Origin of the sequence: Nostoc sp., assembly GCF_036916655.1 — a bacterium.
Classification (GTDB): domain Bacteria; phylum Cyanobacteriota; class Cyanobacteriia; order Cyanobacteriales; family Nostocaceae; genus Nostoc.
Map to the genome: position 1 here is coordinate 57,672 of NZ_JBALFY010000048.1, position 57,671 is coordinate 115,342.

Sequence of the window (57,671 nt, forward strand, 5' to 3'; positions counted from 1 at the left end):
CATTAAATGTAAAATAATCTTGCCATTTCCACGCCTTCGGATGGGAGGTGTGGCCAGCCACCATTTTCGGTTTATTTTCCTCTGGTGGAGTATTCCGTGGAAATTCTACCTGTGTCATATTTTTGTCCTTTGTCATTTGTCATTTGTCTTTTGTCCTTTGTCTTTTGTCATTTGTCCGTTGTCATTTGTCCGTTACGAATAACCAATGACTAATGACCAATGACCAATGACTAATGACTAATGACCAATGACTCTAAAGTTGCTGCACTAATTCCCATATCATGGGTGTGGGGCGCGAGAAACTCTGATGTTGATAAGTCGGCGGGATTAACTGCAACAACTTGATTGAGGTTTTGTTGTTGAGCAATCTGGTTTTCTGTCCGCCAGCTATCATATTCTGCTTGTGTGTGGACAATTACCTGTGTCCGCATGGAACCGTGATAACCACCGCACAACTCAGCACAAACTACGGGATATGTACCTGGTTTGGTAGCTACAAATCGCAGTTCGGTAGGGATACCGGGTAGTGCATCTTGTTTCAGCCGAAAGTTTGGCACCCAGAATGAATGAATTACATCGTCTGCTGAAAGGTTGAGTTGGACATCAGCACCAACGGGTATGTGCAATTCCCCAGAGGTAATGCCACTATCGGGGTAATTAAATATCCAGGCGTACTGTATCCCTTTGACATCAACAACTAAATCGGCTGGTTTGTTAAGGGTTTCAGGAGACGCGCCGATACCGATTGTTGGGGCAATTGTCGGGGCTGTTGTTGCTTCAGAAGCATCGCTGAGTGTCGCTGCAATCGCAGTTCCCGACTGATGCTGATGAGCAACATGAGCAGCTGAATGAGGATGACCGGCAGGCTCAAAACCGCCCATTTGGTTAAAAACATCTACACTGTAGATGCCCAAACCGAGGACAATTACTGTAGGAATTGCTGTCCAGAAGATTTCTAAGGGAACGTTACCTTCTATTGGTAAACCATCGGTATCATCACCGTGACGGCGACGAAACTTAACCAAAAAAATCAGAATAGTTCCTTCTACTACCAAGAAGAGTGCGATCGCAATGGTAAACATGACGTTGAAAAAACCGTCTACCAAAGGCGCTTGTAACGATGCCTGCACCGGCATGAGAGTGTGGTTTTGTCCGATCCAAATACTGATTGCTGTAACTACTATCCCAGCAACCAGAGTCCATAGTGAAACAGGAACTTGTTGCATACATGCTACCTGCTTTGTAAACAGTCTTTTATAGGTACTGGGGATTGGTAATTGGTAATTGGTAATTGAGTATTCCTATTCCCCATTCCCCATTCCACTTATTAACTTTCTAACGTGCAGCCATAAAAAAAGGGGGAAAATTCCAGATTTTTTCCATATCCTTACCCCAGAAAATTACAAATTATATTTCAACTCCTATGAAAAAGTTAGCCCCCTGCTTTCAAAAAAGCTCGTTGTTCCAAGAGGGCACTGTTGACCTAATATTGATTAGGCTATATTAGCAGCAAGTTTAATTTTGTTAATAACTAACATTTTGCGATTTACGGATTTGTTTACTGCGAACTATTTATTAGTTACAGCAAATACTTAGTATTCCCCTCAAGTAACCTTGCCTAGCGCATTTTCGCTTTCTACAAACAGTGCCTCCTTGAATTAACAACAATCTTGACTAACTTCAAATAACTTAATTATTTACTGCAACATGGGTGTAGCAATTCTTCGGACAAATCCGCGAACAAGCTTCACAACCAATACAGTTTTCTGGAGAAGTAACTGCCATTACTTTCCGTTCAATTTCTTCATCATCTTCGTCTTCTACAAATTCGCCTTCTTCATTGAGTGCCTTCAATCCAAGCACATTGTACCCGCAAACTTTAACGCATCTGCCACAGCCGATACATTTATCTTTGTCAATTTCCTGAGCAAATTTTGGTGTCCAAGCCTTACCGCCGAATGTCAAACCTGTTAATTGCGCCATGAATAAATCCTCGGCCTTTTTGCCTATCAATCTGTTTGTGCATTAATCATCATATTATCCTAATCTTTTATTCTTTTATATTCAAAAGTTACTTTTATCTCATTAAAATTCGATGACTTTGAACACAATTACAAATTGCTTTTTATTTCAAATAATAGATGCAAATTATTGCCAATAATAATTATGAATGCTTAAGTTGCCCTTGTTCTTATGCGGAGTATCTAAACACATTGATTGAGTCAAATACTCAATATCTAGGTAGAGACAGTAGCCCCTAGCCATTCCTATGCAGAAGAAATTGAGGGATTCAAACCTACCCCTGTGGGTAAAGCCTCGCGTAGATATAGTTTTATTATTTCCGGCAAATGCAAATATATCGATAAAAGTGATGATATTATTTTTCAAATAGTTTTAGCTTTAGACAAATAAATCTAGATAAACAGTATACATATATACAAAAACAAATGTTCAATAATTACATTTTGATATATGCAATATGTATTTTGCAAAGCAACAATTTGCAATTTCATTTGATTCAACTATTTATATAAATGATGACAAAATAAATATCTGTTTTCGATTTAAATAAATATAATGAATTTATGAAGAAAACATGATTATTTTATAAAGCAACTGTAATTTTTATGGCAGAATCCAAGCGTGTCTTAAATATTAAAATTATTAATAAATCAGATGAATTCCAATCGTATCAAGCTAAAATATGTTCTAAAAACACTTTATGGTTAAAGCTAAAATCTTCATTCAATACGTAATTAAATGAAGATTAAGATATCTTTCTAAGCTCGACACGAACAAATTAATCATTATTTTCATGAAATGTATAGTTAATAAAGAAGTTTTGTCAGGCTTGGTTTAAAAGCCTTAAATAGCTTCCAATTGGATGCCGTCAAAATATGGATGTGGGGAGTGAATATGGTGAGAATAATTTTTCTCGCCAGAAAGATTATGTGGTAGCGAGTCATGAATAGACAGGACTCATCCAGGGGAAACCAGAGACAGACATCTCAACGATTAGAGTGGGAAAAGAGCCTTATGCCTTATACAATTCCTAACAACAGTTGCGTTGGATGTGACAACTGCCGCCCCCAATGTCCTACGGGTGCAATCAAAATAGAGGACAATGAATACTGGGTTGATCCTGGTCTTTGTAATAATTGTGAGGGCTATTATTCAAAACCGCAATGTGTAATAGCTTGTCCAACTAATTCTCCTATTCCTTGGCAAGCGAAAAAAGGGAGATGCAAAGTTGAACCAAGAGATGCTAGCAGCTTAGACTTGTTTTCTAACGGCAAGAATAATCCATTTGCTTCTGCGATCGCAATTTGGGAAGCTTGTAATGTATTAGCGCAGCGCACATCCCTACATTGGGAAACCGATGAAGAAGGCTACATCAGTTACAGCCGACAAGTCAATCAAGGACGAGGTGCGATCGCTTTTCACATCCAAGATCCATTAACAGTGAACGACAAGGCCACAGATATAGCAGCAATTGAGGGGCTTGACATCAGAGCCGCCTGCATACATCTAATTTTTGCAGCTTATGCTACAGCCTTAGAGCAACCTTGGGAGCAAGAATTTGCGATCGATGAGCGACAAATCGAGAAATACCTGGGGATGGAGAAACGCAAAGATTTAAGCAAAGCTGCCAAGCTAGCTTTAATGAAAAATATCGTTCAGCAAGCTTGCTCCCTAATTATCTCCATTGACTGGCCCCAACAAGGTCGAATTAACGGATTCTCTGTTACAGACAGCCGCTTATGGCACTTAGTAGATATTCAGCACCACTTCCAAGAAGACAATCTCGGATGCAAATATCTAATTGGGCTAACTTTTAAAGTAAAAGCAGGTATTTGGGCGCAATATTTCTTAAACAAACAAGCATGTAAAGAGCGAACCGCATTCTATCAATACGGCAGTCTTCCCAAAACACTGCTAACCACAGTCATGAGCATTTGGCAGCAACACGAAGGCGCAGTCCGATTAATGCTGTGGTTGCTGTTTAAAACCAAAATGGGCAAGGAACAACGCATCACCATTCCTACCTTGCTGCGTATTGCTTATGGCGAAGAAAAAGTCGCTCTTGCATCCAGACAACGAGAAGAACGCAAACGTCTGCTGCGAACTTTTGAAAGCGACTTAGAAATTCTCAATCACTATGGAATGAAACCGCTTTTCGATCCAGTTACTTACCCACCAGAAATTCAACCTTTGTGGGCAAAATTAATCGATCTTCCCGAAGATCCAGATGAAGCATTAGAATTTTGGACTAACGACGGTGGTTCTGAAACTCGCCTCACAGACACAGGCCCCCGTGGTAAGTGGAATCTGCTAATGAATGCGCGGATTTTAGCTTTTGAACTCCCACCAGAATGGGAACAGCAAATCTCAGAATCGGAAAAAAAGAAAACAAGAACTGCCAAAGCCAAAAGGAAACCTAAAGCTACAAACGATTTACTAGGCGAACAAATTTTGCAAGCGCGAAAAAATTTGAATCTCTCCCAAAGAGAGTTGGCAAAACTTACAGGTAAAAGCCAAAGCTGGATTCGAGATATTGAAAATGGTCGTTTAAAAGCCAAATTAGAAGACCAAGTTCTGTTACGGAAAGTCTTAAATATGACTTAATCTTGATTTGGAATTTAAACGCAAAGGAACGCAGAGGGAAACGCAAAGGTACGCAGAGATTTTTTTTACGAATTTGTGCAGCGTTATACTAAATACAGTAAGACTCCGCGTACCTCTGCGCTTACCTTTGCGTTCCTCTGCGTTTAAAAACTCTCCTCTTTTACGTACTATAACTCATCACCTTACTAGAGCTAATCCAAAGACTACCGACAGCATATTTAGTAACTACTAACTCTCTTGTAGCATTACATGAACTCTTTAATTGTTGAGTCTTGTTTTCATCTCTCACAAGTTTAGCCTGATAAGTGTAGAGAGAACCAGAAGGTTGTTCAAAACTTAGTTCAGCTAGGATAGTATTATTGTCTAAACTTTGCTCTAAAATTTTACCTGCAACTTTGTAATTAAACCAATCCCATCCTTTAGAGAGAATTAGTTCTCTTTCCAAAACCTGAAGTGCCGCAGGCAGAATTCCCCAGCCTCGATAGACTTGATGTAAGCATTGAATATCACCAGTGCGAGTCAAAATCGATCTAAATGAATCTCGCTCTAGACGACCATAGTATCTTCCTTCTGGTAAGTCTATGACTGTTGGTGCAAACCGATGTCCACCAAAATGCGATGATTTCCAAATTCGCACATTATCTAAGCACAAATCAGCATTTTTCGCTGTTACATGGAAGTAAAAAGGAGCGCCATATTTTGCACAACACTTATCATGGCTACCGTGGGTACAAATTAAAATATCTCTAGTTGTACTAGTTTCAACTTCTAAATTAGAATCGATACCCCATATCCATTTTTGGACAACTCCTGCTACTTGCTCAATATTTGCTAGCTTAAACTCTTGCTTATGGTATCCATTACTTAGCCCCTCTTCTTTTTGATAAATCAAAAGCGTAGTGTGATTTACCCTGTGTGATACATCATTAGCAATTAAGAGGAATCTAATCGGTAATTTAGCACGCTTCACTTCTTCTACCAAAATCCTCAAATTCTCAGGTACCCATTTGGAATTAAAGGCTTCTGATGTCCAAGGTAAAGGACACTCAACTAAAATATAAGTTTGATAATTGGTGGCACTACCAATAACATCTTCTCCTACTTGTCGTGAATCGTCAGAACAAAAAAAAGTATTCATCTCGCTGTACTCATTAGCGTATTTTATGGACAAAAGGTATTACCAAATACATTTGTGTTCTTCACTACAATATCCTTGGCTAAAGGAGATAAAAAGAACAATATTCATTTCCCAGTTAAAACTAGGTAGCCACTTTATAACATCATTATTGATCGAGGTCTTTCCGGTTAATAAATTCTCCACAATAAAGATAAACAGTGTCAAGAGATATTTTTCCGTATGAGTGGCGTTAATTTTGTATCTAGTTTTATTGTTATCTGGTATTCCATAAATTTTCACTTGCGGAAACTCGGCTTTTCCAAACATATCGATGTAGCTGATACTACAATCAAAAATATTTCTAGCAACAATCTAATTGTTTAAAGTTTTACTTAAATTATCTACATAGCTACTTATAGATCCTGTTTTTACACATAAAGATATAATTCTGTGCCGCTCTCGTGAGAGACATATTCCTAAAGGTAGATGCGGAAACATTTAATAAACAGCGATCGCTCTGGTAAGCCATACTGTTTTAAGATTTCTTCCACACTATCGATCGATTCTATACATATTGCAAATAATTCTCAATAGCTGAGAAAATAAAAACAATTAAATTGGGGGCAAATGCTTTACAGCCCCGTACTTGATGTGCGATAAGTTAACAATGAAAACTAGTGACTAATTGTTATCAGCGTTACTAAAATCAACATTAACGAATTTTGTATTTAGCGTTTTACCTAATCTAACTTCCTGAAGCTTATGTCAGGGTTTGATGATAGGCATCTACTTTGACTCTAACTGAAGTCAATAAGAAATGCAAGTATTTAAGAATCTTTATGACTTCTTTACAGTTTGTTGTCTCTTAGGATGTTGCTTGAATCACGGTGAACAGGCGTTGCATAGTGGAGATAGCTTACTAGAAAAGCATTGATAGTTTCAATTTAATAAATAAAGCTTGGCAATTGTGACAAATTGTTGCTAGTAAAGGCACTTAATTATTCCAACGGAAATTGTGAATATTTTGATAAAGTAAAACAGATGTGGAGGTAAGATTATGACCCAAGCCTTGCCCAAGTTACTCACCTTCAATGAATTTAGCGAATGGTATCCTAACGATGGTAGACGCTATGAATTACACAAGGGAGTAATTTTTGAAATGCCGCCTCCAAGCGGATCGCATGAAAAAGTTGTTGCGTTTTTGTCGCGGAAATTAACCGTGGAGTTTGATCGTCTTAATTTACCCTACGGAATTCCCAAAACCGCATTAGTCAAAACTCCTACTGCCGAATCCGCTTACTCGCCTGATGTTTTGCTGCTAAATCTTGATAATCTCGACAATGAACCGCTTTTTCAAAAACAGTCAACAGTAAGCCAAGCAGCATCGGTTCCAATAGTTATTGAAGTTGTTTCAACTAACTGGCGAGATGATTATTACAATAAATTTAGTGATTATGAGGAAATGGGCATTCCTGAATATTGGATTGCTGATTATGCTGCATTGGGTGCAAGAAAGTTTATCGGCAATCCTAAGCAACCCACTATTTTTGTCTGCGAGTTGGTTGATGGTGAATATCAAATGACACCGTTTCAAGGCAACACTGCGATTTCATCACCTACCTTTCCTCAATTAAATTTAACCACGCAACAGATTTTTGATGCGGCTAACTAACGCATATCCTGGCATAATTTATTATTAATCTGTACTAAATCTCTTCTCACCGCCTATTAAAAGCTTTATTTAATCATTTAATCTGACAAAAGCACTTTGGTGTAGCAATCCATTATTGATCGAGTGCCAGAAAATGTGCGATCGCATTTATTGGAAAGGTTCAAAACCATGACATTAATTTTAGCTCTCGATTTTGGCGGAACTAAGCTAGCAGCAGCATTGGTAAATCTTGGTTCGAGAACGTGGTTGCGTTATGAACGTCGTCTCTCGCCAGTAAATGCAAATGCTAGCACTGACTTGGAAATAATGCGATCGCTAATTTACTCGTTGCTGGAAGATACAAAACCTGCTGCGATCGGTGTTAGCTTTGGCGGCCCAGTTGATGCCTCCACGGGGATGGTGCGACTATCTCATCATGTCGCTGGATGGGAAAATATTCCTCTCAAAGCTTTGTTGGAAGAGGAGTTTGGCGTTCCTGTTGATGTAGATAATGACGCGAATATTGCTGCTTTGGGAGAACATCGCTTTGGTGCGGGACAGGGATACGATAGCCTGTTTTACATAACTGTCAGCACTGGCGTAGGTGGTGGTTGGATACTCAACGGTAAGCCTTGGCGGGGTGCTGGTGGAATGGCTGGTGAGATTGGACACATCGTTGTCGATCCTGCTGGGCCAGTTTGTTTGTGTGGCAAGCGGGGATGTGTGGAACGTTTGGCGTCGGGGCCTTATATGGCGCAAAATGTTAGGGAAATTTTGGAGAACGAACCGCAGAGGCGCGGAGGACTCAGAGATGGAGAAATTTTGAGAGGTTTGGTGGGAGGAGATTTAACGTTGCTGACGGGGCAGTTGGTAAGTGAGGCGGCGGCTGCTGGGGATGATGTGGCGAAGGAAGTTTTGCACAAGGCTGCTTGGGCGCTGGGTGTGGGTATTGGCAATGTAGCGAACTTGATGAATCCGCAGCGCTTTTTGTTGGGAGGCAGTGTGATGAAGGCGGGGGAGGATTTTTGGCGGGTTGTGCGTCAGGTGGCGCGGGAGACGGCTTTACCGGAGGTTGATTTTGAAATTGTGTCGGCGCTTCTGGGGGATGATGCGCCGTTGTGGGGCGGTGTGGCGATCGCTTCTATGACAATAAATGAGTGAGGTGTGGAGCGTATAAGTGCAAACAGAATTAGTTATTTTTGATTGTGATGGAGTATTAGTAGACAGTGAAGGATTAGGCAATCGCGTTCTTGTGGAATTTGTCGCTGAATTTGGGCTGGCAATGAAACTTGAAGAAGCTATTTTGTTATTTAAGGGTTGCAAAATGGCTGATTGTGTTGCTGTCATTGAGCAAAGATTTGGGAAGAAGATGCCACAAGATTTTGTAACTCAGCTTCGTACCCGCACTGCTGAAGCATTCGAGCGTGAATTACGTCCTGTAGAAGGAATAGAAGCAGCTTTAGACAAGATTAATCTGCCTATTTGCGTTGCTTCCAGTGGCCCACCCGAAAAAATTAAGTTAGCTTTGCGTGTAACGAACCTACTACCTCGATTTGAAGGACGTATTTTTAGCTCATATCAAATTGGAAGTTGGAAGCCAGCACCCGATTTATTCTTACATACGGCTAAAAGTATGGGGTTTCAAGCTGCATACTGTACGGTTGTAGAAGATAGCGTTTTGGGCGTACGTGCAGGTGTTGCCGCTGGGATGAGAGTTTTAGGTTACACCAAGCAAAGTGAGGCTACTCTACTTGAGGCATCTGGAGCGTATGTCTTTTACTCAATGCACCAACTGCCTTCTTTGTTGTTACACCATTAACCAATAGGGTGAAATATCACTTAAGCTATTTTTTACAGTTCATCATTTGGTGAATTATGACACTTAACACATTTACGCTTCTGACATTGAGAGTAGTTACACTCAGCCTACTCATTTTAGATACATCTGGTGTATTTAGCCGAGCGGCTCAACAGCCATTAGAAAGTTTTGTTGAAGGCAAGATCAAATTTACTAGTAGTGATGCCATATCATCTTCAGTAGAAAAACGCCCTACCCACAGTGAGAAGATTTATGTTAATCCATTAGCGATCGCAGCAAAACACATCTTGAATACGATGCGGGAGACGCACTACACCCACAAAACCTTCGTTGATAAAATCAATGGAGTTTACGATATGGATTGTTCTGGATTTGTAGGTTATGTGTTGAATCAGATTGCACCTGAATATCTGGCGCTAATTCCCAAGGAACCGAAACAGCCCAGGCCCCGCGCCTTTAAATACTACGAATACTTTCATCAATTGCAACAACACTCTACTTCGGTACGCGAATGGAAGGCAATCAACCGACTAATGGATGCAATGCCTGGTGACATTATCGCCTGGGCAATGGAACCGATTACTGAACACGCAGATACAGGACACGTCATGTTTGTGGCAGCAAAACCTGTGATGAACTCTAATGGCACGGTTAGCGTAACGGTTTATGATTCAAGTGCTATTCGCCACAATGATGACACGCGCTCACCGAATAGTACTGGAATAGGTTGCGGTACTATTGTGTTTCGAGTCGATGCCAACGGCGCTCCTGTGGCGTTTCAGTTCAACACTAGGGCAAAATTTCATCAATTGCCGATCGCTATTGGCAGGGGCAAAATCTATGAACGTTAACAAACTTTTCCCCATTTTTTACTCTAGAAATCACAATATTAATATCCAATATTATTCTGTTTAAACTTACTATTACTGTTGAATACCCTGACGAAACTCTCTAATTGCTTCCAAGGGAGACGATAACAAAACACAACGATTGAGCAGGGATAAATCTAATTCTGTTAATAGCTCACTTTGAACAACTTTCTCATATTCTTGTTCTCGCAAGCAGTAGACTTCAATTGTGCCATCTTCCCAAAACCAAATTTCCGGGACTCCCATCAATTTGTACTTCTGTAATTTTATGGGACTACCGCTAGTAATCACTACTTCAATACAAAGGTCTGGTATAGGTTTATCGGTTACAAAGCAATAAGATAAGTCAGCTTGATATTCTACTATCTTGGGAACAATCTGACTAAAACTCCCACTGGGGAAAAATTCAATACCCTTGACTTCAAAATAAGTAATCAAAAGTGCAGCAATTAAACACTTAATCGCCTCATGAGGCTTACCAATAGTCACTATTTCTAAGACTCCATCACAATAAAACAGCCGCACTCCTGGTACATTTTCAAAGCTAGCTTGAATCGCTTTAAACTGTTCCCAACTTAATCCATGCCGAAAGAAGCGTTGTTCTTCTGGTAAGTTAACAGCATTTTCTAACGTTTGAGTCATAATATTTTTTACTCTCTTAGTTAGTAGTTACGAAATTTATCTTATTTCTATTTTAAGTCAAAACCAAATTATCTCGATGAATCACGGTTTCTGCACCGGCATGACCTAAAATTGTAGAAATTTCTCGTGAATGACAGCCGCGAATCTTTTGCAGTTCATTGCTGTTGTAATTCACAAGTCCTCTGGCAATTTCGTTACCGTTGCTGTCACACAATTGCACTGCTTCTTGTGTGTCAAACTCTCCTTCTACTACTTTAATTCCAGCAGCTAATAAGGATTTCCCAGCTAGAGAAATTGCCGCGATCGCACCTTCATCTAAATACAATTTCCCCGCAGGTACAAGTCCGTAAGCTATCCAACGTTTACGCGCCGAAGTTGGTTCAGGTTGCGGTTCAAAATGCGTTCCAATCAGTTCACCTTGGATAATTTTTTCGATATTTCGGGGAAATCGCCCTTGGGTAATTACAGTACGTACCCCCGCAGCGATCGCAATTCTCGCAGCCGAAATTTTTGTCGTCATCCCACCAGTACCCCACTGGGAACCTTGGGAACTTGTTTGTATCTGTAATTCTGTTAATTCTTTAATGCTACTAACTAAAGCGATCGGTCGCGCATCGGGTACGGAACGGGGATCGGCTGAGTACAACCGATCAACATCGGTAAGTAGAAATAGCCAATCTGCTTCTACTAAACTAGCAACCAATGCCGAAAGAGTGTCATTATCACCAAATTTTAGTTCGTCTATTGCGACGGTATCATTTTCATTTACTATGGGGATCACTCCCAGTCCCAGTAATTCCTGAAAAGTATTGTAGGCGTTGAGATAGCGACTGCGCTGTACCAAGTCACTGCGAGTCAGTAATACTTGAGCGATCGCTTGTTGCAAGGTAGTAAATAAATCATCATATATCCGAATTAACCTACCTTGTCCAACTGCTGCTACAGCCTGTTTCAGTGCGATCGCTTTGGGACGTTCAGTTAAACCCAACCGCGCACAACCTACCCCCACAGCACCAGAAGAAACCAGAATCACCCGATGTCCTTGGCGTCTTAGATGGCAGAGTGTTTCCGCCAAAGTAGCGATGGTAGAAAGTGCTAATTGTCCTGTTTCTGGTTGAGTTAGGCTAGAAGTACCGATTTTGACAACAATTGTTAGTGACATCTAAAAAGTGAAAAGTTAGAAGTTAAAGATTGCCAAGAAATAAATTATCCAATCTTGTGCGGTAAACTGAAAAGTCCACCCAATTCACAAGACGGGCGAGACACCCATCCTACAAGAAATAGTTGGATATTTTTTTATAAATATTTCAGTATTTTTTCACCCGAAAAGGAGTAAATTCAATTCATAACTCATTATGGTACTGCAACAAACTTCCCACCTTTTATCTGTACTAAAATTGGCTCAGTTTCCCGTTCTCCTTCAGAACTAAATTTGAATGGATATCCTGAAGTTTCATTGACCGAAAACTTCGCATTTTCTAATCTTTCGAGAATCGTTGTACGATTAGAATTAGAAGACAAAGCTTGAATAAAAGCTTGCGTAGCATCGTAGCTAGTTGCTGTTCGCCAACTCACTTCTTCTCCCCATAGCTTTTTGGCTTTTTTGGCAAAGATTTGTGCTTGTGGTGCTTCTCTAAACCAAGGAACAACTGTAATTAAACCTTCCACTGCATTTTTACCTGTAGTTAAGGTTTCGTCGCTGTAAAGAACATCGCCACCTAAAAGCTTCATTCCTGCTCTGGCTCCATTTTGAGATGGAGGCCTATCTAATGCTTCCTGGTTTACTTTGGCAATTTTGAGAGCAATATCTGCATGTAGTGCATCTGGAATTAATACCGCTGCTTCTGATTTGTATATATAAATACTTCTGTTAACTTCTGCATTTATATCTAATGAGGTATTAGATAAATCAATTTCTGGCTTGCGAAGTACCTTACCTCCAAGTTGCTCAAAGTTATGTTGAAATTCTTCTCTCATGCTGTCACTGTATAAACTATCAGGATTATAGAAAATCACTACTTTTTTTAAATTTAAGTTCTTGAACGCATATCCCGCTAACTTTTTTCCTCCAGCAGCATCAGAAGGTAAACTCCTAAAGAAATTCTTACTCTGTAATTTTGTACTGGTGCTGCTTGGAGAGATAATAGGGATATATGTTTTGTTATACTCTTCTAACGCCGCTTCTGTAGATTCAGAACTGTAGTGACCAATAACTCCTAAAATCGATTTGTCTTTTATCAACTCGGCAGCTACTTCTTGGGCTTGTTCTGGTTTACCTGCATCATTGGCAATTTTAATTTCCAGTAATCTATTATTTAAACCATTTCTATTATTAAACTCTTGTTGTGCTTGTGCTACACCGCGTAATATTTCTTGAGCAAAGTTAGTATTGTTATCTACTGGAACAGATGCTGCCAAAGTGATCGGATTTCTTTTGTTACGAGCAAGGGCATTGTTATAGTAAATTCGTACTTCTGGGTCATTGCGATTAGCTTTTATAGCTTCTTCAAATAGCTTACTGGCTTCTTGATATTTTTCTTGTTTAAAAGCTTTAATTCCTTGGTCACGATCAGCGTTATTTATAATAGTAAAAAACGTACGTTCGCCGCTACTAAAATTAATGCTTGGATCGTCTACACAAAAAACACCTAATACTTTATTTTGGCTTATCAAACATGGTGTTGACAAACGACTAATACCTATCCCTGCAATAGCAGCGATTCCCATTGATACTACTATAATACCGAGATGCATTCTTTTGGATAACCTCCATTTTTCTGGAGAATAGTATTCTCCCTTCAAGATACTCTGCTTCTTTTCTTCCTCTTCTAAAACTTCAATTTTTCGCTTATTACTTTGTGCAAAAATCTTCAATGGCTCTATGTCTAATACTTTGTTAAATAAATCTTTTGCCTCTTTCCAATGATGTTGCTGCTTCAATTTATCTGCATATGAAAATTCTTTTTTGCGAACAGTATTTGCTCGTTCAGCTTGAACTTCAAGTTCTAAAGATGTCCAAAAAAGTTCCGAATTTAAACTACTAGAGTTTTGTGTCTTAGCTGTATTATAAATAGCTAGATTATTCGTTTTTTTTTCCTCTATAGTTAAATATTTTTCCGCCTCATAATTAGAATAACTTTCTTTTTGATTAAGTTTTTCTAATTCCTTAATTTCTTGTCGCAATGGATGACGTTGCAGTAACCAGCGGCGCACTAATTCAATTTTTATTCTGTCACCTGTGTCATCCAAAAAATTATAAGCCACAAGTTCTTTAACTGCTTGTTCCATAACTTCTGTTTTGAAAATTCCGTATTTTTTAAGTAGGATAAATGGGTTTTCTAAAACTATTTGATATTTCTCAATAGCCATATTTTGAGACTCCGCAACAGCAGAAAACACAACTTTTTCTGGAATATTTAGTCCTTCCCAAAACCATGCTAGTCCTGCTTCTGCATTCTCAATTGCTTTATCAACAATATTATCTATATCTTCCTGGTTAATATGCCATTCATCTAATTCCCTAGCTCTGACAAAAATAGCAAAGCAGATGACTTGAATAAAATAAGGATGTCCTGCTGATAGTTCAATAATGGCTTGAATTGCTTCTGGCTCATATTCTAAAATTCCCTCAGCAGGCTGGGTGATTAGCTGTGTAGCACTATTTTCATTTAAAAAACCGATTTCATAGATAGAAACATCCTGAAAATAATCGAGTAAGTTCGGCATATTTGCTGATTGTCTGCCTGCAAACATAATCAAAAATAGTTTGTCTTCTACTTCAATTATTGAATACAAATATGTGAAAAATTCATCCAGCAATGAGGCAGAAATAGGAGTAATTAATGTTTCAAACTCATCTAGTACTAAAACTATTTTTTTACCGACTATTTCATCATAAACTTTAGTCAAAAATTCACTGTAAAAAATATATGCTTCTTTTTCTAAATCTGGAATACTAGGGAGTTTAATCTTTTCTGCATCTAGTTGCAGATGATCAATAATTTCTTTAGATAGTTCTGCTAAGATTTTACAGAGATTATCCCCAGAATAATCTTCTAAATTGAAGTAAATAAAAACAAAGTCTTCTAATTGAACAAATTTTGGAATATTACGAATAATAGATGACTTACCGATACGTCTTTGACCATGCAACAAAGTGATTTTTACACCTTGACTCAGATTATCCTTAATAAAATAAAACAAATCTCCTCGTCCAAAAAGTAGTTTTGGATCATCGATTGGACGACCGATTATGTAAGGGTTTCTCCGAAATACCATAGCATTAACCGTAGATTAAGAGGTTGGTGATGTGATCTATTTTACCAAAAAAAAACATTTAGGCTGTTTTTGTTCTTGTTGCTGTATAATTATCGTCTGTTTTTGTTCTTGTAGCTGTAGCATATGTAGCATAACCCACCTTCCACCTTGGACTTGAACTAAAATTGGCTCTGTCTGTCGCTCTCCTTCGGAATTAAATTGAAGTGGATCTCCAGATGTATTATCTTGAGAAAGATTAACACTTCTTAAGTTTTTGATAACTGTTGTGCGATCAGAATTAGCAGTCAAAGCCTGAATAAAAGCTTGGGTAGCATCGTAGCTGGTTGCTGTTCGCCAACTCACTCCTCCTCTCCATTGATTGAATGCTTTTTGGGCAAAGATTTGTGCTTGTGGTGCTTCGCGAAACCAAGGAACAACTGTAATTAAACCTTCCACTGCATTTTTACCTCTAGTTAAGGTCTCGTCGCTGTAGAGAACATCGCCACCTAAAAGCTTCATTCCTGCTCTGGCTCCATTTTGAGATGGAGTCCTAGTTCTATCTAATGCTTCCTGGTTTGCTTTGGCAATTTTGAGAGCAATATCTGCATGTAGTGCATCTGGAATTAATACCGCTGCTTCTGCTTTGTATCTATCAATACTTCTGTTAACTTCTACATTTATATCTAGTGAAGTATCAGCTAAATTAATTTCTGGCTTGCGAAGTACCTTACCTCCAAGTTGTTCAAAGTTATGTTGAAATTCTTCTCTCATGCTGTCACTGTATGAACTATTAGGATTATAGAAAATCACTACTTTTTTTAAATTCAAGTTCTTGAACGCATATTCCGCTAATTTTTTACCTCCAGCAGCATCAGAAGGTAAACTCCTAAAAAAATTCTGACCCTGTAATTTTGTACTGGTGCTGCTTGGAGAGATAATCGCGATATCTGTTTTGTTATATTCTTGTAAAGCTGTTTTAGTAGATTCAGAACTGTAGTGACCAATAACTCCTAAAATTGAATTATCTTTTATCAACTCGGCAGCTACTTCTTGGGCTTGTTCTGGTTTACCTGCATCGTTAGCAATTTTAATTTCCAGCAATCGACCATTTAAGCTGTTTTTTCGATTATTAAACTGGTATTGGGCTTGTGATACACCACGCAAAATTTCTTGAGCAAAGTTAGTATTGTTATCTGCTGGAACAGCTACTGCCAAAGTGATCGGATTTCCCCTGCCACGGGCGAGGGCATTATTATAGTAGATGAGGACTTCCGGGTCATTTAGATTAGCTTCTACAGCTTGTTGAAATAATTTAATTGCTTGTTTATAATCTTGTTTTTTAAAGGCTTGAATTCCTTGGTCACGATTAATGTTTTTAACATTAGAAAAAAAAGTGCGATCACCGTTACTAATTCTATTGTTATCTTCTATACAAAAAAGACTAAACTCTTTCTGTTGACCTGGAGAACAGTCCGAGGATAAGCGATTAGCAACATAAAATACAATTCCCAAAATTGTTATTCCTGCTAGGATTCCTACTAAAGTTTTACTTCTAGGAATTTGCGGTGGTCGTAGGGGAGGCTCTAAACTTAGTGAGGAAATCGTTAGGTACTCATAACTTTCTATTTCTAAAATTTTCTGTCTTGCTGATTTTATATTAGGTTCAATTTCTAAAATTTTATTGTATTGTTTCTTTGCTAATCCGTATTCTCGTTGGATTATTAAATAATGTCCATATTCGGACAGCGCATCTAGATATGTTATTTGAAAATTTTCAGGATCTGCCTGGTAAAGTTGTCTGTGACGTTCTAAGTATTTTTCAAAATCTTTGACTTTTAAGTATTCTTCAGCCAAAGACACTTTAATATTCAAATTATTAGGATCTCTTTCTAGAGCTTGTTCGTAATGCTGTAATGCTAGTTGGTGTTGTCCCTGTTCAGACCAAAAATTTGCTACTTCGACTAAATTATTAACAATATCTTTAACGTTTTCATTTTTTAGTATTTGTAATTCTTGTGTTTTTAAAGCTTGAATTTCGTTTTGTAGAGAATGATATTGTAGCAACCAACAACGGATTAATTCCACTGTGATTGTGCGTCCGTTACCAGATAAATAGCGGTTTTCTATTAGTCTTTCCCAGGCTTGATTTAGCTGTTCTGTCTGATTTATGCCATTTTTACTAAGTAAATTTAATGGTTCTCCCGGAACTCTTTTTCCTTGTCCAATAGCTATTTTTTCAGCCTCTGCTACAGCTGACATAATAATTCTTTCTTCAACAGTCAGTACATCCCAAAAATTTTGCAATAAAAAATCAGCTTTTTCAATTGCTTTTTTTAAAATGGAATCTACATCAGCACGTTCAATACTCCATTTATTATTTTCTCTTGCTTGTTCAAAAAGAGTAGAGCAAATAACTTGAGTAAAACATGGGTGTCCTGCTGAAAGTTGTAAAATTTTCTGTATTGCTGCTGATTGATATATCAAAATTCCTTCAGCAGGATTAGCAATCATTCGTTTAGCACTAGTATCATCTAGAAAACCAATTAGTTCAGATGGCGCACTCTTAAATAAACTCAGCAAATTTGGTAAATCATGAAGATACCTTCCGATTACTGGTATAATAAATAAGTTTACTTTATCGTTATTTATAAGGCTTGATAAATATGGAAAAAATTCATCATTGACGACATCAAATTCATCAAGTAATAATACTAAGTTTTTATTCTCTATTTTCTGAAAAACTTGTGGTAGAAATACCTCAGAAAATATTGATTCTTCCTTAAGTAATTCCCTTTGGGGCAGTATTGACTTATCATTAACTATTTCAGTAATTTTTATAGCTAAATCGTAAAGAATATCACTAAGACTTAAATTACCTTTATCTTGCAGATCAAATTGAATAAAAATAAATTTATCAAGCTGAACGAAATTGGGAATCTGTTTAAGTACAGATGATTTACCAATCCGTCTTTGACCATGCAACAAGATAACTCTTACACCTTGGCTTAGATTATCTTCAATAAAGGCAAATAAACTTTGACGACCAAAAAATTTGCTGCGTTCATGTATTGGACGACCAATAATATAAGGATTTCTGCGATCATTTGCTCCATTCATATTACTTGCCCAAACTAATTACTTGGTAAAATAAATCCTTTAGGGAAAGCAGCTACTAACTTACCAAACCATTCTATAATTTTTGGAATTTTGTCTTGATTCTTCCATAGCCATTTAATAGCTGTAGTAAATTTATCCATCTGCTGGCGACTCATCAAATTGAGAAAAACTTTTTCTCGTGCTTGCAACCACTGCTCATCTGTTGGTCGAATTTCTTGAATTACCCAGCGCTCCATTGTTGATGAAGTGAAAGAGTAAATATTTTTCTCTTCATGAACAGAGTGAGTAACTACACCTTGTTCTTCCAGTTTGATTAGCTCTCCCTCTCTTTGGCTAAAAATTAATTCGATACCACTAACATCAAATTGTTTTTGTTTATGCAGGCGACCTTTTAAAGCAGAAAGAGCCATTAGCATAAGTAGAGTTTGTTCTACTTCACTACACCTTTCCCAAATAGTTTGAAAAATCTGCTGCGTCACACTTTCAAAATTGCTAATAAATTTATCTACATTTGGTGCATTTGCAGTGAGTAAATCTCTATGCAGTAAAAAACCAGATGTTTGTAACAAAGACGGGTGTCCGCCTGTAATTTCTTTAATTGCTTCCCGTAAATCAGGTATTCTTAATGTCTTAAATACGTCGTCAATTTCACTGTTATTAAATGTCTTGAGTCGCAAAAATAGATAATGGTTGTACCAGGGTGAAGCATTGGGATTAAGCTTTAGTCCTAATTCATTGAGACGCTTAAGAGAAGTAACAATCATCGACAAATGTTGTCCTTCAGCAGAGTGAACAGCTAAATTACGGCACTCACTCAAAAATCTTTGCATTGCATCTTCATCATATTCCTGGTTCGTGTGCAGTGCTACATGGAAGTCGTCTATTAACAACACTAGATATTTATCTTGTGCTTTCAGCTTTCGTAATATCTGTCGCAGGTTATCTTTAGCCGGCTTTCCTGCTTGCAGAATTGCATCAATTTCAGTCTGTAATGCAGATTGACCTGCTAATTTATCTTTGATAAGGCTCAGTACTTCTCCCCAAAAATCTGAGGGAGTGAAAGGAGCGATACTCTCGCAACTAAAACGAACAATTACGGCTTGGGATGAATCCATTCCGTGGTCTAGCCAAGCTTGGGGTGATTCTATTTTCTGTAAAAAGGAGGTTTTGCCCATACCTGAACCACCCCAAATCGCTAAATGGCTGCGGTTATAAATTTGATCAAAAGCAGCTGCAATTTCTGATGCTCGCCCTACGAAATGCTCTGGAGGTACTGGTTTTCCGACAATAAAAGGATTTTGGGGCATTTATGCAATATTTTTAAGTAAACACTTAAGTGAAATTAAGTGAATACTATCACTTTATGTAGCATCATGAAATGCTTGCTAGGCTGTATGTAATACACCTGATTGATTTATTTGCTCAATCCACCGTTTGGACTGAGATTAATTAGGGACTCTTTATTAGGGATTAGAGATAGGGACTGAGGAAGAGTTTTTCTAATACCCAGTACTCAGTCCCCAGTTCAATATGCAAAGCGCCAATCCCTCTATAGTGAAGGTTGACGCTTTACGGAGTATATTTACTTAGTATGAGTTAGGATCTTTTTTGGCTGACCCCATGTTATTAATACTTATGATCCCCGATTTTTGAATCACATTAAAATTCCTTAATTATTTCTTTAGATTTACTTTCCTGACGATTTCTCAACTTTTGTGAATCTTCCTTTTCTTGGGGGTAATAGAGGCTCCCAGAATTTCAGATATCCAAACTTCAAAGTTGCGGATGGGATGAGAGCGGAGAGCCGCGTCAGCATGAACAATCGGTTCCACTAAAATGGTAAACATTCCCAGGCGATTACCTGCGATGACATCGGTAAATAAGCGATCGCCTACCATCCCCACTTGATGGACTGGTAGATCCATTCCCCTCAGTGCGGCTCTAATTTTGCGGCGGGAAGGCTTGGCTGCACCCAAATAGTAAGGCAAGTTGAGCGATCGCGCAATTCCACCAATTCGCGCTTCACTCAGATTGTTACTCACCAAACACAGTGCAGTACAGGTGCGAATTTGCTCCACCCACTCCCGTAGTTCTGGGGAAGCTATCCCGACTGTAAAGGGTACTAAAGTTTCATCTACATCCAATACCAGCCCTTTTAGCCCGTATTTTTGGATAATATCTGGTGTTAGGTTCAACACAGAACCCTCTAAAATCAAGTCAGGCTGTAAAAGATTGTTCCAGGTCATAGTCAACAGTCAAATTTAAGTAGCTTCAGACAAATGAGCATAACCCAATATAGTTTAGTTAGTCTAACTCCATCCTGGAATATCGCCCTGAACACTTTGAGATAAAATCCCTAAAATCTTATCTATCTCTTTGATATAATAACTACTCAAATCAATAAATATATCGTTTTCTTCTAACTTCAAAAACTTCCAAATATCACCAGTTGTTACCGCGCCGTAAATTTTTCTGATTTCATTTCCTTCTTGTTGATTAAACAATTGTGCTGCTAACATTGCGGCGGCACATTGACCTAATCCACCTTTAATATTTTCATTTTTGGCTTCAATAATAACCACTACCGGTACATTAATTGTTAGTTGCTCTTTAGAACGACTAATGATAAAGTCACAATAGCCATTTAGTCCTTTTTCTGCATCTACATTAAAATCGGTTCCCGAAAATAAACTAATTGGATAATTAGCCCTGCGCCTTACCTCCAACAATATCGGAGTAATAATCATTTCTGAACGAGCCTTTTCAGTATTGATTGCTAAAGCCAGTTCTGTAGTTTCTTCTAAAGAATTTTTGAGTTTCTCACTTGCCTGTAAAGGTTCTATGTCGGCAAACAAGTTAGTTTCTTCATCAATGCGGATGCTGAATGACTTTTTAAATTTACTTAATGTAAAGTCGCTATAAGCCATTCTCAGAACCTCATAGCAATTTTAGATTTTGGATTGTAGATTTTGGACTAAAAATCTCTAAGCTAAAAAACATCTAATTTGCATAATCAAATTGAATATAACCCTTGTGGGGTGGGCATCTTGCCCGCCCAGTATATGCAATTTAAATATAGAACAGCTTATCAACTAAAATGCTTTTTCCAGGATTTTAAACAACACTAATTGTTGCAATTTAGTGTTTCATTCCTTTCTACATTTAATGAAAAATGGTACAAGGTTCAACTGTACTGGGAATAAAAATTTCCAATTAAAAAATTCAAAATGAAAATATTACATTTTGAATTTTTAATCTTATTCAACTTCATTAAAAAGATGTTCTTCTAACAAAGGTTGCACTTGGCGAAACTCCTCTGGAGAGAGTAATTCGGGTTCACCTGTTTTTGTTATCCGTGCAAAAAACAACAGAGGATCTAGGGGTGTATAAATCGCATACTCCTGATCTTCATCATAGAAACTAGCGAGTAGCTGTAATTGCTCTGGCTCTAAATCTTCCCCTTCGTCTTCGATTTCTAAGGTGAAGAGTTCTGATTCTTCAACTGGCGGTAAATCACCTTCAACAGTCAAAGCATAAGCTGTGTTCTTCAATATCAGGTTTTGCTCGGATAGAACAGCTTGAGCATTCGCAAAAATTTGCTCAATGATGGCGTCATCTTCTACCAGAACTGCTTCCTCTTCCTCACCGTCACCTTCCCAAGAAAAAATTTCTACAGGTGAGTCTACAGGAAGAAGCAAAACGTATTCTTGTCCATCTACCTCCAGGGAATGCTCAATATAACAGTCGAGCGATCGCCCCTTGTCATCGGTTAAAGTGATGGAACCCGCATGAGCGTTATCATTTTCTTCAGAGAATGGAGAGGAAAACATAGCCGAAATGTAGAAATTTAATAAATACCAGCAATATTGGAAATCGCTTAACTATCTTAATGACATATTATGTCAAGCAAATAGCTTTATACGTAGATACAACTGCTGGCTAATCGTTTTCAGAATATCATGTTAAAAGGTATCAATATTCAATAGCCGCAACTGAACTCCGAGAGTTAGCACGCTTCACATCCAGCCATTGTTGTAAAATCAAAGCAGCTGCCTTGCGGTCAATCAAACCTTTATGGCGTGACGGGGAGCGGTTTTCAGCTATCAGCAGTTGTTCTGCTTGAAATGAAGTTAATCGCTCATCCATATATTCCACAGGCAGTTTTAGTGCTTTAGAAAGTCTTGTAGTAAATTTCTGAACTTGACGAGCCTGAAATCCTAGTGAGCCATCCATTGAATAGGGTAAGCCCATAACTAGAACTTGCACCTCACGTTCATTAACGATTTGTCGGATTTGCTCGACATCTTGCTCAAAAGATGTACGCTCAATAGTGGTGATTCCCGTGGCAATTAAACCCGTGCGATCGCACCCAGCCACACCAATGCGCTTGCGACCGAAATCTAGTCCCAACGCTGAAATAAACGGTTTTGCTTGCCCTTGGGATATCACAACTAATCCTCCTGCTGGGCATCTGCTGATTCTGAAATCGGCGATGCTTCTATGCCGGGGTTTTTTACCGAAAAGTTAATCGGTTCTGACTTACTTGGCAGTGGTTTCTCTGAGGATGGCAGTTTTCCTGGTTGTATCCATGACATTCCACCTGGTATCGGTTTACGTGCCGGTTGTAGACCTTGCAGCATATCAGTCCACTGGATTCCTTCTAAGGAGACAAATTTAGACTCCCGTAGCTTATGCCACACAGAGCGAGACATAACTAATGTATGTTCTATGCGTTTTGCCCCAATTCGCTCCAAATACTCTTCTCGCTCTGCCTGATAATCTGAGGAAGCTAGTTGTAAACCTTGTTGGGGAAAATCTTGGGCAATCCGAGCCAGTTGGGATAGTAATTCTGGATACAGCCAAGTGTAAGCCGGATGAACCGTCAACGTTGCCGCGTGAGGAACTTCACCCTTACGGTCAAGTTGCACCTGAAAATAGCCGATCGCAGCTTTACGTTGGGGTTCAAATACGTAACCGCTAACTACTTCTGTTTTAGTCAGCCATTGCTTCACTGCATCAGTTAAAGCGCCGAACAAGCTGGTTTTAAAGTCGCGGGTATTGCGGTCAAAAACCTGACGTACCAGAGGTGGCATCGATGCCGTATCTAGTTGATATAGCAACTGGGCATCAGCATTACTCACTGGCAAAAGATTGGGCAAATCTGGCTCTGCTTGGGCCAATTCAGCCAGTAATTCTGGCCCAATTTCCCAGTACGTCATTTCTGCCAAACGCTGGAATCCATTTTGTCGATATAATGCCAGCGCCTCTATGTCATTGATGTTAACTTCCAGTAACCAAGTGCGAGCTTCCAAAATCGATTCAAAGCAATGACGCAAAAGTTGCGAACCAACTCCTTGTTTATCGACACCACGCTCTAGTAGCACTTGATCGATCCGCCAAGTACTGCGTGTCCGGTTAAAGGGTGACACTTGAATCATTCCTAAAAGTATCCGCCCTTGCTCTGCGATATAGGCACAGAGGCGATACTGTAGCGGGTTAGGGAACCAACTCAAAAACTTGAGTAATCCATACCAGCGACGCAGCCTTTGCATCTGGCTGATGGCAAAACCTGCTCCCTGGGGAGTAAGGGCTGCGAATGACTCTTGAGTTATGCGCTCAATCCCGTCCAGATCCCGGTATTGGACTGGTCGGATAACAACGCTGAGGTTTCTGGGAATTAATGAAGTCATTTTTATTCGAGCCGCCATTTAGCCTTAACTAACTGCTCTGGAAAGGGAGAAACTGCTGCAATAATTTTAACTAGTTTCTGCCCTCTACTATTGTGCCAAAAGGGTGATTTTAGTAACTTAATACTTAAAAAAGCCGAAAAAGCAGACCTTGTGAGAACACCATTGGCATTGACCCAACAACATCTGCCCTTATTTTATTGGAATTTTGATTAAAATTTGTATATATTTTATAGCCCTTGTCGAGAAACGAGCTTTTCAAAGTTGGCTTGGGTTTGATGGAGTAATTGCTGGCGACTATCTACCAGTGTTTGTTTCAGGGTTGGAACAAGATTGCGAGCTTGCAGGGTCATGTGAAGTTGTAGGTTAGCGACATATTCACTGAAATCTTGATTCACGTCTTCTGCGGCTGCATCCGTTAATAAATTTGATTCCATTGCCACTGTGTTCTCCTGTGTTAATCCTATGCTGTCTCTCTTCATCACCAAAAATTATCACGTTGTTTGGACTAACTTCTTAATTTGCAATGAAGTTTAACGCTTCTTAGGGATAGCCTCTGCCCCTTAAAATCTCAAACCGACACCACCTTGTACGGAGATAGCTGTACCACCGCTATCACGGTAGGCATCAAAAGCAATGATGGCATTGCCAAAAAGAACTGTATTGCTATTTGGGATCATATAATCAATGCCTGGTTGTAAAGCAAAACTAATTTTGTCCCCCACAGGAGAAGAATCACCACCACCAGCCAGCACCAATCCAGCACCCAAATAGGCATCAGCTTGCCAATTGAGGGGAAAATCGTAAGAAACCGTTGGCACAACTGCCGTATTCCGACCAATTAACACTTGAGCGCGCAGTGAAATTGGCGCTTCCAAAAGCTTGTAGCGTCCTGCTATCACTCCCCCCAATTGGATACCATCGGTAATCCCAACAGTGGGACCGATACCGATATAACTGCCATAAGCTACTTGAGCTTGTGCTGGTTTCATACTCGCCAGACTCAAAATCAAGCCAGCCCCCAAAACTGAAACCAAATATGGAATATATTTCATAAACCAACTCCTCACACCATTTTGTCATTTGTCATTGGGCATTGGTTATTAATTCTTCTCCCCCTGCTCCTCTGCTCCTCTGCCCCTCTGCCCCTCTGCCCCTCTGCCCCTCTGCTCCATTCTACGGGCAACGGGGATGAATGGCTCCTTGAGTACAAAGGTAGGCTAATTGCTTGGCATCTAAATTTTTGGCTTGAGAAAAATCAACGCCTTGAACTACAGCTGATACTGAGCCTAAATCTGGGGTTTGGACAAATTGATCTGCTGGATCTTGTTTGCTAGGAGCGAGAATTGCTCCCTTAAAATCTGCTCCGGCGACATTCGCCCCCCGTAAATCGGCAAGACTCAGGTCGGCATTTTGCAAATTAACGTTTTCCATTTGGGCAGAACGCAAAACAGCACCAGTTAAACGAGTGGCGCTGAGGTTCGCATTGCTGAGATTAGCACGATCCAAATAGGCTCCTGATAAATCTGCCCCTTGCCAATCAGTGTTAGTTAAGTTGGCAAAGGATAATTGTGTTCCGATCGCAGTGGCGCGACCTAAACGGGCAGCATAAAGATTGGCTTCGTTTAATTTCGCATCGCCCAAATCTGCCCCAGTCAAGCTAGCTCTTTCCAAAACTGCGTTTCGTAGATCGGCTCCCACTAGTTGAGTGCTGTTGAGTTTAGCATCATATAGACGCGCGTTAGATAAGTTGGCTCTGTTAAGAGTGGCGCGGCTCAAATCGATCCGGTTCATCAAGACGCGACTGAGGTTAGCGTCAGTAAGATTGGCTTGCTGCAATTGAGCTTGGCTTAAATCAGCTATTATATCGTCGTAAGTATCCCAGCGTCCATCTTCACCCGGACTTCGGAAGCGGCTACCCTTAAAGCTGGCTAGGTTAAGATTTGCAGATTTAAACTTAACTCCTGATAAATCAAGGTTGTCTAATACCAAGTTGAAGAAGGAACTTCCTGGAGTACCACTTTGACCTAATTGGGTGCTACTCAGGTCTACACCCTCCATTTTCCCGCTATAAACAGAGAGAATCTTGTTAATCGTTTGCTGGTTTCTTTGGAGCCGTCCTTGCCGTAATTCCCGGTCTTTGGTTGCAGTGCTACCCGCAGATTCCAGTTCACCCACTAAAAACTGATTCTTATTTTTTAGTTCTGGGATGGCTTGGGGTCCAACAGTTGTCAAAGCTTGTTGAATTGTATCTAGGAGGCTGGGGTTAGTTTCGCTAACTAATAAATCCGCCAGAAATTTAATGGATTGTGGATCGTTAACACCGCCCATAGCCAGAATTGCACTTTGGCGTTGCTCATCAGTCGCCCCAGAGTTGGGAGTCAATTGTTTGACGAGTTCGAGGAACTGTTGGCTGTTGATTTGCTTGGTTGCTCGCTGGGATTGTTGAATTTGAATATAAACTTGAGTGCCGATTAAAGTTGCCAGCACAGCAGTCATACTTGTCAGCCCTACCCCAAACAAGGTTAAATTGGGATTTTGCTGTATCCGCCGCCAGAGATTAGGTGACTGGTTGGCTTGAACTAGCGCTAATTCTTCTCCCTCTTGCCATTCTTCTGCTTCATCATTATCGCCAGTAGACTGAGCTTGTTTATTGGTAGCTAAGAGTGCATCTACTGTATAAGTACCCGCAAGTTGATCGTGGAGTGCGCGACGCCCCCGACGTGACGGTAAGCCTATCCCTTCACCCACAATCATTAATAAAGACAAAAACGTGAATAATCCTAAATTCGGAAAAGCAAAGCTGTAGCGCCACAACAGATAGGCGATGGAAATGGGTACAGTCCAACGCCCAACTCCTTCTCTGATGACAACTGCCCCCAATCCAGGCGGCTTTCCTTGCTCGTTGATAACCCGGACTTTTAACCAACGCTTCGGAATTGTGGTACCAGTCTTAGCAAGTAAATACAATTGCCACCAAGAGAGGGTTACAGGCGCTAACAGGGCGATTGTCCACAAAATATTAGTCGGCCATGCCACGTTACGAATGCCATAGCTGACGGGTAAAGCTAGGGGTCTAGCGATCGCTCTTTCTGTGACTACCAGCACGGGGTTAAGCGGTACTCGGTTCAAATCGCTTCTAGAATTGGCATAGACACCAAGACCGAAGGGAATTAACCCACTAGTAACCACTAACGCAATTTCAGCCGCCCAAGCCGCAAAACGCCTACTTGCTAGCAACAACGAATTGGCTCTTTCCGATTTTTTTGACTGACCAGATTGATTACTAGTTCTCCTCACAATTGGTGATGTCATCGTAATAATTCCCTTTGATATTATTTCTACGCCGCGATCGGCACAATTAAAATAGACTCAGCTAACCAACAAAAAGAAAAGCATATTGAAATAGGATTCAGAAGTCAGAATGGGCTAAACGCCCCGCTATCGCTAACAGGGTTCAGAATGGGCTACGCCCCGCTGCGCTAACTGAATTCTGAAGTAAAACAGGCTTTACACCTAGTTTTGATACTTCGCTCGTATACTTTACTTTCCTTGAAATCCTTGGTATGTCAGGAGCAATTTGTATTCTGGCTCCTGACTCTCATAACTCTGGGTAGAGTACAAAGCAAATACCTATCAACGTTTTATTAAGAAGAATTCAGAACTCAGGAGTCAGAATTCAGTATGAATTCTCTACGAGAGGCTGCGCCAACGCTTAGAGCGAGTATTTTCGAGTCGCGTCTGAATATTGGCTAAAAGCGGGTGGAATGGTGGGCGAAAAAATTAAAATATTCTCGCCTGAAAACTCATCCCTTTATGGGTAGAGTATTCTGAATTCTGAATTCTGTATTCTGACTCCTGTTTTATTGCTTACGTTGAAAGCTACCAGACACAAAAAATTTGTATCCAACATACACTAACACTGCCAAAAGTGCCAGAGTGATTACAGATGCAACTAATTTAAACACTGCTTGTAGCATCGCCAAGCCTACTAGTACCGTCACGCCCGAAACTACAAGCTTTTTAGTCCCAGATAAGTTGTTAAACCAAATCTGAAACCGCTCTAGTTGTAGGTTCAAGTTGGCAAAAATAGACTGAGGCGTTTGTTCTTGTGGTTGTGGAACTACCCCAGGTGGCGAATTAATCTCTGCCTCTAGTTTATTGAGACGACGTTGTAAGTCTTCTTCTGGTTGAGGATTCATCAATCTTTTTTACCTCAGCTAGCATACTTATTTAACAATAGACCAACCAAATTATATTTTTGGTGGCAATATGGTTCAGATCAGATCAGAGTAATGAGTGATGAGTAATGAGTAATGAGTAAAAATATCAGTCTCCAGTCCCCAGTCCCCAGTCCCCAGTCACCAGGCATTAACTTTTAACGATCGCTCGATTTGCATTTATATCACAAAATCGTGTTTCTTCCCTCTGACTTGTAAAGCGATCGATGAAGGGTTCTACGGTTGGCTAATTCTTTACCTTTGCGGCCTAGTTGTTCACGTAGTTGCTGGTCTTTGCATAACTGATTGAAAGCTTGAAAAACCTCATAGCCAGAATTGGGATTAACCAGTATGCCGTTCTCTTCATGCTGAACTGTGTCTAGAACACCGCCTAAACGAGAGGCAATTATGGGCTTACCGAAGTAACTTGCTTCTAAGTAAACCATACCGAAACCTTCCATGTTATTAGGTTTAGCCTCCGATAAAGTCAGCATGGCAAATATGTCACAGGCTGCATAATAACCGGCTAATTCTCCCTCTGGCTGATATCCAGCAAAGTGTACGCGTTTATCTACCCGCAAACGATGCGCCAGAGATTTCAATGCCGATTCACTTGGCCCTTGACCGCAGACTATATAATGGACATCAAACCCAAAAGTTAGCAATAGTGGAATGTTCTCAATTATTCGGTCGAAACCTTTTGGTTTTATGAGCCTGCCAATGGAGAGAATAACTATTGCTGTATCGGGAATGTTGTACGTCTGACGCACGCGAACACGTAAATCATCAAGGCTACTGAGACTTGCGACATTATTACCAAATTTTTCTGGTCTGATTACTGGGTTAATAACGTGGGTAGGAGTATCTAATCGGAAAGCTGTTCTGAGGTAGTCTCTTGTATAAGAACTGTTGCAAACAATGCCTTCGGCGCGTTTGAGTGTTAATTTAAATAGCGATCGCAGCACAGGATTGTGTAAAGTACAGAGAAAATCGTTGCCATGCAGATAGATAAAAAAGCGAATAGGTAACAAATAGCTCAATAGCAACAGTGAAGGAAAATCATAGCCGTGACCCCACTCTATATAACGATAGTGATAGCGAAAATAGAGTTTAATTGCTAGAACAAATGAGCAGACAATATTGACCAAAGGCTTCAGTAGACTTTCCACACAGCTACTACGCCAGTATGTAGGATGATACCAGCGATACACAGGGAACTGTTGACCTCGATCAAAGACTCGATCTCCTGTGCAACTAGCCGCCAGCACAATAACTCGTTCTGGATCTTGAAGACAGCGATTGTAAATATATTCCCCAATTACAGCTTCTTTCGGCAGGAAGATCCGGCTGATGACTAGGATATCTGGGTATGCAGCTTTGTCTCTGATTTCGGCTGTTAGTTGAGAAATATTTTCCATAAGAAATTTGATGACTATAAATTTCAAAATTTCAGATAATTTTTAATTTATTTACAATTAGGATTCTTCTCAAAGCCATAATTATTATTTTATTTCTTTGAAAACGAATTTGTAGGCAAATTTGCAGCCTATTTTAAAAGATTAGTCAGGAAGATTATTTTTTTATGGTGTTGATTTTATTTTTATTGCCCAATTCTCAAGTATTGAGATTTTCTGTACATGATGAACAATACATAAAATCTAGCACTTGTAGCCAAATTACTCAGTAAACAACTGTTGCGGAAATTACAAAATTTAGCTACTGGTTAGAGAGACGCGATAAATCGCCGCCTCTACAAGGAATTTATCCATCAATTATTTATTGACAGACTACTACGTTCAATATAATATCCTAAATCCTCTAAACTGTTGTGCCAAAATGCCAAAAAATCAGATAAGTACTTCCTAGCCATCTATGTCTAGCTTAGTTGACTGATGGGCATCATAGACATTTGCAAGTCTACTTTGTATACGTAAGTATCAAGACCATAGATGTAGTAAATAGTATTCATAATTTAAAAATATCATCCCACCTTGTAACAAAACAAGTCAGTTCAGGTGTCGTGAATAATGAGTAATAAATAGTACTGATATGAATCTTCCACTTAGCAGTGGCTCAACGCCTCATTACCTTCAAGAGAATATTAAAATAATTACTAAAAATTACAATTGTCTGTATAATTTAAAACTGTAATCATAAAATTGCTAGTCCAAAAGATAGCAAATAATTGCCCGTAGGCGTAGCCCGTCGTAGACATCACAAATTTCTATGATGATGAACATATCTTTAGGTACGGTTCCCCAGTCGAGAAATCCCCCCTGCGATCGCTGTTTCTCCACGATAAGACGCGGTAGATTGAATATGTAGCTTCTAAAAGAGAATGCTACGTAAATGCGACAAACTCTCTTGCTTGTTACGGGCTGGCGTTAGCGACATACCGCGACACTGCTCCCAAATATAGGGAGAAATCAGAAATAATAATTCCGTTTTTCAAGCGATTGTCTTATGCGTAAAAAACTACAACAAACCATCAAACCGCTGTTCAAAACCTTCTTAGCCCTAACCCTGGTGTTAGCCTTGGCTCTTGGTCACGCTGACGGAGCATTAGCAGCCCGCAGTGGGGGTCGCATTGGTGGCGGCTCCTTTAGAATGCCTTCTAGCAGCCGCACCTATACACCACGCACTTATGCACCTCCTGGTGGGGGCGGCTACTATCCTGGTGGTGGTTTTGGTGGTGGCTTTGGCTTTCCCTTCTTACTTCCCCTCTGGGGTTTTGGCGGAGGATTTGGTGGTATATTTACCATCTTAATTTTCTTGGCGATCGCTAATTTCTTATTGCAAACTTTCCGCCGCGTCTCTAGCGGTGAAACTCCAGAAGCAGATTACAGTAGTAACTCTCCTGTTTCGGTAACTCGTTTGCAAGTAGGTTTGTTAGCTCAAGCCCGTGAATTGCAAAATGAACTCAACCACATTGCTGAAACTGCTGATACTAACACCCCAGAGGGGAGAGCGGAAATTCTCCAAGAAGCCAGCCTAGCTTTACTCCGCCATCCCGAATACTTTGTGTATGCAGGTGGTGGTACTCAACAAGCCAGTTTAAATTCAGCTGAAGGTCAGTTTAATCGCCTGTCACTGGCAGAACGTAGCAAATTTAGCGAAGAAACTCTTTCTAATGTCAACAACCAGCTAAAAGCAGCCCTTGCCAAAGATGCTTTACCTCCGGCTGGTGAACTCGATAACCCCACCCGCCTATTTACTGAAGGCCCTGGTGAATATATTATCGTCACCTTGCTGGCGGCAACACTAGGTAAGTTTGAAATTCCTACGGCGATTAACAGTGCTGACGATTTGCGTCAAGCTTTGCGGCAAATTGGTAGTATCCCTAGCGACAAGCTTCTGGCAATTGAAGTTCTTTGGACTCCCCAAGCTGAAAATGATACTCTGACATCTGATGATGTGTTGGCAAATTATCCTGATTTGAGACTTGTTTAATTTCTAAAAATTTTGCAAGCGCCAATAAAAAGTTCCCCTTTGAGGGCAATAACTAGAAAACTGCTTGTCAATGACAGGCAGTTTTTTTGTAGCTATAGCAATTATCCTTTGTCTTATTACCCTCTCTTTTTTTTGAATTTTACATCAACATGGCAAAGATGCAATTTTGTTTGTATCTTTGCGTGAAAAGATACTAGACTAAACTATTGACTCCAAGTTATCAAACATACTTCGATTCTCGAACGCGAAATAATATAATTTTCATGAAACACTAGGTTCATCAGAAGTTTTAATTTCTCGCAAAATTCGTTCGACTTGATTAACTTTTTCACCTCTATTCTGTTCTTTGAAAATATTTAAAGCTTTTTCTAAAGAAGATAGCGCTTCATCTTTTTTATTGGTTTGCCACATTGCCAGTGCAAAATTAGTCAGCGCTTCGCCATAATTAGGATTAATTTCTAGAGCTTTTTTATATTCAGTAATAGCTTCTTGCCAGCGACTTTCGCTAGCGTAAGCCATACCGATCGCATTGTAAGCTAGAGCATATTTTGGCTGGAGGCGAATGGCTTCTCGATAAACGCTAATTGCTTCTTCTGATTTCTTTTGCTGAAAAAGCGCGTTTCCCAGTTGGAAGTGTCCAAAGGCATCTTCTGGGAATTTTTTAATGAATTTACGTAAATTTTCTTCTGCGTCTTTGAAGTCTCCCTGATTATATAAAGCATTGGCTTGTTGTAGCAACTGCGATCGCTCTGGTGAATCTGCACCTGAAAATTGCGCTAGTTTTTGTGCTTCTTTGTATGTATCCTGTTCTGGCGTATGCAACGAAACTCTTGCAGGAACCGCTAAAACTAATGGTGATATCCCCATTACAGCGAGAATACTCAGCATCATGCAGCTAAAAGGTTGAACAAATGCTGATTTTAGTTTGCTCTTCAGCTTCATCGCCCTCAACGCCTCGATAATGTTCTTATCTCCATGATAAAATGTGGCGCGTTAGCATGTAACGCACTACAACTGAAATGGGCGGTTAGAAATTGCATCTACACAAGCAAAACCAACCTCTGTAGGGTTTTACAGCTTCAATTCTTAGTCTGCACAGGCGGACGACAGTTTCTATAACTACGAATTTTATTCGCTTTGGCTCTAAGCGCGATCGCCTATACACTGACAATGGAAATCGTAATTTAGAATTTTCCTGCACTAGCAGCTAGCTCTGATTCAGGCAGAAAAGCTAAAACAATATCTGCTGGAGAAACACCCATCGCTATCAAATCTTGGGTTATGCCGTGTTCTATGCCGTCATATTCAATATAAACCTTACCATTTTGTAGCGTGACATAAATTAGATTTCCTCGGACTCGCCTGTCTCTATCCCAACCCACTTGCATCAAAGCATACCTATCGTGCGTTTCATCAAAGATTGGGTCAAGTCGAATATCTCCATGCGAGGGACGAAGTTTAGAATATTGTATAATTATCTGCTTGATTATTTCTCGATAGGTCGTACTGGTATCCATTGTATTACCTCTACTGTTTTTAAATTTATGATGATTAATTTCAGTGGCATTTCTGTAATTACTAGTTCGCCAATTGGTTCATTGAAAATATTGCTATAGATAGTATCTGTAATTGCCAAATATAGTTCTCGCTCTGGTTCTATTCTACTGAGTAAAAGCTGATAGAGTGTATACTGTCCAAGCGCTTGTTCTAAATCAGCAATAACAGATTGACCCCGAAAATCTTTAATTTCAATTGCGATTCGCTGATTTTCTTTTGTTGCACCGATAAAACTTCCTTGAGCTTGGTTAAGTGTTGATGCTAAAGTAGCAGCCAAATCTATAAATAAGAATCTTTCCCCATAAGAAATAACATAAGGATCGTCAGTTATTTTCCAACCATCTTTAATAATTGCTTGCTTGACTATATTGTGAATACTATCTCTTGCTGGCATGATTGATACTAGGATGTCTTTGATAGCGATGTATAACGCACCATGTTTTGAGCGTCATAGAAAGGCATCTCCAATAGTAGGAAATGCCAATCAAAAATCTAAAATTGTTTACGCCCCTTCCCGTAACTTATCCAATACACTCCGATCTTCCAATGTGGAAGTATCACCAGATACCTCTTGTCCTGCGGCTAGATTCCGCAATAAGCGCCGCATAATCTTACCCGATCGCGTTTTGGGTAAAGCGTCTGTAAAGCGAATTTCTCCCGGACGTGCGATCGCACCTATTTCTTTGACAACGTGTAGTTTGAGTTCTTTAATCAGTTCTTCACTTCCCTGATAAGTGCCTTCTAGAGTCACAAAAGCAACTACTTCTTCGCCCTTAAGTTCATCAGGTTTACCCACTACCGCCGCTTCTGCAACCGCTGGATGCGAAACTAAGGCTGATTCTACTTCCATTGTACCAAGTCGGTGTCCTGAGACATTCAGTACATCATCCACACGACCCATTACCCAGAAGTAGCCGTCTTCATCTTGTCTTGCGCCATCACCAGCAAAGTAAATATAGTTACCATCTTTAGGCGGAATGTGTTCCCAATAGGTGCGGCGGAAGCGTTCTGGATCGCCGTAGACTGTCCGCATCATTCCTGGCCAAGGATGTCGCACCGCCAGATAACCGCCTTCGTTATTGGGTACGGTGTTTCCTTCTAAATCTACGACATCTGCAATAATTCCAGGGAAGGGAAGAGTTGCGGAACCGGGTTTGGTGGGAATTGCCCCTGGTAATGGTGTAATCATGATACCGCCTGTCTCCGTTTGCCACCAAGTATCCACAATTGGACAGCGATCGCCACCAATGACTTTGTGATACCACATCCAAGCTTCCGGGTTAATTGGTTCGCCAACGGTTCCCAGCAAACGCAACGAAGACAGGTTGCGCGCGTTGGGATGGTGTTCGCCCATCTTAATAAATGCCCGAATTGCCGTAGGTGCAGTATAAAAAATATTAACGCCGTATTTTTCAATTACATCCCAGAAACAGCCAGGATTAGAAGCACGAGGCGCGCCCTCATACATCACCGTGGTTGCACCGTTGGAAAGCGGGCCGTAAACAATGTAGCTATGTCCCGTAATCCAACCCACATCAGCAGTACACCAATATACATCGGTGTCTTGCAGGTCGAATATCCATTTGGTAGTAATATGACTATACAAATTATAACCCGCAGTTGTATGCACTACGCCCTTCGGTTTGCCGGTGCTGCCAGAAGTGTAGAGGACAAACAGCATATCTTCACTGTCCATTGGTTCGGCGGGACAATCTGCTGATGCACCTTTTTGCAAATCATGCCACCAATGATCGCGTCCGCCCAACTGCATATCAGTTTCTTGTCCGGTGCGCTTGACAACTAGGACGTTTTCGACACTGGGAACAGCACCATCAGCTAAGGCTTTATCGACCTGTTCTTTGAGAGGAACGATCGCATCTTTGCGCCAACCACCATCAGCCGTGACTACTAGTTTAGCTTGAGCATCAATTAAGCGATCGCGCAAAGCTTCGGCACTAAAACCACCAAATACCACACTATGGGGTGCGCCAATTCTGGCACAAGCTAACATCGCGATCGCCGCTTCGGGAATCATCGGCATATAGATGCCAACGCGATCGCCTTTTTGTACACCCAGTTGCTTCAATACATTGGCGAACTGGCAAACTTCCCGGTGCAGTTGGGAGTATGTAAGAGTACGCGAATCACCTGGTTCTCCTTCCCAAATCAGTGCGGCTTTATTTTTGCGCCAAGTAGTGAGATGTCTGTCAAGACAGTTGTAAGAAATATTAATTTTACCACCGACAAACCACTTAGCAAAAGGTGGTTGCCAGTCTAGTACTGTATCCCATTTTTGGAACCATTCTAATTCCGTTCCAGCCAAATCTGCCCAAAATTGCTGCGGATCGGCTTTGGCTTTGTCGTAGAGACGCTGATAGTCAGCTAGGCTTTTGATATGGGCATTCTGCGAGAATTCCGAGGCAGGATGAAAGAGGCGATTCTCTTGTAGGATTGATTCTATGGTTGGTTGAGACATGGTTACATTTGCGATCGCTATTGTTACTAAAAACTATTCTTAGCTCAGTTGTGCTATACAGGGTTTAGATTTTCGTTAAGCTGGGTGGAAATTGCCGAGTTATTTAGTTTACATTCATTTTCATCTACCAAGAGTAAGCGTTTAAGAAATGTAAAGAGGTTAGATTGCAACCTATCTACCCTGAATGTTGGAAGATGTAAATAGTGTTGACAAACAAAGCCTGAAATTATGACGCTCACTGTTGAAGCTAGCAGCTTGTCTCTCAACGATGTTCATCGGTTTCTCAAACTAGAAAAGCTTTCAAGTGGTTCATTTACAGATTTCTTAACTTTAGAACCACTCTCTGAGTTTGAACAGCACGATTTATTGCGAATCAGAAGCGAGTTTGAACGTTATTTAAGCGCAGGTAAAATTTCTGAAGGTTTGGTTAAATTTATAACCATCGCGCCACTAATGCGGCTAGCTGGATTTTACGATGTGCCGATTCGGTTGACAATGGAAGATAGCATTGCGATCGCAGTCGAAGATGAAGATAGAAGAATTACTGGGCGGATGGATATTTTAGCAATCAACAATCCTCAAAGTACGATTGCACCGCCTTTTTGGGTTGTAGTGATTGAAACGAAAAATAGTGCGGTTGAAGTAGGCGAGGGTTTACCTCAATTACTCACTTATGCTTTTAAGAGTTTAGATCAACAATCATCAGTTTGGGGTTTGGTAACTAACGGACTGCGTTATCAATTTGTTTATTTAAGAGATGAACAGCAGCCAACTTATCAGTTAATGCCATTATTAAGTCTGAATGAATCTCCCGGTGCAATCGAGTTATTACAAGTTTTCAAAGCTATCTGTAAGTTACCGACTTTTGAGTAAAATGAACCGAAATTGCGGAGCGATCGCTGATGTCTGAACCTGCTACCCTAGAACTCATCTCTGATAATATTTCAGAGGACGAAGTGATTTTTCCTCCTGGCGATATACTGAGTGACGAACCACCCTTGGAAAGTGACCTACACCGAGAACAAATCGATTTGCTGATTCGCCTACTTAAATTGTGGTGGCGAGAACGGCAAGATTTTTATGCTTCTGGCAATTTGACAATTTACTATAGTCCTAACCAGAAAAAATCAGAACATTTCCGTGGCCCAGACTTTTTTGTAGTTTTGGGAACCCAGAAAAAAGACCGTAAGAGTTGGGTAGTTTGGCAAGAAGACGGCAAATATCCAAACCTGATTGTGGAAATTTTGTCAAGTTCAACGACAGCAGTCGATAAAGGTTTAAAAAAACAAGTTTACCAAGATACCTTCCGTACACCAGATTATTTCTGGTTTGACCCTGTAACAACCGAACTTCAGGGATTTCATTTAGTTGATGGTAAGTATCAAGAAATCCAAGTAACCACTGATGGACGTTTGTGGAGTCAGCAGTTAGAACTTTATTTGGGAGTTTATGAAGGTAAATTAAGATTCTTCACTACTGAAAATCAATTAATACTATCATCAGAAGAATTGGCTGAACAAGAACGTTTACGTGCCCAACAGGCAGAAGAGCGTGCCCAACAAGCCGAGCAAGAAATTGCTCGACTGCGGGAGGTTTTACGTACACAGGGCATCGACCTAGAGAATATTTAATGACATTAGGAAATTAACTAAAGACATTTTTGGGTTAAGATTTAGTTGAAAGTGTGTAAAAAAAGAGTTATCTTCTGAAAGTAGGGCATCGTTTGCAAGCACAAGAGATTAAGGATAAGCTAAATTCCCTTACCCTCCAAGCCTCCTCGGTAGATCATAATTTAGCGAGAAGATTAGATGAAATCAATCGTTGGGTAAAGAACATCAAACCAGGTTCCCTGACTGCAAAACCCTTTGTCATTGCCTTTCTGCTAGAGGTGATTACGGATTCTACAATATGGCTGATAATCAAATCATTACCTTCAGAAGAGCAAAAAGCAAAGTTTGAGTTAATGACGCCGATTGAGAGATATTGGTATGGTTATCTCTTTCCCAGATGGATCAATGCAAGTGACTCCAAGTTTTATATTTGGAAACAAAAATTGATGGCAGGCGAATTTAATCAGGTCGATAATGATATTATTAGATCAATAGCCGAAGATATAGTTCAGCGAGAAGGTAGTTTTTGGCAGCGTTATATTGCCGACCTTTCGATGGCAACAGATTTGATTGTTAGTCGTAATAATCAACCACTGTGCATTCAAGTTACAAGTGTTAGTGAAGAACTTAATCACCAAAAGTACGAAGCTTGGCAAAATACACTGCGATCGTGGGAAATCGAAAGAGGGTTGTTCTTAAGCTACAATCCCAAGGATGCTAATTTTGTAAACCAGTTAGTCAACGTGGCCCTGTATAACAGTGATTACCTTTCTGGTGGCAAATATTTAAAATTTTCGTGAAATTTCAGGAATTTGATATTTCAGATTTGTGTTCTAGCCTACATACTTACGTGCTAATTAGAGCTTTTATGGCTAACAAAAGAGAAACTCACTGCAACAATCAAGTAGATACATTTGCTGAAGCTTTAGCAACAGCGCGACAAATGCAGCAGAACTGGTTAACTTATGGGGTTGATTTTGTCAATATTTACGTTGAAGATGTGGATGGAGACTGGCTAGAAACGTGGGGACATGACGAAATATTGGGTAATTTTCAATTAGATACGATCAAAGAATTTTTGGTAAGTAATGATAGTGTAGCAGTGAAAGTAAGACAGCACTTAGGAGAGCGATCGCTGTTTGATTTTGCAGTAAATTTAGAAGAATCTTGGAGAATTTCTGAAAATCATGACAGATTATCTGCTGTGAAACACTTGTTAGTTAGTGAAGAAAATAGTGTTGATACAGATTTAGCAAATAGTTTGCTGGTAAAGTTGGCAGATATTCTGTGAGATTTTTGGTTGCATAGTGGTAAAGTCAATTGTGAATTCAAGGGTTTTGATGTTTTATTTTGGTTGCGATTGAGTAGCATATAGGCGATCGCTTTTCCAAATAAGCTTTAATAATCTTAGAGATGTGCAATCTTTATCACTGTTAGTAGTAAGGGTTTCCTGAATTTGATAAATAATGCGGTATTGATCCAAACGAACCTTATACAACCTATCCTTCAATAGATGAGCATCTTCTGGACGTGGATTTAATGCTAGTTCCTCTAACTTTTGTGCTAATCGTTGCTGCATCTCTGAGTCCAATTGTGTAATTTTCTACACAGTTGAGGGTGCTAATGCTACTTGGTAGCTCATATCCCTAGCTCCATTTTAATGTCTTCAAAGGTTGTTGTCCCCAACCCTGCAACTTCCTCTAATGCTGTATGAGCATCTCTTACATCAACCTCATCTAACCTTGCTTCAATTAGCTCATGCATCTGCTCTGTTGAGGTAATTTCAATTCCTGGTTCTTCTCTAAGTTTGTCCGTTAATGCATAAAAAGCTTCCCATCGTCTTGATGTTCCAACACATAAACTCTTAACTCTTGTTTGGTCATCCCTTGAAAATTTGCCTTAGTCATAAATATCTTACCCTTCCATTTGGTAATATTTCTATTTCAAAGCTTTGTCCAGCCAGAATATAAATGCGTTTTGAGTGCAAGCTAATAAATCAACCGCAATCGCTTCTAAAAAAAGGATGAGCTATCTGGGCAAATATTTGATGATGAGTACTACCATCGCCTATGCGGTCATTGATGGCCTTACAACTAGGGGAGAAAAAGGAAACTATACTACACAAAATGTAAAATTTAACCCTAGTACTTATGGTTAAATTTTCGTTACATAGTTATAAATTTTCTCGCCTACTTACTAGTTTGTTTGTGTTTTAATAGGTAAAATGATTGCAAACTCCGTCCCTTGTTGAAATTCCGACATCACTTCTATTTTCCCTTGGTGTTTATCAATTATTTGATAACAAATGCTTAAACCTAAACCAGTACCTTTCCCGACTGGCTTAGTTGTAAAAAAAGGGTCAAATAGTTTATTTTGAATCTCTGGTGGAATTCCAGGGCCGTTATCTCTAATCCCTACTTTGATACAAGTATCATCTATCTTTGATGTATTTATAATAATGTTTTTACTTTTGTCTGAATGAGTTTTCTGATCTAGCAGAGCATCTATCGCATTACTCAGGATATTCATAAATACCTGATTGAGTTGTGCTGGATAACACTCAACTAAGGGTAAATCTCCATATTTTTTAATGACTTCAATTTCTCGTTGAAGTCTGTGATTCAAAATTAACAGAGTATTGTCAATTCCTTCATGAATATCTACCTCTTTCATATCAGCTTCATCTAATCGAGAAAAGTTCCGCAAAGATAACACAATTTCTCGAATGCGTTCAGCACCAATTTTCATAGAAGAAAGTAAAACTGGCAAATCTTTATTAATAAAGTTTAAATCTATTTCTTCAATATTTTCTTTTATTAAATAGATAGGATTTTGGTAGTGTTGCTGATACAAATTAACTAGATTAAGTAAATCTTGAGTATAATCACTAGCGCATTGAATATTTCCATAAATAAAATTAACAGGATTATTGATTTCATGAGCTATGCCTGCTACCATCTGCCCAAGAGACGACATTTTTTCTGTTTGAATTAATCGTCCTTGGGCTTCTTTTAAGTTTTGCAGAGTTTTTTGAAGTTCTTGGGTTCGTTCTTCTACCCGTTGCTCTAAATTTTGGCGAGCTACTTCTAGTTCTTGGGTTCGTTCTTCTACGCGTTGTTCTAAACTTTGGTGAGCTAGCTTTAGTTCGTGGGTGTAATCTCCCACCCATTCTACTAATTGATTCAGGGAAGTAGCTAATGTACCTACTTCATCATTACTTGTAATATTAGCTCTGAGTTCAAAATTTGACTCTTCCGTGATTTTCCTGGCAACGTCAGTAACTATTTGTAGGGGATGGGCGATTAACTTACTGGTATATAGTGCTAGTATAACTGCGATCGCAGCTGATAGCAGCATACTTCCAACAATAACTTTAATCCGCAATATTTGGGCGCTCTCAAAACTAGCTTTTGCTTGCTTTTGTTGAATTTCAGCATCTCCGATAATCCGAATTAATTCGTCTGAAAGTTTCTCAAACTCAACTGAAAGTTCGGCTTCTTGACTAAAAAAAAACAATAGCTGCTCTTGATTAGCTTTTGCTTCTGTTGCAGATGATTGATTTTGTTCTATCTCCTGCCAAAAAAGTTTTACTGTTTCAGTATATTTTTGTGTATTTTTTTGATAATTTACTAATAAATTTAACAAATCTGTATCGTTGGTTGTCAAATTATCAGGATGAGTATTTATAAATATTTTTAGTTCAGACAACTGCTGATTAAAGTGATTAATTTCGTCTATGAACTTCTTCTTTTCAAATTCTAATCAAATAGTATTTTCTAATACAGTAACTAATCTTTGCGGATGTAGTCTCACTCTAGTTATTGTATTTTCTAAATTTTTTAATAGAGATTCTTGCTGATAAGATAAACTCAACTGCTTTTGGGCAACTGTTTCATAGCGATATGCAATTAACAAACCACTTGTAGTGCCTATAAAAGCAATACTGACTGCTACAATATAGCCATAGCTAATTTTTTGAACAATGCTCCATTTATCACTTAAGTGACTAAGCAACGTAAAAATTCTTTTCAAATAGTTTTTTGTATTAACTATCATTTATGAATTTACTCCTATTGTGCAGCCAGGAATGAAGAGTGTTGAGTTCCGAGTGCTGTTAGCAGTAGCGGGGCGTTTAGCCAGTGCTGAGTTGATACCCCGCTCACAGGCAGGGCAAAAACCCAAGTGCGAAAGTAGCAAGTACTCCTCTCCTCACTCAGCACTCAGCACTGAGTACGGTAAATAATAGTGAGTACCAAAGCAGGTTGCGCCGTTTATAGGTCTGAATGATATTACAAATGTAAAATTTAATAGTTGCTATTTAGTAATATACTTGTGCAGTTTATTGTTTTTCTGTATTTATGACTTCTGTAATATTACGGAAATAAGTTTTATGAGTTTGGTAATCCTATTTGTTGAAAAATATTGGGTGTATCCCAACTTTAGAAAAAATACCTAGCAATTAGAAATCGCAGTTCATCTTGCACAAAAACCAAAACCACCAGTACGGGTTTCATAAAAGTTTGTATATGGAAGCTGTATAATTTATCTCCCGATAGCTTTGGGAGATTACAGGGAGATTTATTATGTGCATTTTTAAAAAGAATTGGTATTAGGAGTTAAGAGTTTTTAATTCCTAACTCTAATGTTTTACAACTTCAAATTCCAGGCGGCAAAAGCTAAAGTGCCCCAACCAGCAAGAAAAGCTGCACCGCCTAGTGGTGCGATCGCTCCTAAGGATTTAATACCGGTTAAGCTAAGGGCATACAAGCTTCCTGAGAAAATAGCAATGCCAATGAGAAATAGCCATCCACTGGCGATTAGAGTGGGTTGAGGGGACTCGGTACGACTAATTAGGATGGCTACTAAAAAAAGTGCTAGAGCATGATACATTTGGTAACGAGCGCCAGTTTCAAAAATTTCTAGCGATCGCTCACTAATTTTTTCTCGCAAGGCATGGGAAGCAAAAGCACCAGCAGCAACCGACAAACCGCCTAAAATGGCAGCTACGCTCAAAAAAATCTGCGTCATTAGACTTAGCCGTAAGTTGATTATTAGTCATTAGTCATTGGTCATTAGTCATTTAGTTAATAACAAGGACAAATAATCAATGACAAATGACAATTAGACATCAAAATGATATGATACAGCCCCTTCTTCGTTCACCTTAAAGTTTGCATTGAATTCTTTAGCTTTTTCATCTAAATATTGTCTGGCGTGGGCTGCGGGTAATTGTGACTGCATTGCAAAGCCTAAAACAGTTACGCGCCCCTGATTTTCTTGTAGCATCTCATAAAAAATCGATTGCAGGCGATCGCTAACTTGTTGATTAAGCGCCTTTTTCTCCTGCCGACTTTGACGGTATAATCCCAATGCTAACCACGTGCCCAGTGTTAGGGTAGGGACACCAAAAATTAGACCACTAACAGCAGTATCATCATTTTCATAAGTAGCATAAGGTGAGGGAAAATCATACTTATCTTCAGGCAGTATAATCACTTTACGTGTAGCAATTTTTTCAAATACCGCTGTTGCTGATAGCGTTACAAACATGAATCCAAGTGTCAGTAGCCAACCGGCAGCTAATTTTTCAGCAGTTTTCATAGTTTCACTTCAGATTTACACTTTGCTAGTGATTTTAACCTGACTTTCACAAAGGTTCCACTATATCAATCTAATGCCAGCGACAGTTTTTTAGCTTTTGCATTAGACTTTTTGCCTACCTTGCTTGAAGAAACAGTGTTATTAAGCGCGTACAAGATACCCAGTAATCATGTAATATTTTAGTATACTTATTTTCCTATAAAAATTCGGCGTTACACAATTTTAAGATGGTTGTGGGGCGGTAGTTTTTTTTACCCAATAATTATTGTCAAATTGCAGCAAAGGATATATATCCTTTGCTGCGATTTTAACCTTACTTGCGTGTAGCTTCCAGTAGGCGAGAAAAATAGAAGCGAGTCTTCGTCATTGCCCGTCTTTCTAAAGAAAAGCCATTACTTTCCAAGATTCTTACCACATCAGCCTCACGGTGCAAATATGCACGAGTGGCTTTACTTGGCCCAGGAAAGAAACTGCCAATTTTCTTGAGTATACTTAGGGCGCAGGTCTTTGGCGCAAAACTGATAATTATCCGCGACTGTGCCAAAGAACAGAGGTGAGATATCATCTCATCAGCTTTCTCTTGAGGATAATGAATGAGAACATCTAGGCAAATAACAGTATGGTAGCTACCACTCAGCGATTCCAAATCCTGTACAGCAAAAGTGGGATTTTCATCATTTCCCAAGGTTTGCTTGGCTCTATCTCTGCCTTCTTCCACCATTTTTTCAGAAATATCGGTGGCATAGACTTTAGCACCATCTACCGCTAGGGGAATGCTGAGACTACCGACACCACACCCAGCATCACAGATTGATAACTCTGGTAAATTGTTATCAGCCTTCAGCCAACCGAGAACTGTATCCACGGTTTGCTGGTGTCCATTGCGGATGTCTAGTTGGACTTTGTTGACTTCGCCATCGCCGTAAATTCGCTTCCAACGGTCAAACCCTGTGGAATTGAAATACTCGCGAACAATCGTTTTGTCGTCGGCTGCGTTCATAAACTTTGATTTTTAGGGGTTCCCAATGCTTAAAATTATCATTGATAGGAACCCATAAGAGCGGTCTTCCAGATTTTTCTAGGTGATAGTTTGCCGATGGGCAAGGATACTTACGTATATAGAGAAATTAGAGTGCCGAATTCTAGGTATTTTTTATAAGAAGAATTCAGAACTCAGGAGTCAGAATTCAGTATGAATTCTGTACGATTGGGTAATGAATATTGGTTTAAAATCGTACTTTGTTCCACTGCGCTAACACCCCTTGTGGGCGAAACTAGGATTGAATTTTAAACAACAATGTTATTACTCTATCCCTTCCCTACGGGACGCTGCACGTAGCTTGCTTCCCTGTAAGGGTACATGGGTAGAGTATTCTGAATTCTGAATTCTGACTCCTGAATTCTGATTCCTTTTTATTGACTTGCATTTATGCCAATTACCCCTATGATTATTAAGGAAATCGACAAAAGTTTAATCAATGTGGCAGATTCACGAAACCAAATAATCCCAATAATAGCAATTAGAATAGTTCCCAATCCAGCCCAGACGGAATAAGCCACACTTACTTCAAGTCTCTTGAGAGCAAGGGTCAAAAAAGTAAAACAAAATCCATAGCAGACAAATATTAATACGGAAGGAACTATTTTTGTAAATCCCTCCGATAACTTCATGCAGGTTGTGCCTGAAACCTCAAAGAGGATTGCGATGATGAGGTAAATCCAGCTTATTAACATATTTTTTGTAAGTAGTTTGTTAAGAGCAACTTACGGGCGATGCACCAAACCCTATGAATGTAAAAAATAGTCCTGAAGCCACCCATTAACAAATACATTTAATTAAGTATAAGTCTTTCGACAGTTAAACGCAAACGTACAATAGTATATCTTAGCTTGATTTTGGGGCTTTTTAGCTATGAGATTGGTCAAACAATTTTGGATTTTAGATTGACCCTAGCAATCAAGTCAGAGGCTCATCAATTAATGGTTAGATTTTAGATTTATTCTGGCGTTAAATTCGGAGGCAACTCTTTAATTTTGAATCTTCAATTCCAAAATTCCAAATTTAAAATCTAAAATTCGGTAAAGCATTGAGGCAACGCCTGCTGTAGTATGATTGTGATTTTGTTCTACTAATGGTATAAGAGATGACGGCTCAATTTGAATACAGCACTCTTACCGATTCACAAGATATCCAGCACCTTGGGCATATCTTTGAGCAGTGTTTTATCAGCGCACTTGGAGGTGAGGAAGCTTATATCAATCTGATTGGCGTAGAAAATTTCCGTATTATTCGTGAGTCAGAGCAATTAATTGGTGGATTGGCAACTTTGGATATGGGCCAGTGGTGGGGTGGTTTGCGTGTACCAATGACAGGAATTGCAGTAGTGGGCATTGCTCCAGAGTATCGTGGTTCGGGAGCTGCGATCGCTCTTATGGAACAGACCCTCAAAGAACTTTATGCTAGAGGTATACCGCTCTCTGCTCTTTATCCAGCAGTTCAAGGCTTGTACCGAAAAGTCGGGTATGAACAAGGGGGTAGCTGGTGTAATTGGGAAGTTCCGACTAAAAGTATCCAATTGCGAGAGCAACCCCTACCTTTGCAACCAATATTTCCGCTAAATCATCAAGTCTTTCACGAACTATATCAGCAGCAGGCGAGACTAACGCATGGATATTTAGACCGACATCCAGCAATCTGGGAGCGCTTAATCCAGCCAGATGATAAAGAAACATTTTACGCATATTTTATCGGTACTAAAGAGAAACCCCAAGGATATATCCTCTTCAGTCAACATTCAACAGAAGATGGCACAATCCTGCGGGTCAAGGATTGGGTAATTCTCACAGTTGCGGCTGCACAATCATTCTGGTCTTTTCTGGCCAGTCATCGCTCCCAAATTGAGCAGGTGCGATGGAGGAGTTCTGTGAGCGATTCTTTAACATTGCTGCTACCAGAGCAAACTGCCAAACTCAAACATACGATGCGTTGGATGCTGCGGGTAGTAGATGTAGTCAAGGCATTGGAAATGCGTGGTTATCCATCGGGAATTCAAGCTGAATTGCACCTAGATATTCAAGATAATTTGCTAGATGCAAACAATGGTAAATTCATCCTTTCTGTTGCCAATGGACGCGGTGAAGTTACAAAAGGTGGAAAAGGTGAATTGCAGCTAGATGTCAGAGAACTAGCACCACTATATACAAGTTTGTTCACTCCCTACCATTTACAAATAGCCGGAAAACTACATGGGACAGAAACAGCTATATCAGCAGCTACGCAAATATTTGCAGGTGCATCGCCTTGGGTGGCTGATTTCTTTTAACGTGAGTGTATAAAATATAAGGGACTTCCAAATAAAAAAACATCTAACTTTTCTTGTGGGTGGACATCTTGTCTGCCCTTATTTATGAACAAGCGAGACCCCACCCCATAAAATTGGATAATTTCTTGATAATCCCTAAGTTGGAAACATAATTAATCTTTGGCTCGTCGTTCCGCTAGATTAACAATTTCTGTGGTTGTCAACTCACATCATCAGTGAAACTGTGAGCGATTTACTTTGATAAGTAATGATGATTTTTTGTGCTGTTCTAATCCTAAACATCATTTCAAAAAATAACTCAACAGCATTTCTGAATTTTTCTCCGGAATTCCAGTGCGATCCTCAGAAAACAATCTAAGGTAAAGTTGATTATTTGCTACATCGTTGCACACCTACAATCACAACATGAAATCACATTTACTTGCGATCGGTTTAAGCAGTTTGCTTCTAGTTGCAGGACAAGCTAAAGCCTCACGATTACAGTCTTGGTACTTTGACTCTAAGCAAAACCAATTACACCTAACTACAACTTCTGGAATCCAACCAAAAGCCTTTTTATTAGATAATCCTAATCGATTGGTAATTGACTTACCTGGAACTAATTTTAATTCAGATAGTGTTAAAAAAGCTTTTGGTAATGCAATCAAAGAAATTCGGATCGGAAACCTGGACAGTCAAACAACTCGTTTTGTCATCCAATTTGCTCCAGGTTATCATCTTACTTCGCGTAATTTATCCATTAGGGGAGATTCTCGTTCCCATTGGATTGTAAAGTTTAACTCTTTTGACCGTCAAAGCAATAGCATCTCTGGGGAAAATAGAGAAGATATTGCCATCAATTCTACTGATGCTTCAACATTTGCAGGAGTTGTCAATCTTGGTCAAGAAATGCAAGGCATCAGTTCTCAAATTCGCGCATTGTTAGCAACTTATAAATCATTGAATCCGGGAATATTTTTCTTAGATTTAGATACAGGTAACTATATAGATATTAATGGCGAAAAAAGATTTTCTGCTGCCAGTACAATCAAATTTCCCTTGTTAGTGGCTCTTTTCCAAGAAATAGATGCTGGTAGAATTAAACTAACAGATAAATTAGTGATGCGGCGCGATTTAAAGGTGGGTGAATCTGGAATTATGCAATATAAACCCATCGGAACTAAATTTAGCGTGCTAGAAACTGCTACCTTGATGATGACAATCAGTGATAATACCGCCACAAATCTGGTTCTCGATCGCTTGGGTGGTGCAGCAAAAGTTAGTCAACGTTTTCGTAGCTGGGGATTGCAAAATACAGCACTTCGGAATCTACTTCCAGATATCGCTGGCACAAATACAACGAGTTCTAAAGATTTGGTCAGGTTGGCGGCGTTAGTTTCTAACAATCGTTTACTATCCCCAAACAGCCGCAATCAAGTTTTAGGGATTATGCGCCGTGTCAAAACTAATAGTTTGCTACCGGCTGGTATTGGTAAAGGAGCTACCATTGCTCACAAAACTGGCACATTGAGATTTATCATCGGTGATGCAGGTATTATTGAAATGCCCAACGGCAAAAGCTATTTAGCAGGCATTTTGGTGCAAAGACCAAACTACGATCGCAAAGCTGGAGATTTTGTCCGTGAAGTTTCGAGAAGAGTCTACAATTACCTAAACCAAACCACAGTTAGCAATATAGAACCAAACTCTAGCGATGCCTCCGGCGGGCTAGGCCTACGCACTCGTTAGCAATGGGAAGCGGGGAGTTAATATTTCAAACAATCTCTCAATACTTGTCGGGTTTTGGGGAAAAGGGGAAGAAAAAACCTTTAACCTTTTCCCAAAACCCAATTCCGAGTTAAAAATACAAAATCCCAGCAGTATTGTACTCTCTCTTATCTATTTTTTAAGGGTTAATACTTATTTATTGAGATTATTTCTAAAAATTTTCTGAATTATATCCATATCTAGCCCTAGCGAATAGAATGATGCCTCCGGCACGCCAAGGGCGAACGCAGCTATACAGACAAAACTCACCTCCGTGAGTTTCCAATTTCTTGAGTCCGCGCAGGCGGATTTGGTTTGTGTAGCCGCGATTTCTAATCGCCAGGTATATTTGCTGTATTAAATTTTACCCGTAAATACCACAAAAATAAAATAAAAAAGAGAGCTACTTAAGCAGCTCTCCAGATCATCAGGGTGCATCTACTTACCACAGCATATCATTTTAGGTATGAGGGTTGTCACCAACTTTTATATGAAGACTTTGTGAAGGAAGACCGGGAAAATACTTAAATTGGTTATGGGGCATTGAAAAGAAGCAGAGGGGTGCAGAGGGAAAAACTCTTCTCCCTTGCTTCTTCTCTGCTCCCTGGCCTTATGCCAACAATAATTATTTACGCCTAACTACTTAAGCATTCAGTTTTTTCTCGACCAATTCGTTAGTCAGCTTAGGATCGGCACGTTTGCCTGTCTTTTTCAGAACTTGTCCGACAAAGAAGCCTTTGAGGTTGGTGTTACCGTTGCGATACTTTTCTAGTTCTTTGGGATTGGCGGCTATGACTTCATCAACGATGGGTTCCAGTACACTAGGATCGGTGATTAACTCTTGACCTGCAAAGGCTTTCTCAGGAGAAATACCACTCAGTAAATCTGGGAGCTTTTCTTTAGCTTGAGCATTGCTAATTTTGCCCGTTTCAATGCGAGTGATGATATCTGCTAAATTGGTGGGAGTCAGGGCGATTTCAGTAATACTGAGTTTTTGCTTATTGAGATGGGCTGCGATATCTTGAGTAATCCAGTTAGCAGAGGCTTTGGCATTTGCTCCAGATGCGATCGCAGTTTCAAAATATTCGGCTATTGAACGATCTTCTGTCAACACTCGCGCATCGTAAGGGGAAAGCCCCAACTCACTTTCATAATGATGGCGTTTTTGGGCTGGTAATTCTGGTAGTTCGCTACGCCATTGCTCTAATTGTGCATTTGACACCTCAATTGGTGCTAAATCTGGTTCGGGGAAGTAGCGATAATCGCTTGAACCTTCCTTCACCCGCATACTACTTGTGCGTTGAGCGCCTTCTTCCCAGAGACGAGTTTCTTGGATAATGCGATCGCCTGCTTCGATGGCGGCGATTTGGCGCTCAATTTCGTAGTCAATCGCCCGTTGGATGGCGCTGAATGAGTTCATGTTTTTAATTTCTACCTTGGTGCCAAATTCCTTTCGTCCCACCGGACGCACGGAAATGTTGACATCGCAGCGCAGAGATCCCTCCTGCATATTCCCATCACTCACACCGAGATACCGCACAATCCGGCGTAATTCTTCGGCATATTCAGCAGCTTCTAATCCAGAACGCAGATCGGGTTCCGAAACAATTTCTACTAAGGGTATACCTGCGCGATTGTAGTCTACCAAAGAATAGGAAGAACCAGAAAGGCGATCGCTACCAGCGTGTACCAATTTTCCCGCATCTTCTTCCATGTGCAAACGCGTAATACCAATGCGTTTGCGAATCGGATTCCCCTCAGCATCTACCAACTCAATTTCTAACCAACCATGTTCTGCGATCGGTAGATCGTATTGAGAAATTTGGTAATTTTTGGGTAAATCTGGATAAAAATACTGTTTGCGGTCAAATTTACTATATTTAGCGATTTGACAATTTAGTGCCAAACCAGCCTTGACAGCGTATTCTAATACTTTCTCATTGAGTACAGGTAAAACCCCAGGTAAACCCATACAAATCGGGTCAATGTTAGTATTTGGGTCAGCACCAAATGCCGTAGAGCTATTAGAGAAAATCTTGGTGTTGGTACTCAGTTGACAATGGGTTTCTAAACCAATAATCGCTTCATACTCAGTTTTTACAGTCGTAGCAGTGGTCATAATATCAATAATTTGGGCATAATCCTTGTAGTGGTACTATTGTAGCGGCGTATTGAGTTGCGCTGAAGACGGTTATTTGGGTGAGCAATGCTTACCGTGTTGAGCTTGAAAAAGAAGGTGCGAACCTAAAGTGAAGAAAATCTTGATGATTGGTTCTGGGGGTGCTGGTAAATCTACCTTAGCCCGCGCACTGGGAAGCATTTTAGGTTTAGAAGTGATTCACTTGGATGCTTGGTACTGGAATCCTGGTTGGGTTGAGACTCCAAAAACTGAATGGCAAAGTATTATCCAAGACCTAACCCGACGAGAATCTTGGATTATGGATGGTAACTATGGGGGTACTCTCGACCTTCGTTTGTCGGTTGCAGATACGGTAATTTTTTTGGATTTTCCCCGAATTTTATGTTTGTTGCGAGTGATTAAACGTCGTTTTATCTATGCTGGACAATCTAGGCCTGATATGGCATCAGATTGCCCTGAGAGATTGAACTGGGAATTTCTCAAATATATCTGGTCATACCCAATTATTCGTCGTCCTGGAATCCTAGAAAAACTTAGTCAGCCAAGACCAAATCAGCAAGTTATTATTCTCCGCAAACCAACAGAAGTTAGAGAATTTTTGCAAAACATTTCCCACAATAATTAAGCTGCACTGACTTCGCCAAATTTTGTCAAGAACCTAAATGCCTTCAAAATATAACTAGCACAATCTCTAGGAGAGGTATTGTAAAACGATCGCCACGCACTCGCTTTATCCTCATCATAGCGATCGCTGCGTTGACTATGATTCTCTAACCACGCCAATCGCACTGCATGGCCAATTAACACATCCAGCACAATATATTCTTCGATTTGCAGGTTGGGATTATTGGCTGCGATCGCAGCTAATTCGATTAATGCTTCAATACTAACTTGGCGATATTCTGGAGCTTCGATTTTATTCAGCAAATGCTCAACCAACAGAGCAAAATTTCTTTCCCCGGCTGTCATTTCCGACAACATTATCTCACTATCTAAACGATTGCGGCGCTCTAATTTATCGCCAATTACTAAACCTTTGCAATGCTGCATTAATAGCCAAACTTGCTTAAAAAATTCTTTTGGTACGCGCCCCGTCGCACCCTCGGCTTGGCGAAACCGCCGCCAACCACCCGGCGGGACTTCTATTCCTTCTGCTATTGCTGGTAAAACTACCCAAGCAATATCACTTTCTTTTTGTTTGACATGCAGTGATTCTTGTTGGCGCAACAGGTTACTCATGCCAGTATATCCAGTTAATACCTGACGCAAGCGCATTTTCACATCAAAGGGTGAAAGTTGCATTAGGTAATCGTAAGCTTCATCTTGAGTGACGTATAATTCCCGCGCTAGTTCGCTGGTAATCAATAAGATGAGATAGCCGACTCTCAGGGTTAGTAGTCCCTGGAATAGTTCGGGTTCTGAGCGAATTAAGATACCAAGATAGATTAAAATCTCTTGAGTGAGGACGCGATCGCGAATATCGTCACGACAGAAATGATTAATTTTATCGGCAATTTCATTGTGGGACATGGGTACGGTAATTAAGGACGCTTCGCTGTAAGCTTTACCCACAGCAATTTGCTTACCCCGCACCAAAATACTCGTTACTGCATCTGATAGGCTGATATCAACCATTTGGCGCAACCCCGCAGCCCGACGCACTACCGCCCAAATGCCTAAATCTCCAGCTTTGGTATAAACTTCGTCGAGTAAATCGCCTACGGTGACTGGATATCCTGGGCCACCATACCCCGTATCAAATTCCGTTCCCTGTAAGCGAGTTAAAGTTTGCAATAACTCAATTTGTTCGTAAATATTCTCTGATGAACGCAAGTAAGAAAGTAATAACCCAAAGTTGGTTTCATACTCCATTTGAAATTCTTGGGTATGTCCTAAGCGCCAGTTCTTCTCAGGATGATAAGCTAGATAATAGCAACGTGGGCTAGAATTTTTTAGTGGCGATCGCGAGAATTCTGCATTGGGGAGAAAATCAATTCTTTGGATTCCAGCTGTTAGCATTAACTGATTTAGCCGCCCTAATTTCACTCGCACACCGTTACAAACTCCATCTTTCAATTCTTGCATCAGTTCTAGTAACGCTTCTGAACCGACTTCTAACATGGTGTGCGTCAACATTAAAGTTAAAGTAGGACGCCCTAAATCGCTCCAATATTTTTGAATATAAGCTAGTTCGCTTCTAATTTGATCTAGCAGAAAATGGTAATCAAGAGTTAAATAAAACTGTTGAGAATCTGAGAATGAAGGCAAAAAGACAATTGTTTCACCACTAATCCGAAAAATTCTAGATGTTGTTAAACTCCGCAGCCGCCGCACTGGCCGCCCAGTTAAACCAAGTTTGTTGTTACGTCCAATTTGGGTATAAATAGCTGAAAACTCTCCAGCTTTTCTCACTTGAATCGGTTCTACTTGGGTAGGCGTTTGTGCTTCAATTCCGTGAACTTCTAATTTCTTCTGTAAATCTTCATCTTCTGCTAATAAAGCAATTTGTACTAATGACTCTCGCTGTTTCCCAACACACAAATGTCTTCCCAGAGGATCGATATCACCAACCGCCAGTAACCCTTCACTCAACATTTCACTGAGAAAATATAAACTCTGTGCCCACACCAAGGGAATATTTTCATTAGGTAAACGTGGTTGCGTTTGTGGTGCTAACTTTTCAGCCTCGATATTTTCGGCGGGAACATAATAAAGTTCTGGCAATAAACGCAAACCATTTTGTTCTATAAGTAATGATTCTAAAAGATTTTGGTATTTTTTAACTTGTTCTTGTTCGCCGCGAAATAATCCATCTAGAACTAAATAAGTGAAAAATAACGGCCATTCGCATTCGATATGCTCAAATTGCTTGAGTTCTAATGGTTCGTAGTGCAAGCGCTGATGATCTTCTAAAACGGTTTGGTGTCCATCACGCAGAAAGCGTTTGCAGCCGTATTTACCTGCGAGTTTATTGATAATATCGTTTAAGGTGCGATCGCGTAACTCCAAATCTTCCACTGCAAAGGCAGGATAACTAATAATACTTAACAGCGCCGCATCAATTTCTTTGGAACCAGATTCCCTCGGTAATAAGGATTCTAAAGTAATTCGAGCACGGGCGATTTCATCTGGCAGCACATGAATAACTGATGCTTGACTACCACGCACACCAAACAAATCCAGTCCGTTGATAGCTTCTAAAGCAGCTTTTGCCATACCTACGGAACTGGCATTTAACTCAGCACTACCACGATTAATTTTATTACCACGTTCCCAAATGCCGTAATCTGGAGTGCGGTAAGCTCGTCCAATGTAGTAAACTAAATTTTGGACGAAATTCACTTCATCAATGGTATAAATTATTGGCAATCCTGCTGCCGTCATTTGTGCCAACATCAATAAAAATATAGATGTGGCATCAAGTTGCAAATGTCCCCATTCGTCATCACCAACAACAATGTCACCAGTGGCAGTATTATATTTGGCGTGCAGTCCATCTAGTAGCGACTGAGTATGTTTAAATGTCTCTACTTTATGAGCCTGTCGCATCATCGCAAATAGCAACCCGCGCATTAGTTTGATGACACTGTGTTCTAGTTCATAGGTGCGTCCCTTATCATCGTCAATTTTGCGGTATGCAAGTCCTAAACCCCAAACTGCCAAAATGCTGTAAACGTTGTCTCGCACCCAGGCATCAGTATAATCACCGTGGGCTGTAATCGCTGTACTCGCAGGTAGTAAACCAGTAATCGGATTTTGCCGAGTCAGGATGATCGTTTTGATTTGCTGGTAGTAATAGTCTAGGCGAGTTAGCAATTTGGTAGATGTTTTCATGGTTTGGTTCAGAACAACTTGCAAAATTCGACCCTGTGACTGTGAACTGAATTACCTAAACCAAGTCAGAACAAGTTCTGTAATGGTTGATGGGACAACAGTGGAGGGTAGTAAGTTTATTATTATCTCCTGTTAATAGGTTTCTGGGTACTTAATTTTGGTGATTCCGAACTAAAATATGATACTTGTTCAAACACCTCTTGATTTTTATAAAAATTTATACTTAAATCTCAGTTTTCTTAAGGCATAATGAATTCTTTTTGTTGATTCTTCGTCATCCAGGTGACTATGGATGAAGTTGCTCGATCCAAAATAATACTGAGATATTGGCAATATTTTAACTCTGTAAAGTTTCGGAGTGAATTCGTTGATTGGCTTGACAGAGCTTATTGTTGTAGTAGTAAAATCTACCTTAAGTTACACGAAAATTACTTAAAAATCAGTTACCAAGGCTATACAATAGTGATATTTATCACAATCATTAAATACTGTAGTCTCAGTATGTACCGGAGAGTGCTATTCCGGGTTAGGATGATCAACAGCGATGCCTTGATTTAGCGATATTGAATTGTTGAAATTTTATGGGCAATAGTCCACCAGATGGCAGTATCAACCTCCTCTGAACTGGCGAGGAAGTCTCCCAGCGCGGGGGAGACTTAGGAGATATATATCATGCTCACACAAGATATTCGTGATTTGCTGACTGATACTACCGATTTGAACCAGTTGAAATGGGATTTAAATCGCTTGCAACCTGTGGATGTGGGAGACTACATTACACAATTGCCTGAAAAACAACGGGCGATCGCATTCCGTTTACTCAACAAAGCTCAGGCAATTGATGTATTTGAATATCTGCCTACAGTGGTGCAGGAAGAACTAATTAATTCTCTGCATGATGTCCAGGTAGTGCAACTTGTAGAAGCGATGAGTCCCGACGAACGGGCAGAATTGTTTGATGAACTACCTGCTGGAGTCATCAAACGGCTATTACAAGAACTGAGTCAAGAAGAAAGGCAAGCAACAGCAACGATTCTCGGTTATCCAGAAGGCACGGCTGGGCGGGTGATGACAACCGAATATGTCCGGTTGCGTCAAGGATTGACTGTCGGTGAAGCCTTGAGCAAGATCCGCCGTCAGGATGAAGACAAGGAGACGATTTACTACGCCTACGTCACAGACGACAACCGGACGCTGGTGAGAGTAGTTTCACTGCGCCAATTGCTGTTTACCTTTCCCGATGTTTTCATCAAAGATATCGCTAGCGATCGCGTCATTAAAGTTACAACTGAAACCCCTCAAGAAGAAGTGGCGCGAATCATGCAGCGCTACGACTTAATCGCTATCCCTGTAGTTGATCGGGAAGACCGATTGGTAGGCATTGTCACCATTGATGATGTCATGGATATTTTGGAAGAAGAAGCCACAGAAGATATCCAAAAACTGGGGGGTGTGAGTGGTGATGAAGCAGCTTTATCCTCTCCCTTACTCACCATCCGTAACCGCTTGCCTTGGCTGTTGGGCATCATGGCCCTGTATATTGGTGCAGCCAGTGCGATCGCGCCTTTTCAATCTGTAATTGCCGCAGTGCCAGTTTTAGCAGTAATTATGCCGATTTTTTCTAACACAGGTGGTACTGTTGGCATTCAATCATTAACAGTAACAATTCGCGGCTTGGGAGTGGGAGAAGTAACACCCAAAGATACCTTAAAAATTCTCCGCAAGGAACTTCTAGCTGGTTTAGGTACAGCTTTCGCTTTAGCCACAACGATGATACTGCTTTCCTTAATTTGGGCGCGCCCCCAAGAGCGATGGGTGGCTTTAATTGCCGGTATGGTAATGGCAACTAATACAATTGTGGCTGTTACACTCGGCACTTTACTACCAATGGCTTTGAAGCGCTTGAAACTAGACCCTGCTTTGGTTAGTGGCCCATTAGTGACTACAATGCTAGATACAATTGGGTTTTTAACCTTCCTCAGCCTAATTTCTTTAGCTTTAAACGTTTTCCATTTACCAACTTAATCATAAGTTTTCAGATTCCCCCGCTAAAAATGAATTAAGAAGCCAGAGGAATGGGTGAATATTTGATACTCTCAGCTATTTTTGTGATTGTAAAATTACAGGTTCCTGAAAATTAGAAGTATAACCCGGTAATACTTTTACCTCTGGCTGAGTCAACCGTAAAGTTAAAGAAAGTCGGACTTTACCGCTATTATTACGTACTGAACGATGTAATAATCTATCAGTAAATAATACAAATTCCCCAGGACGTAGCACCACAGGAATGGCTTTTTGGGCGACTTCATCACTGATTTCAAAAAATTGATTACCACTAAAAGGATCGGTTCCTTTTATCTGGCAATCTTTTAAGTAAATATTAGGTATATACTCAAATCCATTATATTCATTAACTTCTGTCAAAGCTATATAAGCATGGATAGTTTTACCATCTCCTTTCAGGAGTTTAGGATAAGAGTCTTGATGCCAAAAAGGAATTAATTGCTGGGCGGGATAGTTTACCCACAATTCCGATCGCCATAATACTAAATTTTCCCCTAAATGAGCATTCAGCCTTTCTAATAAATTTTTATCTTGACATAATTGCAAAATTGCAGGTGAATCTAAATGTCTTTCCATGTAAAAAGATTTAGTAAAAACCTGAATCAATATAATGAACAATGACCCAATATCAAATCTAATAAAAGATTTAACTACCTGTTTTAATAATATTTTTATTGGGAATTTACTTAAAACTTCATCAAAAACATATTGGGTAATATCAGCTATTTCATTACTGGTTAGAAGGAGAGAGTTTGGCCCCCAAATTTCATCATTCCCATCATAATTAATTTTTTTTGTCTTCTGCTGTTGGTTGCAACCAGCCCATAATAAACTACGTTCCCATAATTGATCTGATAATTCTTGATTTTGTGCTACCTTCGGTAATAGAATTTCTTGAGTATGACTATCTAAAAATTTTCCACTAACATTTTGGTAATCTGGGGAAGTAGCGCAAATAAGGGTGCTATATGCTCCAGATTCCGAGGAAATACCTAAACCTAAATATTTACTGAGACGATGCCATATAGTAATATTTGATTGCACAAAGCCTGGATGTATTGCGTTAACAGTGACTTGAGAATTATTTAATCGCTGAGAAAGTTCTCTTGTTAAAAGCAATAAAGAGAATTTAGAAACGGCATATAATTTGATAAAATTTAATGGTGTTCTTTTAACTAATAAATTCCAGTCAATACCACTTGGAGATAATGCCAAATCTGACGCTAACATAATAATGCGACTAGGGGCAGATTCTTGCAATTTTTCTAGTAATAAATAAGTGAGTAAAAAATGACCTAAATAGTTAGTCCCCCAAATCAGTTCAAAACCTTCTTTTGTTATGCCTCTGCGGTTGAATATACCCGCATTGTTGACTAATATATGTAATGGTAAATTTTTGTCATTAAATAGTTTCACACAGTTGCGAACTGAATCTAAAGAAGCTAGATCAAGAGGTAAAAATGTCACATTTTGATTTCCGGTAGTTTGGCGGATATAGTCTATAGCTTTTGCAGCTTTATTTGCCGAACGACAAGCAATAAATACATGATTGCCTAATTTGGCTAAACCTACAGCCGTCATTAAACCTACACCAGAGTTACCACCTGTAACCAGACATACTTGCATAATTTACGATCTCTCAGTATTTATTGGTAAAAATGGGAGCATCCCAATTTAAATGTCTAAAAAAAGACAAATATGCACCAGTACGGGCATTAGTATCAGCTTTACCCAAGTGTCGGCATTTACTTAATTTTTCAGATGTCGTGCATTGAAAGTATAGCTGGGTTCCTTGCAATTTTTGCAATTTGTACCCTGAAAAGACGCGCCAAGGGCAAGGGTAGCCAGTAAGAGCATCAGTTTAC

Annotated in this window: 51 protein-coding genes (1 of these 51 only partly in view); 15 read left to right on the top strand and 36 right to left on the bottom strand. The window is 39.8% G+C overall.

Annotated features, from left to right (window positions below):
- The 3 genes from ctaD to fdxB form a co-directional block, all read right to left on the bottom strand.
- On the bottom strand, window positions 1-118 hold the 5' end (the start) of the coding sequence (gene ctaD / locus V7L31_RS12885) for a cytochrome c oxidase subunit I (protein WP_334696644.1). The gene continues 1,571 nt to the left of window position 1, outside the view; 118 of the gene's 1,689 nt are visible here — the first part of the coding sequence; its start codon is at window positions 116-118; its stop codon lies off the left edge, out of view.
- Window positions 119-230: 112 nt separating this feature from the next.
- Window positions 231-1,226, bottom strand: a complete 996-nt coding sequence (locus V7L31_RS12890; RefSeq protein ID WP_334696582.1) for a cytochrome c oxidase subunit II — start codon at window positions 1,224-1,226, stop codon at window positions 231-233.
- A 463-nt stretch (window positions 1,227-1,689) separates the two neighbouring features.
- Window positions 1,690-1,983 carry a ferredoxin III, nif-specific gene (fdxB, locus tag V7L31_RS12895; RefSeq protein WP_012407144.1) on the bottom strand — a complete coding sequence of 98 codons (294 nt, stop codon included), beginning with the start codon at window positions 1,981-1,983 and terminating at the stop codon, window positions 1,690-1,692.
- Window positions 1,984-3,036: 1,053 nt separating this feature from the next.
- On the opposite strand from fdxB, the gene V7L31_RS12900 reads away from it, so the two are divergent.
- Window positions 3,037-4,626 (top strand): helix-turn-helix domain-containing protein, encoded by a 1,590-nt coding sequence (locus V7L31_RS12900; protein ID WP_334696583.1) that lies wholly within the window; start codon window positions 3,037-3,039, stop codon window positions 4,624-4,626.
- 160 nt (window positions 4,627-4,786) lie between these two features.
- On the opposite strand, the gene V7L31_RS12905 is transcribed toward V7L31_RS12900, so the two are convergent.
- Window positions 4,787-5,764, bottom strand: coding sequence for a sucrase ferredoxin (locus V7L31_RS12905; RefSeq protein ID WP_334696584.1), 978 nt, complete (start codon window positions 5,762-5,764; stop codon window positions 4,787-4,789).
- A 1,036-nt stretch (window positions 5,765-6,800) separates the two neighbouring features.
- On the opposite strand from V7L31_RS12905, the gene V7L31_RS12910 reads away from it, so the two are divergent.
- The 4 genes from V7L31_RS12910 to V7L31_RS12925 all read left to right on the top strand — a co-directional run bounded on the left by V7L31_RS12910 (window position 6,801) and on the right by V7L31_RS12925 (window position 10,064).
- Entirely contained in the window at window positions 6,801-7,415 is a 615-nt protein-coding gene (locus V7L31_RS12910; RefSeq protein WP_334696585.1) for a Uma2 family endonuclease, read from the top strand.
- Between the two features lie 168 nt (window positions 7,416-7,583).
- On the top strand, window positions 7,584-8,555 hold the full coding sequence (locus tag V7L31_RS12915) for an ROK family protein (RefSeq protein WP_334696586.1): 972 nt from the start codon (window positions 7,584-7,586) through the stop codon (window positions 8,553-8,555).
- 16 nt (window positions 8,556-8,571) lie between these two features.
- The gene (locus V7L31_RS12920) at window positions 8,572-9,213 is read left to right on the top strand and encodes an HAD family hydrolase (protein ID WP_334696587.1); all 642 of its coding nucleotides are present in this window, start codon (window positions 8,572-8,574) and stop codon (window positions 9,211-9,213) included.
- Between the two features lie 56 nt (window positions 9,214-9,269).
- Window positions 9,270-10,064, top strand: coding sequence for a hypothetical protein (locus V7L31_RS12925; RefSeq protein WP_334696588.1), 795 nt, complete (start codon window positions 9,270-9,272; stop codon window positions 10,062-10,064).
- Between the two features lie 72 nt (window positions 10,065-10,136).
- Here V7L31_RS12925 and V7L31_RS12930 read toward each other — a convergent pair whose 3' ends face one another.
- The 15 genes from V7L31_RS12930 to V7L31_RS13000 all read right to left on the bottom strand — a co-directional run bounded on the left by V7L31_RS12930 (window position 10,137) and on the right by V7L31_RS13000 (window position 29,423).
- Window positions 10,137-10,724 (bottom strand): Uma2 family endonuclease, encoded by a 588-nt coding sequence (locus V7L31_RS12930; RefSeq protein WP_334696589.1) that lies wholly within the window; start codon window positions 10,722-10,724, stop codon window positions 10,137-10,139.
- A gap of 52 nt (window positions 10,725-10,776) precedes the next feature.
- On the bottom strand, window positions 10,777-11,886 hold the full coding sequence (gene proB, locus V7L31_RS12935) for a glutamate 5-kinase (protein WP_334696590.1): 1,110 nt from the start codon (window positions 11,884-11,886) through the stop codon (window positions 10,777-10,779).
- Window positions 11,887-12,077: 191 nt separating this feature from the next.
- Window positions 12,078-15,002 (bottom strand): ABC transporter substrate-binding protein, encoded by a 2,925-nt coding sequence (locus tag V7L31_RS12940; RefSeq protein ID WP_334696591.1) that lies wholly within the window; start codon window positions 15,000-15,002, stop codon window positions 12,078-12,080.
- A gap of 36 nt (window positions 15,003-15,038) precedes the next feature.
- Entirely contained in the window at window positions 15,039-18,098 is a 3,060-nt protein-coding gene (locus V7L31_RS12945) for an ABC transporter substrate-binding protein (RefSeq protein WP_334696592.1), read from the bottom strand.
- Window positions 18,099-18,112: 14 nt separating this feature from the next.
- Window positions 18,113-19,405 (bottom strand): ATP-binding protein, encoded by a 1,293-nt coding sequence (locus V7L31_RS12950; protein WP_334696593.1) that lies wholly within the window; start codon window positions 19,403-19,405, stop codon window positions 18,113-18,115.
- A gap of 399 nt (window positions 19,406-19,804) precedes the next feature.
- A complete protein-coding gene (locus V7L31_RS12955; RefSeq protein ID WP_179069028.1) occupies window positions 19,805-20,344 on the bottom strand; it encodes a YqeG family HAD IIIA-type phosphatase in 540 nt (179 codons plus the stop codon).
- A gap of 63 nt (window positions 20,345-20,407) precedes the next feature.
- On the bottom strand, window positions 20,408-21,025 hold the full coding sequence (locus tag V7L31_RS12960) for a hypothetical protein (RefSeq protein WP_334696594.1): 618 nt from the start codon (window positions 21,023-21,025) through the stop codon (window positions 20,408-20,410).
- 330 nt (window positions 21,026-21,355) lie between these two features.
- Window positions 21,356-21,928 carry a DUF3727 domain-containing protein gene (locus tag V7L31_RS12965; RefSeq protein ID WP_179064283.1) on the bottom strand — a complete coding sequence of 191 codons (573 nt, stop codon included), beginning with the start codon at window positions 21,926-21,928 and terminating at the stop codon, window positions 21,356-21,358.
- Between the two features lie 142 nt (window positions 21,929-22,070).
- Window positions 22,071-22,547 carry a Holliday junction resolvase RuvX gene (gene ruvX / locus V7L31_RS12970; RefSeq protein ID WP_334696595.1) on the bottom strand — a complete coding sequence of 159 codons (477 nt, stop codon included), beginning with the start codon at window positions 22,545-22,547 and terminating at the stop codon, window positions 22,071-22,073.
- Window positions 22,548-22,549: 2 nt separating this feature from the next.
- Entirely contained in the window at window positions 22,550-23,788 is a 1,239-nt protein-coding gene (locus tag V7L31_RS12975) for a GNAT family N-acetyltransferase (protein WP_334696596.1), read from the bottom strand.
- 227 nt (window positions 23,789-24,015) lie between these two features.
- Entirely contained in the window at window positions 24,016-24,222 is a 207-nt protein-coding gene (locus tag V7L31_RS12980; RefSeq protein WP_179069029.1) for a hypothetical protein, read from the bottom strand.
- Between the two features lie 126 nt (window positions 24,223-24,348).
- Window positions 24,349-24,840: a hypothetical protein gene (locus V7L31_RS12985; protein ID WP_334696597.1), complete on the bottom strand. Its 492-nt coding sequence runs from the start codon at window positions 24,838-24,840 to the stop codon at window positions 24,349-24,351.
- Window positions 24,841-24,961: 121 nt separating this feature from the next.
- Entirely contained in the window at window positions 24,962-27,100 is a 2,139-nt protein-coding gene (locus V7L31_RS12990) for a pentapeptide repeat-containing protein (protein WP_334696598.1), read from the bottom strand.
- 548 nt (window positions 27,101-27,648) lie between these two features.
- A complete protein-coding gene (locus V7L31_RS12995; RefSeq protein WP_179064288.1) occupies window positions 27,649-27,987 on the bottom strand; it encodes a hypothetical protein in 339 nt (112 codons plus the stop codon).
- A 203-nt stretch (window positions 27,988-28,190) separates the two neighbouring features.
- Window positions 28,191-29,423: a glycosyltransferase family 4 protein gene (locus V7L31_RS13000; protein WP_334696599.1), complete on the bottom strand. Its 1,233-nt coding sequence runs from the start codon at window positions 29,421-29,423 to the stop codon at window positions 28,191-28,193.
- A 1,045-nt stretch (window positions 29,424-30,468) separates the two neighbouring features.
- On the opposite strand from V7L31_RS13000, the gene V7L31_RS13005 reads away from it, so the two are divergent.
- Complete coding sequence (locus tag V7L31_RS13005) at window positions 30,469-31,455, top strand: DUF1517 domain-containing protein (protein WP_334696600.1); 987 nt, start codon at window positions 30,469-30,471, stop codon at window positions 31,453-31,455.
- 261 nt (window positions 31,456-31,716) lie between these two features.
- Here the strand turns inward: V7L31_RS13005 and V7L31_RS13010 are convergent, their stop codons facing one another.
- The 4 genes from V7L31_RS13010 to acs all read right to left on the bottom strand — a co-directional run bounded on the left by V7L31_RS13010 (window position 31,717) and on the right by acs (window position 35,488).
- Window positions 31,717-32,397, bottom strand: coding sequence for a tetratricopeptide repeat protein (locus tag V7L31_RS13010; protein ID WP_334696601.1), 681 nt, complete (start codon window positions 32,395-32,397; stop codon window positions 31,717-31,719).
- Between the two features lie 242 nt (window positions 32,398-32,639).
- Entirely contained in the window at window positions 32,640-32,972 is a 333-nt protein-coding gene (locus V7L31_RS13015) for a XisI protein (protein ID WP_334696602.1), read from the bottom strand.
- Entirely contained in the window at window positions 32,942-33,406 is a 465-nt protein-coding gene (locus tag V7L31_RS13020) for a XisH family protein (protein WP_334696603.1), read from the bottom strand. The genes V7L31_RS13015 and V7L31_RS13020 overlap by 31 nt, the downstream gene beginning before the upstream one ends.
- 108 nt (window positions 33,407-33,514) lie before the next feature.
- Window positions 33,515-35,488, bottom strand: a complete 1,974-nt coding sequence (gene acs, locus V7L31_RS13025; protein ID WP_334696604.1) for an acetate--CoA ligase — start codon at window positions 35,486-35,488, stop codon at window positions 33,515-33,517.
- 228 nt (window positions 35,489-35,716) lie between these two features.
- Here acs and V7L31_RS13030 point away from each other — a divergent pair, with 228 nt between their 5' ends.
- The 4 genes from V7L31_RS13030 to V7L31_RS13045 all read left to right on the top strand — a co-directional run bounded on the left by V7L31_RS13030 (window position 35,717) and on the right by V7L31_RS13045 (window position 38,389).
- Entirely contained in the window at window positions 35,717-36,361 is a 645-nt protein-coding gene (locus V7L31_RS13030) for a restriction endonuclease subunit R (RefSeq protein WP_334696605.1), read from the top strand.
- Between the two features lie 29 nt (window positions 36,362-36,390).
- Entirely contained in the window at window positions 36,391-37,119 is a 729-nt protein-coding gene (locus V7L31_RS13035) for a Uma2 family endonuclease (RefSeq protein WP_334696606.1), read from the top strand.
- 92 nt (window positions 37,120-37,211) lie between these two features.
- Window positions 37,212-37,898 carry a hypothetical protein gene (locus tag V7L31_RS13040; protein ID WP_334696607.1) on the top strand — a complete coding sequence of 229 codons (687 nt, stop codon included), beginning with the start codon at window positions 37,212-37,214 and terminating at the stop codon, window positions 37,896-37,898.
- A gap of 68 nt (window positions 37,899-37,966) precedes the next feature.
- Entirely contained in the window at window positions 37,967-38,389 is a 423-nt protein-coding gene (locus tag V7L31_RS13045) for a hypothetical protein (protein ID WP_334696608.1), read from the top strand.
- Window positions 38,390-38,443: 54 nt separating this feature from the next.
- On the opposite strand, the gene V7L31_RS13050 is transcribed toward V7L31_RS13045, so the two are convergent.
- The 6 genes from V7L31_RS13050 to V7L31_RS13065 all read right to left on the bottom strand — a co-directional run bounded on the left by V7L31_RS13050 (window position 38,444) and on the right by V7L31_RS13065 (window position 41,154).
- The gene (locus V7L31_RS13050) at window positions 38,444-38,677 is read right to left on the bottom strand and encodes a type II toxin-antitoxin system RelE family toxin (RefSeq protein ID WP_334696609.1); all 234 of its coding nucleotides are present in this window, start codon (window positions 38,675-38,677) and stop codon (window positions 38,444-38,446) included.
- A 59-nt stretch (window positions 38,678-38,736) separates the two neighbouring features.
- On the bottom strand, window positions 38,737-38,862 hold the full coding sequence (locus tag V7L31_RS13055; RefSeq protein ID WP_334696610.1) for a hypothetical protein: 126 nt from the start codon (window positions 38,860-38,862) through the stop codon (window positions 38,737-38,739).
- A gap of 50 nt (window positions 38,863-38,912) precedes the next feature.
- Complete coding sequence (locus tag V7L31_RS32610) at window positions 38,913-39,005, bottom strand: DUF6887 family protein (protein WP_442944413.1); 93 nt, start codon at window positions 39,003-39,005, stop codon at window positions 38,913-38,915.
- On the bottom strand, window positions 39,002-39,085 hold the full coding sequence (locus V7L31_RS32615; RefSeq protein WP_442944416.1) for a DUF6888 family protein: 84 nt from the start codon (window positions 39,083-39,085) through the stop codon (window positions 39,002-39,004). The genes V7L31_RS32610 and V7L31_RS32615 overlap by 4 nt, the downstream gene beginning before the upstream one ends.
- A gap of 209 nt (window positions 39,086-39,294) precedes the next feature.
- Window positions 39,295-40,806: a sensor histidine kinase gene (locus V7L31_RS13060; RefSeq protein ID WP_334696611.1), complete on the bottom strand. Its 1,512-nt coding sequence runs from the start codon at window positions 40,804-40,806 to the stop codon at window positions 39,295-39,297.
- Window positions 40,807-40,860: 54 nt separating this feature from the next.
- Window positions 40,861-41,154 (bottom strand): hypothetical protein, encoded by a 294-nt coding sequence (locus V7L31_RS13065; RefSeq protein WP_334696612.1) that lies wholly within the window; start codon window positions 41,152-41,154, stop codon window positions 40,861-40,863.
- 31 nt (window positions 41,155-41,185) lie between these two features.
- Here V7L31_RS13065 and V7L31_RS13070 point away from each other — a divergent pair, with 31 nt between their 5' ends.
- Window positions 41,186-41,341, top strand: a complete 156-nt coding sequence (locus tag V7L31_RS13070; protein ID WP_334696613.1) for a hypothetical protein — start codon at window positions 41,186-41,188, stop codon at window positions 41,339-41,341.
- Window positions 41,342-41,745: 404 nt separating this feature from the next.
- Here V7L31_RS13070 and V7L31_RS13075 read toward each other — a convergent pair whose 3' ends face one another.
- The 4 genes from V7L31_RS13075 to V7L31_RS13090 form a co-directional block, all read right to left on the bottom strand.
- On the bottom strand, window positions 41,746-42,126 hold the full coding sequence (locus tag V7L31_RS13075; protein WP_179063634.1) for a DUF423 domain-containing protein: 381 nt from the start codon (window positions 42,124-42,126) through the stop codon (window positions 41,746-41,748).
- 93 nt (window positions 42,127-42,219) lie between these two features.
- Window positions 42,220-42,699: a hypothetical protein gene (locus V7L31_RS13080; RefSeq protein WP_334696614.1), complete on the bottom strand. Its 480-nt coding sequence runs from the start codon at window positions 42,697-42,699 to the stop codon at window positions 42,220-42,222.
- Between the two features lie 313 nt (window positions 42,700-43,012).
- Entirely contained in the window at window positions 43,013-43,699 is a 687-nt protein-coding gene (gene bchM / locus V7L31_RS13085) for a magnesium protoporphyrin IX methyltransferase (RefSeq protein ID WP_334696615.1), read from the bottom strand.
- Between the two features lie 413 nt (window positions 43,700-44,112).
- A complete protein-coding gene (locus tag V7L31_RS13090; protein WP_334696616.1) occupies window positions 44,113-44,433 on the bottom strand; it encodes a DMT family transporter in 321 nt (106 codons plus the stop codon).
- A 410-nt stretch (window positions 44,434-44,843) separates the two neighbouring features.
- Here V7L31_RS13090 and V7L31_RS13095 point away from each other — a divergent pair, with 410 nt between their 5' ends.
- Together V7L31_RS13095 and V7L31_RS13100 are read left to right on the top strand one after the other, a co-directional pair.
- On the top strand, window positions 44,844-46,022 hold the full coding sequence (locus tag V7L31_RS13095; RefSeq protein WP_334696617.1) for a GNAT family N-acetyltransferase: 1,179 nt from the start codon (window positions 44,844-44,846) through the stop codon (window positions 46,020-46,022).
- Window positions 46,023-46,427: 405 nt separating this feature from the next.
- A complete protein-coding gene (locus V7L31_RS13100) occupies window positions 46,428-47,750 on the top strand; it encodes a serine hydrolase (protein ID WP_334696618.1) in 1,323 nt (440 codons plus the stop codon).
- 661 nt (window positions 47,751-48,411) lie between these two features.
- Here the strand turns inward: V7L31_RS13100 and gatB are convergent.
- A complete protein-coding gene (gene gatB / locus V7L31_RS13105; protein WP_334696619.1) occupies window positions 48,412-49,887 on the bottom strand; it encodes an Asp-tRNA(Asn)/Glu-tRNA(Gln) amidotransferase subunit GatB in 1,476 nt (491 codons plus the stop codon).
- Window positions 49,888-50,017: 130 nt separating this feature from the next.
- Here gatB and V7L31_RS13110 point away from each other — a divergent pair, with 130 nt between their 5' ends.
- The gene (locus tag V7L31_RS13110; RefSeq protein ID WP_334696620.1) at window positions 50,018-50,533 is read left to right on the top strand and encodes a DNA topology modulation protein; all 516 of its coding nucleotides are present in this window, start codon (window positions 50,018-50,020) and stop codon (window positions 50,531-50,533) included.
- Here V7L31_RS13110 and V7L31_RS13115 read toward each other — a convergent pair.
- Entirely contained in the window at window positions 50,530-53,742 is a 3,213-nt protein-coding gene (locus V7L31_RS13115) for a glycoside hydrolase family 15 protein (protein WP_334696621.1), read from the bottom strand. The two genes, V7L31_RS13110 and V7L31_RS13115, sit on opposite strands and share 4 nt — an antisense overlap.
- A 672-nt stretch (window positions 53,743-54,414) precedes the next feature.
- On the opposite strand from V7L31_RS13115, the gene mgtE reads away from it, so the two are divergent.
- On the top strand, window positions 54,415-55,767 hold the full coding sequence (gene mgtE, locus V7L31_RS13120; protein ID WP_334696622.1) for a magnesium transporter: 1,353 nt from the start codon (window positions 54,415-54,417) through the stop codon (window positions 55,765-55,767).
- Between the two features lie 75 nt (window positions 55,768-55,842).
- Here mgtE and V7L31_RS13125 read toward each other — a convergent pair whose 3' ends face one another.
- Complete coding sequence (locus V7L31_RS13125; RefSeq protein WP_334696623.1) at window positions 55,843-57,432, bottom strand: SDR family NAD(P)-dependent oxidoreductase; 1,590 nt, start codon at window positions 57,430-57,432, stop codon at window positions 55,843-55,845.
- Window positions 57,433-57,671: the final 239 nt, after the last annotated feature.

What these genes read in the sequence shown, in the direction of transcription:
- V7L31_RS12915 (WP_334696586.1), top strand. Translation starts at nt 7,584, where the DNA reads ATGACATTAATTTTAGCTCTCGATTTTGGCGGAACTAAGCTAGCAGCA.
- V7L31_RS12940 (WP_334696591.1), bottom strand. Translation starts at nt 15,002, where the DNA reads ATGGTATTTCGGAGAAACCCTTACATAATCGGTCGTCCAATCGATGAT.
- V7L31_RS12900 (WP_334696583.1), top strand. Translation starts at nt 3,037, where the DNA reads ATGCCTTATACAATTCCTAACAACAGTTGCGTTGGATGTGACAACTGC.
- V7L31_RS12890 (WP_334696582.1), bottom strand. Translation starts at nt 1,226, where the DNA reads ATGCAACAAGTTCCTGTTTCACTATGGACTCTGGTTGCTGGGATAGTA.
- V7L31_RS13010 (WP_334696601.1), bottom strand. Translation starts at nt 32,397, where the DNA reads ATGAAGCTGAAGAGCAAACTAAAATCAGCATTTGTTCAACCTTTTAGC.
- V7L31_RS12990 (WP_334696598.1), bottom strand. Translation starts at nt 27,100, where the DNA reads ATGACATCACCAATTGTGAGGAGAACTAGTAATCAATCTGGTCAGTCA.
- V7L31_RS13030 (WP_334696605.1), top strand. Translation starts at nt 35,717, where the DNA reads ATGACGCTCACTGTTGAAGCTAGCAGCTTGTCTCTCAACGATGTTCAT.
- V7L31_RS13000 (WP_334696599.1), bottom strand. Translation starts at nt 29,423, where the DNA reads ATGGAAAATATTTCTCAACTAACAGCCGAAATCAGAGACAAAGCTGCA.
- V7L31_RS12905 (WP_334696584.1), bottom strand. Translation starts at nt 5,764, where the DNA reads ATGAATACTTTTTTTTGTTCTGACGATTCACGACAAGTAGGAGAAGAT.
- V7L31_RS32610 (WP_442944413.1), bottom strand. Translation starts at nt 39,005, where the DNA reads ATGACTAAGGCAAATTTTCAAGGGATGACCAAACAAGAGTTAAGAGTT.
- mgtE (WP_334696622.1), top strand. Translation starts at nt 54,415, where the DNA reads ATGCTCACACAAGATATTCGTGATTTGCTGACTGATACTACCGATTTG.
- V7L31_RS12980 (WP_179069029.1), bottom strand. Translation starts at nt 24,222, where the DNA reads ATGGAATCAAATTTATTAACGGATGCAGCCGCAGAAGACGTGAATCAA.
- V7L31_RS13005 (WP_334696600.1), top strand. Translation starts at nt 30,469, where the DNA reads ATGCGTAAAAAACTACAACAAACCATCAAACCGCTGTTCAAAACCTTC.
- fdxB (WP_012407144.1), bottom strand. Translation starts at nt 1,983, where the DNA reads ATGGCGCAATTAACAGGTTTGACATTCGGCGGTAAGGCTTGGACACCA.
- acs (WP_334696604.1), bottom strand. Translation starts at nt 35,488, where the DNA reads ATGTCTCAACCAACCATAGAATCAATCCTACAAGAGAATCGCCTCTTT.
- V7L31_RS13045 (WP_334696608.1), top strand. Translation starts at nt 37,967, where the DNA reads ATGGCTAACAAAAGAGAAACTCACTGCAACAATCAAGTAGATACATTT.
- V7L31_RS13020 (WP_334696603.1), bottom strand. Translation starts at nt 33,406, where the DNA reads ATGCCAGCAAGAGATAGTATTCACAATATAGTCAAGCAAGCAATTATT.
- V7L31_RS12965 (WP_179064283.1), bottom strand. Translation starts at nt 21,928, where the DNA reads ATGTTTTCCTCTCCATTCTCTGAAGAAAATGATAACGCTCATGCGGGT.
- V7L31_RS12960 (WP_334696594.1), bottom strand. Translation starts at nt 21,025, where the DNA reads ATGGCTTATAGCGACTTTACATTAAGTAAATTTAAAAAGTCATTCAGC.
- V7L31_RS12945 (WP_334696592.1), bottom strand. Translation starts at nt 18,098, where the DNA reads ATGAATGGAGCAAATGATCGCAGAAATCCTTATATTATTGGTCGTCCA.
- V7L31_RS13080 (WP_334696614.1), bottom strand. Translation starts at nt 42,699, where the DNA reads ATGAAAACTGCTGAAAAATTAGCTGCCGGTTGGCTACTGACACTTGGA.
- V7L31_RS12950 (WP_334696593.1), bottom strand. Translation starts at nt 19,405, where the DNA reads ATGCCCCAAAATCCTTTTATTGTCGGAAAACCAGTACCTCCAGAGCAT.
- V7L31_RS13095 (WP_334696617.1), top strand. Translation starts at nt 44,844, where the DNA reads ATGACGGCTCAATTTGAATACAGCACTCTTACCGATTCACAAGATATC.
- V7L31_RS12985 (WP_334696597.1), bottom strand. Translation starts at nt 24,840, where the DNA reads ATGAAATATATTCCATATTTGGTTTCAGTTTTGGGGGCTGGCTTGATT.
- V7L31_RS13065 (WP_334696612.1), bottom strand. Translation starts at nt 41,154, where the DNA reads ATGATAGTTAATACAAAAAACTATTTGAAAAGAATTTTTACGTTGCTT.
- V7L31_RS12955 (WP_179069028.1), bottom strand. Translation starts at nt 20,344, where the DNA reads ATGACCTGGAACAATCTTTTACAGCCTGACTTGATTTTAGAGGGTTCT.
- V7L31_RS13115 (WP_334696621.1), bottom strand. Translation starts at nt 53,742, where the DNA reads ATGAAAACATCTACCAAATTGCTAACTCGCCTAGACTATTACTACCAG.
- V7L31_RS12910 (WP_334696585.1), top strand. Translation starts at nt 6,801, where the DNA reads ATGACCCAAGCCTTGCCCAAGTTACTCACCTTCAATGAATTTAGCGAA.
- V7L31_RS13070 (WP_334696613.1), top strand. Translation starts at nt 41,186, where the DNA reads ATGAAGAGTGTTGAGTTCCGAGTGCTGTTAGCAGTAGCGGGGCGTTTA.
- V7L31_RS13075 (WP_179063634.1), bottom strand. Translation starts at nt 42,126, where the DNA reads ATGACGCAGATTTTTTTGAGCGTAGCTGCCATTTTAGGCGGTTTGTCG.
- V7L31_RS12995 (WP_179064288.1), bottom strand. Translation starts at nt 27,987, where the DNA reads ATGAATCCTCAACCAGAAGAAGACTTACAACGTCGTCTCAATAAACTA.
- V7L31_RS12930 (WP_334696589.1), bottom strand. Translation starts at nt 10,724, where the DNA reads ATGACTCAAACGTTAGAAAATGCTGTTAACTTACCAGAAGAACAACGC.
- V7L31_RS12975 (WP_334696596.1), bottom strand. Translation starts at nt 23,788, where the DNA reads ATGACTTCATTAATTCCCAGAAACCTCAGCGTTGTTATCCGACCAGTC.
- V7L31_RS13125 (WP_334696623.1), bottom strand. Translation starts at nt 57,432, where the DNA reads ATGCAAGTATGTCTGGTTACAGGTGGTAACTCTGGTGTAGGTTTAATG.
- V7L31_RS13035 (WP_334696606.1), top strand. Translation starts at nt 36,391, where the DNA reads ATGTCTGAACCTGCTACCCTAGAACTCATCTCTGATAATATTTCAGAG.
- bchM (WP_334696615.1), bottom strand. Translation starts at nt 43,699, where the DNA reads ATGAACGCAGCCGACGACAAAACGATTGTTCGCGAGTATTTCAATTCC.
- gatB (WP_334696619.1), bottom strand. Translation starts at nt 49,887, where the DNA reads ATGACCACTGCTACGACTGTAAAAACTGAGTATGAAGCGATTATTGGT.
- V7L31_RS13055 (WP_334696610.1), bottom strand. Translation starts at nt 38,862, where the DNA reads ATGCATGAGCTAATTGAAGCAAGGTTAGATGAGGTTGATGTAAGAGAT.
- V7L31_RS13015 (WP_334696602.1), bottom strand. Translation starts at nt 32,972, where the DNA reads ATGGATACCAGTACGACCTATCGAGAAATAATCAAGCAGATAATTATA.
- V7L31_RS12925 (WP_334696588.1), top strand. Translation starts at nt 9,270, where the DNA reads ATGACACTTAACACATTTACGCTTCTGACATTGAGAGTAGTTACACTC.
- V7L31_RS13090 (WP_334696616.1), bottom strand. Translation starts at nt 44,433, where the DNA reads ATGTTAATAAGCTGGATTTACCTCATCATCGCAATCCTCTTTGAGGTT.
- proB (WP_334696590.1), bottom strand. Translation starts at nt 11,886, where the DNA reads ATGTCACTAACAATTGTTGTCAAAATCGGTACTTCTAGCCTAACTCAA.
- V7L31_RS13100 (WP_334696618.1), top strand. Translation starts at nt 46,428, where the DNA reads ATGAAATCACATTTACTTGCGATCGGTTTAAGCAGTTTGCTTCTAGTT.
- V7L31_RS13050 (WP_334696609.1), bottom strand. Translation starts at nt 38,677, where the DNA reads ATGCAGCAACGATTAGCACAAAAGTTAGAGGAACTAGCATTAAATCCA.